Raw genomic sequence first — 53,571 nt, forward strand, 5'->3', positions numbered from 1 at the left:
TCCAGCACCTCGCCGGCATGAAGGACTCCAAGGTCATCGTCGCCATCAACAAGGACGAAGAAGCCCCGATCTTCCAGGTCGCAGACTTCGGCCTCGTCGCAGACCTCTTCCAGGCCGTCCCCGAACTCACCGATAAACTCGGCTAAGCCCGCCGGACGTCCACGGAAACCGCTGTCACGGAAAAGGCCCGCCAATCGGCGGGCCTTTTTCAATCGACCGTCGGGGTGCTGCCTGCCGCCGACCCACACCCCCGCCGCCCCGTGCGGCGGCAACGGCGATCACAGCAGCCGCTGCAACCGTTGCGCCACCTGCCCGGCGATCCGCTGGTGCATCTCCGGCCCCAGCATCTTCTCCGCCGTGGGGGCCTGCAACGGGCCGAAGACCATCCGCCCCATCTCTCCCGCGCGCAGACTGGCTGGCGCCACCGGCACCTCCAGAACGCCGAGGCTCTGGCGCGCGGCCCGGTCGATCATGCTGCGGCTCACCAGCAGCGGATCGGCGCCCAGCGGGTCGCCCCGCCGCGACCCGGCATCGGGGTATTGCAGCCAGAGCAGCAGCACCTGCCCCTCCAGCACCGCCAGCAGACGCGACATCCGCTTCATCCACAGGTGCCGCAACTCCTCCCGGATCGCGGCGAAGCGGTCCGGACCCAGCCCCAGCAGCGTCGTCAGCAGATGCTTGGTGAAATGAAACTCGGTGAAATCGACCTCCGGATAGAGCGCGGCCAGCTTCGGCGTCGGCGCCAGGAACCGGTCGTTGCGGCGCGGATGCACCCGGTAGTAGCGATTGGACAGATTCTGTGCCCCGGAGAGCTGCAGCACCACCAGATCCGCCGCCGCCGCGATGCGCATCAGCCCGGGATCCTTCAGCAACGTGTCGAGCCCGGCATTGGCGCAGCCGAGGTTGAGACAGGGCCGGCCCAGCCGGCGGTCGACCAGATCGGGAAAGGGATCGGGGACAAAGCGGCCAAAGGTCTCGCTGCCGCCGAGAAAGGCGATATAGGGCTCATCCAGCGGGGCGCAGGGCGCACGGAACCAGAGGTTCGAGCCGGGATAGCGGCAGACCTCTTCCTCACGCGCACCGGCCCCTGAGGTGATGAAACTCATGATAGCCCCCATATGCTACAGACCTGCATAGCTTTTCCGGAACAGGGTTGCGATTCGGCTAATGCGCGGATTTGTTGCAAATTGAGACGTTCGCGAACCCTTGTCCGCCGGTGGGACAGACCGGTAAGCTCTGCGCGACAACGCGATGAAAGGCGGAAGCATGAACATTCAGACTATCGGTGTGATCGGCGCGGGCCAGATGGGCAACGGCATCGCCCATGTGATGTCCCTGGCCGGTTACGATGTGGTGATGTCCGACATCAGCCAGGACGCGCTGAACAAGGCGATGGACACCATCCGCAAGAACATGAGCCGCCAGGTCTCGCGCGGGAAGCTTCCCGAGGAAGAGATGAACGGCGCGCTGTCGCGGATCCGCACCACGCTGGAGATGGCCGATATCGGCGCCTCGGATCTGGTGATCGAGGCCGCGACCGAGCGAGAGACGGTGAAACAGGCGATCTTCGAGGATCTGCAGCCGCATCTGAAGCCCGACACCATCCTGACCTCGAACACCTCGTCGATCTCGATCACCCGGCTGGCCAGCCGCACCGACCGGCCCGAGAAGTTCATGGGCTTCCACTTCATGAACCCGGTGCCGGTGATGAAGCTGGTCGAGCTGATCCGCGGCATCGCCACTGACGAGCCGACCTACAAGGCCTGTCTGGAAGTGGTGGAGCGGATCGGCAAGACCGCCTCCTCGGCCGAGGATTTCCCCGCCTTCATCGTCAACCGCGTCCTGGTGCCGATGATCAACGAGGCGGTCTATGTGCTCTATGAAGGGGTCGGCAACGTGCGGTCGATCGACGAGGCGATGAAGCTGGGCGCGAATCATCCGATGGGCCCGCTGGAGCTGGCCGATTTCATCGGCCTGGACACCTGCCTGGCGATCATGAACGTGCTGCACGACGGCCTGGCCGACACCAAGTACCGCCCCTGCCCGCTGCTGACGAAATATGTCGAGGCCGGCTGGCTGGGCCGCAAGACCAAGCGCGGCTTCTACGATTATCGCGGCGAGGAGCCGGTGCCGACGCGCTGAGGCGCCAGCGCGACACCCGGGCCGGCAGAGAGGTCGGAGACGGAGAGAAGGGCCCGGCGGGGCCCTTTTTCATGCGCCGGCGCCAAGACCCCGAACAGGTCTGACAGGAGCGGGGCGCTGCCCCGCACCCCGGGGTATTTCAGGCCAGAAAAAGACGGAAACGGTGGTCAGAGCCGGTCCGGGTGCTGATCGAGTTCCAGCACGTAATTGCGCAGCCAGGCCATGAATCCGCGCGGATCGCGCTGCAGCGGCGCCATCTGCTCATCGCTCAGTACCTTGCCGATCACCGGCGCCTGCGGCTTGTGGCAGGAACGGACGATTTCATGCAGCAGGAGCCCCTGACGCAGGATCGGCGAGACCTGACAGGCGATCTGATAGGCGCGGGAATTGCGGCCGGGGAAGTAGATCGGCACCACCCGGGCGCCGGATTTGCGGATCATCTTGGCGGTGAAGGCATGCCATTCGCGTTCGACCGGCGCGCCCCACCAGCTGTCCGACGACATCACCACCCCCGAGGGGAACAGCGCGACCACGCCGCCCTCGGCCAGGACGTTCATCGCATTGGCGCGCATCTCGACCATCTTGCGCTGCGCGTCGGGATCGTGCGGGAAGGGCACCGGGATCATGAAGGAGGTCGCCGCCTCGTCGAGGCCGGTCAGCACCGAGCGGGTCAGGATGCGGTAATCGAGCCGCACCCGGCCGATCAGCTCAGCCAGAATCATGCCGTCGACCATGCCATGCGGGTGGTTCGCCACCACCACCACGGGGCCTTCCTTGGGGATATTGGCGATCTGCGCGTCCGGCGTCTGCAGGTCGATGCCCATCACGTTCAGCGCGCCGCGCCAGAATTTCTGACCGCGGAATTCGGCGTTCTGGCGTTCGAACTTGCTCACCATCCTGAGGATACTGGGCTTGCCGGTGACCCATTCGATGGCCTTGATCGCGACCGAGGTCAGCCGATCGTCGAAGGAATTGGCATAGGTCAGAGAGCGGCGGTCGTAGACTTCGCCCGCGGGGTCGGCCCCGGCCGCGCCCGGCTGGGCGGACAACCCCGAGTTGCTGTTATGCGCGGTCTCGACCAATCTGATTAACCCCGTTTGGCGCGCCGGCGCTCAGTAGTCTTCGCCGAAGCGGTCGGCCACCAGAGCCTCGAGCGCATCGGCCAGCGCTTCGGCATCCGGTCCCGTCGTCTCGACGTCAATAGTCGTTCCCTTCGACGCTGCCAACATCAAAAGCCCCATAATACTGTCCCCCAGCGCGGTCATACCGTCGCGGGAGACCTCGGCCCGGGCATCGAAGCCTTCGACCACCTCGACCAGCTTGGCGGAGGCACGGGCGTGCAGCCCCTTTTCGTTAACGATTTTCAATCTGCGGTGAATCATGGGGTCTGTCAGGCTTCGTTCAGGCTGATGTTGCGGCTGTTGATATACTTGCGCCCGGCCTCCATGGCACCGCGAACTGCATCGCTGATCGGCATGTGGCGGCTTTTCGCCAGTTTCAGCAACAACGGCAGGTTCGCCCCATAGAGAATACGGCGGTCGGAAGGGGCGCAGGCCCGCAGGCTGAGGTTGGAGGGGGAGCCGCCGAACAGATCGGTCACCACCACGACACCATCGCCGGTATCGACGGTATCGGCCGCGGCACAGATCTCGCCCTGCTTGGCATCCCGGTCGTGTTCCGCGTCGATCGAAATCGCGATCATGCCCGGCTGCTTGCCGATGACATGCTCGATGGCGGCCAGATATTCCCTGGCCAGACCTCCGTGCGCGACAATGACAATCCCGATCATCCGGTTCCTATCCGTTCCGCTGGCTGTCCAGCTCGCGGTGCCTAATTGACACCTGCCGGCCGTCCTCCGCAAGGGCCTTGGCCAGCGATTCCGCCAGGGTTACCGACCGATGCTGGCCGCCGGTACAGCCAAAGGCAATCGAAAGATGCGACTTTCCCTCTTCGGTATAGGCGGGCAGCAACAGCCGGGTCAGGTCCAGCACCCGTTCGAAAAAGGGGGTGAAGCGGGGATCGCCGGCGACATGGGCGGCGACGCGGGGATCGCGGCCATCGAGCCCGCGCAGCGCCGGCACCCAATAGGGGTTGGAGAGGAACCGGCAGTCGAACACCATGTCGATGCCGCGCGGCAGCCCGCGCTTGTAGGAGAAGCTGTGGACGCTCAGCGCCAGCGGCCGGCCGGTCTTCGGCGCGAACCAGTCCTCGATCTCCTCGCGCAGCTGGTGCACGTTCATGTCCGAGGTGTCGATCAGCATGTCGGCGCGCTCGCGCAGCGGGGCGAGCAGGTCGAGCTCGCGCCGGATGCCGGTCTCCGGGCTTTCGGCCGGGGCCAGCGGGTGCCGCCGGCGGGTTTCGGAGAACCGGCGCAGCAGCACGTCGTCACGACAATCGAGATAGAGCGTCGTCAGCTCGGTATCGGCGCGGGTGGAGAGCCGGTCGATCAGCTCCAGCAACGCCGCCGCAGAGAATTCGCGGTTGCGCGGATCCATCCCCAACGCCATCGGACGCGCCGGCGCCTCGCCGTCCAGAAGCAACGGCACCAGCCTGAGCGGCAGGTTGTCGATCGCCTCGAACCCCAGATCCTCCAGCGCGTTGATCGCCGTGGAACGGCCGGCCCCGGACGGGCCGGTGACCAGCACCAGGCGAAAAGAGCCACTCGAGGTCTGTTCAGTCATAGGGTTCGGCGTCCGGACGCGAGAAATTGTATCAATCCTGCTGCAAGATGTGGGGTATCGGGCCGAAGAAGCAAGGTCACGGGCACACCCAGCAGGACAGTGTGGCGCAGCTGCGGCAGCCGCTCAGGTTCCTGCCGGTCGAGATCGAGACAGGCGAAAACCGGAGTCGGCCCGGCCGGGTCCGCATGCAGCAGGCCGAGGCCCCGCGCCTCGATCATGCCGGCGATCGCGGCCGGAACGCTGGCGATCACTGCCGCGCCGTCGCGGCGCAGCTGCACCCGGTCGTCGGCCACCAGCCGGGCGCCGCGCGCCATCAACTCCAGCGACAGGCCCGATTTACCGCTGCCGGACCGGCCGGTGATCAGCAACGCGCGCCCGGCCAGCGCCACACAGCTTGCGTGCAGCACCTCGGCGGCGGCGGCGTCCTGTGGCATGGATCAGACCGGCAGGCCCACGACAAAGCGGGCGCCGAGCGGGTCAGAGGTGGCATCGGCTTCGGTCGGGCGGATGTTCTCGGCCCAGATCACCCCGTCATGCGCCTCGACGATCTGTTTCGAGATCGCCAGGCCAAGGCCGGAGTTGTTGCCGAAATGCTCTTCCGGGCGTTCCGAATAGAACCGCTTGAAGATCTTGCCCAATGCCTCTTCGGGGATGCCGGGGCCGGTGTCCTCGACCACCACCAGCACACGGTTCTTGCGCTTGCGCACCCAGACCCGAATGGCATCGCCTTCCTCGCAGAAGGAGATCGCATTGGTGATCAGGTTGACGAAGACCTGCGCCAGCCGCGCCTCAAGCCCGTGAATGGTGATCGGCCCTTCCGGCAGATCGGTGATATAGTCGATCCCCCGGGCGCGGGCATCCTCGCCCAGATACTGGTTCAGGTTGCCCAGCATGATCAGCAGATCGAAGGTTTCCTGTTCTTCCTTGACCAGTTCGGCATCCAGCCGCGAGGCGTTGGAGATATCGCTGACCAGCCGGTCCAGCCGGCGCACGTCATGTTCGATCACGTCCAGCAGCTTGTCGCGCTGATCCTCGCGCTTGACCATGCGCAGGGTACCCACCGCCGATTGCAGGCTGGCGAGCGGGTTCTTGATCTCATGCGCCACGTCTGCGGCGAATTGTTCGTTGCCGTCGATCCGGTTGTAGAGCGCCGAGACCATGCCGCGCAGCGCCCGGCTGAGGCGCCCGATTTCATCCGGGCGCGCCGTCAGATCGGGGATGCGGACCCGACCGGGGTTCATCTTGCGGGCGTTGCGGTCGCGGCCCAGTTCGGCAGCCTCCGCCAGATCGCGCAGCGGGTTGGCGATGGTGGAGGCCAGCACCAGGCTCAGCCCGACCGAGACCAGCAGCGCCACCACGAACATCTGCAGCACCCGCTCACGGTCGCCGCGCACCAGCGCCTCGATCTCTCCGGCGGGGCTGAGCAGTGCCACCGCGCCCACCGCGTGGCCGCCCTGCAGGATCGGGGTCAGCGCCACCAGTTCGGCGCTGCGGCTACCAGGACTGAGGGTTTCGACACGGGTCGCCCGCCCCTCCAGCACATTCGGCAGCAGGGCCGCCAGCTGATCCTCGACCAACGGGCCGGCGCTGTCATGCGCGGGAGAGATCACCGCCGCGACAGCCTCCCAGACCGCGGACAGCCCGTCGCTGATCAGGGTGCGGCCGCCCTCCGGCTCCGCGACGCGGGGCAGGCCCGCGCCGGTGCCGATGGTTTCGCCCACCTGCTGGCCGGCGGGATCGTAGACGAAGACCTCCATCCCCTCGCGCAGGGTGAGCGCGGCAAGCGTGTCGGCGACATCGACGCCATCGCCGGCCACCAGATTGACCGGGCCGCCCTTGGGCAGCTGCGCCTCGAAGACATTGGCGATCAGCCGCGCCTCTCCGGCCAGCGTATTGGCGCGCTGCACCACCAGATCGTCGCGCGAGCCGTTCAGGTAGAGCAGACCGGCCGCCAGGATGATCAGGGCGATCAGGTTGAAGACGATGATCTTGCGGGTCAGCGGCGAGCCGCGCAGTGAAAAGAACCCACGCCGATCACGGCGGGCGCGCAGCTCGTCCGAGACGGTGCCCCTCGGCGCGACCCAATCGTCGCCCAGCACCACATCCCCGGTGTGCTGCAACTGAGTGGAGCCGGTGTCGCGCACGTCACCCCCTTCGCCAAAGCCGCCCGGACCCAGGTCCGGCGCGGTGTTACTCTTCGTTGTACCGGTAACCGATCCCATAGAGCGTCTCAATCGCCGAGAAGTCCGGATCGGCGCTGCGCATCTTCTTGCGCAGGCGTTTGATGTGGCTGTCGATGGTCCGGTCGTCGACATAGACCTGATCGTCGTAGGCGACATCCATCAGCTGGTCGCGGCTCTTGACGAAGCCGGGCCGCTGGGCCAGCGCCTGCAGCAACAGGAATTCGGTCACCGTCAGCGACACGTCCTTGCCCTTCCAGGTCACCGAATGGCGCAGCGGATCCATCCGCAGGTTGCCGCGTTCCATCACCTTGGCCTCGGGGCTGGTGCCGGCGGCATCGCCCGAGACCGCCTCCTGCCGGCGCAGCAGCGCCCGGATGCGTTCGACCAGAAGCCTTTGGGAAAATGGCTTTTTCACGTAATCGTCGGCGCCCATCCGCAGGCCCAGGACCTCGTCGATCTCATCGTCCTTGGAGGTCAGGAAAATCACCGGCATCTGGGTTTTCTGGCGCAGCCGCTGCAGCAGATCCATGCCGTCCATCCGCGGCATCTTGATGTCCAGAACGGCCATGTCGGGCAGCTTCTTGTTGAAAGCGTCGAGCGCCGCCTGGCCGTCGTTATAGGTCTCGACCTCGAACCCCTCGGCCTCGAGCGTCATCGAAACGGAGGTCAGAATGTTTCTGTCATCGTCAACCAGTGCGATCTTTGACATATGGAATTACCTATCTGCTCAGGACTGCCACGTTTTTTCCGCGATAGTGCCCTTTTTTCGCGTTGCGAATCAATCCTTAACTGCGAATCGCGACGTCTTTGCGTTTCCAGTGCAGCAGAATTTCCTTAAGCGCGGTTGAATTGTCGCATGTTGCCGGGGCACCCTGAGGGGTGGTTGCGCTAAACATCGCCATGGTGGCGCTAACTGTGCCAAAGCGTCCTGTTCAAGCCCGAAAACGTCATGCTAAGACCCGCCGCACCGGGAATTGCGCCCGGTCATCGCCCCGAACAGCGATAGAACGACACGCGACGCCTGGCGCCGCCACAGGAGAACGAACGCATGACATCTGGACGGGTCAATCCCAATTTCAGACTCGAAGACCAAGGCATCGAAGGCTTGGGCCAAGTCTATTACAACCTGATTGAACCCGCGCTGATCGAAGCCGCGATCAAGCGTGGCGAAGGCTCCCTGGGCAAAGGCGGCGCCTTCCTCGTGACCACCGGCAAATTCACCGGCCGGTCGCCCAAAGACAAACATGTCGTCAAGACCGACAGCGTGGTCGACACCATCTGGTGGGAAAACAACGCCGAAATGTCGCCGGAGGCCTTCGACGTTCTGCATGCCGACATGCTGGAGCACCTGAAGGGCCGCGAGGTCTTTGTCGAGGATCTGGTCGGCGGCGCCGACCCGGCCTATGCGATCAACGTCCGCATGGTGACCGAACTGGCCTGGCACGGCCTGTTCATCCGCCACCTGCTGCGCCGCCCCGAGCGCGAGGCGCTGGACAGCTTCATCGCCGATTTCACCATCATCAACGTCCCCAGCTTCAAGGCCGATCCCGAACGCCACGGCTGCCGCTCGGACACGGTGATCGCGCTGAACTTCGACAAGAAGGTGATCCTGATCGCCAACACCGAATACGCCGGTGAGAACAAGAAGTCGGTCTTCACCCTGCTGAACTACCTGCTGCCGGAAAAAGGCGTGATGCCGATGCACTGCTCGGCCAACCACGCGGTCGGCAACCCGGTCGACACCGCCATCTTCTTCGGCCTGTCCGGCACCGGCAAGACCACCCTTTCCGCCGACCCGGCCCGGGTGCTGATCGGCGACGACGAACACGGCTGGTCGGATCGCGGCACCTTCAACTTCGAAGGCGGCTGCTATGCCAAGACCATCAACCTCTCCCCCGAGGCCGAGCCGGAAATCTACGCCACCACCCATAAGTTCGGCACCGTGATCGAGAACATGATCTACGATCCGGAAACCTTCGAACTGGATTTCCAGGACAGCCAGCTGACCGAGAACATGCGCTGCGCCTACCCGCTGGAGTATATCTCCAACGCGTCGGACACGGCGCTCGGCGGTCACCCGAAGAACATCATCCTGCTGACCTGCGACGCCTATGGCGTGCTGCCGCCGATCTCGCGGCTGACCCCGGCCCAGGCGATGTACCACTTCCTGTCGGGCTTCACCTCGAAAACCCCGGGCACCGAACGCGGCGTTGTCGAACCCGAGCCCACCTTCTCCACCTGCTTCGGCGCCCCCTTCATGCCGCGCCGGCCGGAAGTCTACGGCAAGCTGCTGCAGGAGAAGATCGCCAAGCACGGTGCCACCTGCTGGCTGGTCAACACCGGCTGGACCGGCGGCGCCTTCGGCACCGGCTCGCGGATGCCGATCAAGGCGACCCGCGCGCTGCTGACCGCCGCGCTCGAGGGCACCCTGAACGAGGCCGAGTTCCGCAAGGACGAGAACTTCGGCTTCGAAGTGCCGGTCGCGGTTCCCGGTGTCGATACCCAGTTGCTGGACCCGCGTCAGACCTGGGCCGACAAGGCCGCCTATGACGCCCAGGCCGCCAAGCTGGTGTCGATGTTCGCCGAGAACTTCGAACAGTATATCCCGCATATCGACGACGACGTGAAAGCCGTCGCCATCGGCTGAGGCGCGCCTCAGCGTTGAAACGGAAACCCCGGCGTCACCGCCGGGGTTTTTCTTTACTCGCGCAGCGTGCCCCGCCACGCGCTCCGCGCCTGCGGCGCGGGCCTTCGGCGAGAGTATTTTTTGCAGAGAAGAACCAGGGGCCCCGCGATTTTCCCCCGCCGACCCCCAGGCGCTTCCCGCGCTTCTTCTCTGTCCAAATACTCTCGCCGAAGGCATCGCGCCCGAAGGGCGCGATTTTCCCCGGCCACGGCAACTCATCGCCTGGCCGTCGCCTGTGTGGTTCAGCCGACGCGGCCGGCGATCATGTCGCGGGTGCGCACCGCGTAGCGGTCCGTCATGCCGGAGACGAAGTCGGCCAGCGCGTGCAGCGCGGTGTAGTCGTCGACGACGCCGCGCAGGTCGATATCGGTGGCGCGGATCAGCTTTTCCCAGTAACCGCCCTTCAGCGCCTCTGGTTCCCAGCCCTGCTCTTCCAGCGCCGCGAAGAGCCCGTGGAAATGATCCAGCAGATCGCGCAGCACCTGCCGCCCGGCGATCTCCAGCTCGGTCTTGCGCCGCGCGGTGAAGATGCGCGCGTTGGAAATGTCTTTCAGCTCGGCAAAGGCCCGCGCCTTCGTCGACACTTCCATCAGCCCGTCGCTGAAGGTCCCTGCCATGATCTCCTCATAATGCGCCACAAAGGCATCCACCGCCGCGCCGATCGCTGCGCCGATCGCCATCGCCCGGCGCAGCGCCACGCCCTCATGGTCGGTCATGCCCGGCTCCATCGCCCGTTTGGGCTGGGCGATCTGATCCAGAATGTCGATCGCCTGCGCCGGGGTGAGATCGCCGATGGTGGCGGCATCTTCCAGATCGAGGATGCGATAGCAGATGTCATCCGCCGCCTCGACCAGAAAGGCCAGCGGATGGCGCGCCCACCAGGGGCCCGGCCCGGCTCCCCGCTGCGGCAGGCCGAGCGCTGCGGCGGTTTCGGCGAACAACGCCGCCTCGGTTTCGAAGACGCCGAATTTCTTCAGCCCGACATAGGGGGTGGCTCCGCTGACTGCGGCCGTGCAGGGGTATTTCATGAAGGCGCCCAGCGTCGCATAGGACAGCTGCATGCCGCCGGGTTGGCGGCCCATCTCCAGCGCGGTGGCGATGCGGAAGCCCTGGGCATTGCCCTCTAGCGGGCTGAATTCCGCCCGCCGCGCGCCGATGGCTGCAGCCCGCCCTTCATCCCGCTCGAAGAGCTCCTCGAACCATTCGCCGATGGCATCCTCGCCGGCATGGCCGAAGGGCGGGTTGCCGATGTCATGCATCAGGCAGGCGGCCTGCACCACGCCGGCGATCACATGCTGCTGGCCGTCGGGCAACTTGCCATCGTCCACCAGCCGCTGGCCCACGGCGATCCCCAGCGAACGGCCGACGCTGGAGGTTTCCATCGAATGGATCATCCGGTGGTGCAGGTGGTCATGATGCACCAGCGGGTGCACCTGGGTCTTCTGCGCCAAACGCCGAAACGGCTGCGAGAACAGGATGCGGTCGTAATCCTGCAGATAGGCCGGGCGACCCGGCTTTTCCGCATAGTCGGGCCGGCACAGCCGCCCCGGGTTCAGCAATTGCTCCCACTCCATCCGATCGCTCCGCTCTGCCGTTGTCAGGCCGGCAAAAGGCCACAGATCGACGGCAGGGGCAACCTGCGCCAGGGGGCGCCGCCGTCAGCCCTTCAGATCAGCCCATCAGGGCGCGGCGGATCAGGTTCAACCCGGCCAGCAGCAGGATCGCCAGGGTCAGCTTGCGAAAGGTTTCCTGCTCGATGCGGTCATGCACCCGCCCGCCCAGCCACATGCCCAGCAGCACCGGCACCAGCAGCGCCACCGAGAACGGCAGGGTCGCGCGGTTCAGCACGCCCGAGCCCAGATGCGCCGCCAGCAGCGCCACCGCCCCGAGCCCGTAGATCACCCCCTGCACCCGCACCTGTTCCAGCTTCGGGGTGCCGATGGCGGTGAGATAGGCCACCGTCGGCGGCCCCCAGACGCCAGAGACACCGCCAACCGCGCCTGCGAGCGCCGCCACCAGCGCCTCGACCCGGGTGGAGGGCTCCGACATGTGGAATTTCACCCCGACCAGCTGCATCAGGCAAAAGACCGTAATCAACGCCCCCAGCACCAGCAGCATCACCTGCACCGGGATGATCGAGACCATCTGCGCGCTGGCCATCAGGAACAGGCCGCCGACGATCAGGAACACCCGGAATCGCCGGATCGACCCCAGCGCCGCCGCCGGTCCCTGGCGCAGCGCCTGGATCACATTGGTGGCGACCGTGGGCAGGATCAGCCCGGCCAGCGCCACTTCCGGCGGCAGAAAGGTGCTGATACCGGAAATCAGGATCAGCGGCAGGGCGAAGCCCACCATGCCCTTGATCAACCCGGCCACCAGCGCGATGGCGAAGGCGATGATCATCTGGCTCGGGCTCATCAGAGAAAAGATCATGTCCATGCCCCCTCTTATCACTGCCCGGCCGCGCTGCACCGCAAAATTTTCCGCGCAACTATTGAACATGCACAATGTCTTGCGCGCATTTTTGTTGCGCTGCGACTGCAAAATGATTAGGAGCAAGCGACCTCTGACGAGGAGATGATTCATGCCTTTGCAGGACAGGAGCCCAAGCCGATGACCCAGACCGCAATTCTGCCCGACCTTCTGACGCTGACCGGCGCGGTGATCGCCCCGGCGGAGGCGGTGCTGGCCAGCGCCAAGGCGAAGCTGCGCGACCTGGTGAGCGAGGGCGAGCGCGTCTCGGCCGCGCTGCTGGAGCAGAACCAGGCCGCCGCCCACGGGCTGTCCTGGCTGGCCACCTATGTCGAGGCTCTGCGGCAGATGCAGGCCTGGGCCGGCCGCCTGAGCGACGCCGGCCGGTTCGGCGAGGTCGAGCAGCTGATTCACCAGATCGCCTTCGGCGAATATCTGGCACAGATTCAGGGCGGCATCCCGATGAGCCAGGGTGAAATCGTGCGGCTGAGCGATCTGGGGCTGAGCCCGGTCGACATCGCGCCGCTGGCCAATGACGCGGCGGCGACGCTGGTGGCCGCCGGCAATACCCCGGCCGCCCGCCGCCGACTGGTCGATCTGATGCTGGAACGCGCCGCGGAAATCACCGTCGGCGCCACCGGGTTGGAAGACGAGCTGGAGATGATCCGCGAGCAGTTCCGCCGCTTCGCGCTGGATAAGGTCGAACCCTTCGCCCACGAATGGCACCTGAAGGACGAGCTGATCCCGATGGAGATCATCGAGGAACTGGCGGAGATGGGCGTCTTCGGCCTGACCATCCCGGAAAACCTCGGCGGTCTGGGCCTGTCGAAAGCCTCGATGGTGGTGGTCTCGGAAGAGCTGTCGCGCGGCTATATTGGCGTCGGCAGCCTTGGCACCCGGTCGGAGATCGCCGCCGAGCTGATCCTGGCCGGCGGCACCGATGCGCAGAAGGACCACTGGCTGCCGAAGATCGCCAGCGGGGAAATCCTGCCCACCGCCGTCTTCACCGAACCGAACACCGGCTCCGACCTCGGCTCGCTGCGCACCCGGGCGGTGAAAAACGCCGATGGCGATTACGAGGTGACCGGCAACAAGACCTGGATCACCCATGCCGCGCGCACCCATGTGATGACGCTGCTGGCGCGGACCGATCCCGCCACCGACAATTACAAGGGGCTGTCGATGTTCCTGGCGGAGAAGATCCCCGGCACCGACGAGACCCCCTTCCCCACCCCGGGCATGACCGGCGGCGAGATCGAAGTGCTCGGCTATCGCGGCATGAAGGAATACGAGCTCGGCTTCGACGGCTTCAAGGTGAAGGGCGAGAACCTGCTGGGCGGCGAAGAGGGCAATGGCTTCAAGCAGCTGATGCAGACCTTCGAAAGCGCCCGCATCCAGACCGCGGCGCGGGCCATCGGCGTGGCACAGTCGGCGCTGGATATCGCCATGCAATATGCCCAGGACCGTAAGCAGTTCGGCAAGTCGCTGATCGCCTTTCCGCGGGTGGCCGACAAGCTGGCGATGATGGCGGTCGAGATCATGATCGCGCGGCAGCTGACCTATTATTCGGCCTGGCAAAAGGACCACGACAAGCGCTGCGACTTGGAAGCCGGCATGGCCAAGCTGCTAGGCGCCCGCGTCGCCTGGGCCGCCGCCGACAACGGACTGCAGATCCACGGCGGCAACGGCTTCGCGCTGGAATACAAGATTTCCCGCGTGCTCTGCGATGCGCGGATCCTGAACATCTTCGAAGGCGCCGCCGAGATTCAAGCCCAGGTCATCGCCCGCCGCCTGCTGGGGTGAGGCAGGCCCGGCAAACCGTCAGGTGGGCTGTTTGCCGTGTCGAACCGGCGGAGCCCGGAGAATGGAAACTCTGCCAACAGATCCCGAAACCAAAAGACAGGCGCCGCAGGGCGCCTTTCTCCTGCCCGGGTCCGGCCGGAACAGCTCCGGGGGCGCGTCTCCCCCGGGATATTTTCAGCCAGAAAAAGAAACCCGTTGCCGCCCTCAGGGCGCGGGAGCGGCCCCTGGCGGGATATCGATCCCGTCGAGCCAGGGCTTGATATCGATCACCGGGGTGCCGTCGAAGGCGTCGATGGCATCGATGCCGATCACCCCGGCCTCCGGATCGAGATCGGTGATCCGTACCGCCGCCATCGCCACCGGGTTGGGCCGCGCTGGCGATCGCAGGGCAAATGTGCCGCGCGGGCCAGAGCCATGGCGCGGCGCCTGCACGATCAGGTCGCGCCGGCTCTGGTCCATCCAGTAGAGCACCCAGATGCACTGCCCGGGTTCGAGCCCGGCAAGGCCCCGGCGATAGGGCGCCGCAAGCTCGATCCGCGCCGCGCCCTCGCCGCTGGCGCGGGCCTGGGTCAGGTTACGCGGTGCCGTCCCCCGGGCCCAACCCGACCGCAGCCGGCCGATAAAGGTCACGCCGGCATCGACCTGCGCCGCCGGATCATGGCCCAGCCGCTCTTCGCCCGGGCGCGGGGGATCGTTCCTGTCTGCCATCGTCTTCACCTCCTTGTCCGGCCATCAGAGCCCGGCGGCGGGGCTGGCGCAAGGGGGCCGGGCGTGGCAGGGTGTCGCCCATGCACCCCCTTGTCCTGAGCCTCGCCCTTCTGGGTCTGTCCATGTGCGCCGCAGAGCCCGACGGCTTCGGCCCTGCCGATCGTGTCTGGCAGCTTACCAGCCTGGACGGGACCGCCTTCACCGCCCGGGCCACGCTGAGCTTTCCCGAGGATGGCCAGATCGCCGGTGAAGCGCCCTGCAACCGCTATTCCGGGGTGATGACGACGCCCTATCCCTGGTTCGACGCCGGCCAGGTCGTCTCGACCCGCCGTGCCTGCCCGGAACTCGCCGCCGAACAGCAATTCCTGAGCGCGCTCAGTACGATGCACTCCGCCGAGCGCGACGGCGATGTGCTGATCCTGCGTGCCCCGGCGGGGCGCGAAATGCGGTTCACAGCCGGCGACTGAAGAGATCGACAAACCGCGCCCGCGCCTCTGGCAGCGGCCGGTGCGCCAGCGCCGGAGCCACTTTCTCGGCCAGGAAATAGCCCGTCGTGCGCAGCCCCTCGGCGATCTCGCGATCCGGGGCCGGCCCCTCGCCGCGCAGGCAGGGCGGCAGCGGCAACAGCCGGTCGGCCCAGACCCCCGCCGCCGGACCCGAGACCGCGCGGCCGGATTTGGGCGAGACATAGGCCAGATCCTCCCGCGTGCCGGTCACCGCGCAGCGGGAGAGGTCGAGGCCGAAGCCCAGCACCTCCAGCAGTGCCAGTTCCCAGTTCAGATAGGCCAGCGGCCAGATCTCGTCCTGCCCCAGCAGGTCCATCAGCTGTTCGCTGCGCCGGTAGAAGACGGGATGCGGCTCGCGCTCCGGCAGGCAGAAGGACAACAGCGCGGTGACCGCGTTCAGCCCGGCCAGCGCCAGCCGGCCGGACAGCGCGGCGGCCGCGCGGCTGCGCAGCGGCTCGACCCGGTAGCTGCCCAGATGCTCCTCCAGCCGGGCCTGCCATTGCAGGTCCAGCTGGGCGCCCGGCTGCAGCACCGGCGCCACCTTGCGACTGGCGCCGCCGCGCACAACCCCGGCATGGCGGCCGTGCGCTTCGGTGAAGACATCGATGATGGCGGCGCTTTCGCCATGGCGCCGCATGCTCAGCAAGATGCCGTGATCGCGCCAGTCCATCCGAAACCGCCTCCCGCCGCGGGCCCCTTCTTCTCTGTCAAAATACTCCCGGGGGAGGCGCCCGCAAGGGCGGCGGGGGCAGGCCGCCCCCGACCCGGCCCGATCCGGGCGCTCAGCTCAGCCCGTCTTCGTCCAGCAGATGGCGGCCCTGCCGGTCCTCCACCTCGATCACCCAGAGATCGGGATCGAAACCGCGCTGCCGGGCGATCGCCTCGTCGACGTCGCGCTCCTCGCCCACGGCCAGCTGCACCCATTGCCGGGCGCCGGAGGCCAAATCCCAGCCGCGCTGGAACGCCTCCGCACGACCATCGAGCGTGTTCAGCTTGACCAGCACCGCGCCGGCATCGTCGTCACCATGAGCGGTGACGAAGGCGGGGATGTCGCGCAGTCTGAGCCGTGTGAGATAGGCCTGCACCCAAAAGCCGGCCTTCAGCCCGCCGCTCATGCGTTGCCGTCTTTGAACTCGAGCCCCATCTCGGAATAGCGTTCGGCCTCTTCCAGCCAGTTCGGCCGCACCTTCACCTGTACGAAAAGATGCACCCGGCGGCCCAGGAACTCTTCCAGCTCCTCGCGGGCGGCCTTGGAGATCGCCTTGATCGTCTCGCCCTTATGGCCCAGCACGATGCCCTTGTGGCCGTCGCGCATCACATAGACGACCTGATCGATCCGGGCGGAGCCGTCCTTGCGCTCTTCCCAAGCCTCGGTCTCCACCGTCAGCTGATAGGGCAGCTCCTGATGCAGACGCAGCGTCAGCTTCTCGCGGGTCATCTCGGCGGCGATCATCCGCATCGGCAGGTCGGCGATCTGATCCTCGGGGTACAGCCAGGGGTGCTCGGGCAGCTCCCCGGCCAGCCAGCGGCGCAGATCGGCGACACCATAGCCCTTCTCGGCCGAGATCATGAAGGTCTCGGCAAAGGCATAGCGTTCGTTCAGCTCTTTCGACAGGCCCAGCAGCACCTCGGATTTCACCCGGTCGATCTTGTTGATCGCCAGCGCCACCTTGCGGCCCTGGCCGATATCGGCGAGCCCTTCGAGGATCCGCTCCACCCCATCGGTGATACCGCGATGCGCCTCGACCAGCAGGACGATGATATCGGCATCGGCGGCGCCGCCCCAGGCGGCAGCGACCATGGCGCGGTCCAGTCGGCGGCGCGGCTGGAACAGGCCCGGCGTGTCGACGAAGACGATCTGCGCCTCGCCCTCCATCGCCACGCCGCGGATACGGGCGCGAGTGGTCTGCACCTTGTGGGTCACGATCGACACCTTGGCGCCGACCATGGCGTTGGTCAGCGTGGATTTGCCCGCGTTGGGCTCTCCGATCAGGGCGACGAAGCCGGCGCGTTGGGTCATGGGCGTCCTCTGGTTGAGCGTGCCTTCGGATAGAGGATCATAGGATCAATGACCAGAGCGGAACAAGGGCAGAGCGGCCCGGGACCCACGCCCGGCGACGACAATGGCCTTTGTGCCCCCCCCGCCCCGCGATCCCCGCTGGCCGGCGGGCCGGGCGGGCGCTAAGACTGGGGCACATCCATTCAGGCAGGACCGACATGTTCAACCATATCACCATCGGATCGAACGACATCGACGCGGCAGAGCAGTTCTATAACGCTGTCTTGCCGGTGCTCGGCGTCGGCGCAGGCAGGCGCAACCAGAACGCCCAGGGCCATATGCGGCTGTTCTACAGCGGCAACGACGGGCTGCTGCTGATCACCCAGCCGATCAACGACGAACCAGCCACGGTGGCCAACGGCGGCACCATCGCCTTCAAATGCGCCTCGCCGGAGCAGGTGCAGGAGTTCCACGACACCGCGGTCCGCCACGGGGCCACCTCGATCGAGGATGCCCCGGGCTGGCGCGGGCCGGAGGGCACCGGCATCTACCTGGCCTATGTGCGCGATCCGGACGGGCACAAGCTCTGCGCGGTCTACCGACCGCAATAAGCCCGACAGGGTATGGAGAGGGAGACGCGCGGCGGGATCACCGCCGTGCGGGCGCGGCCTAATCGGCGCCGCCGACCTTTTCCAGCAGCGCCTTGGCGGCGGATTGCTCCGCCTGGCGCTTCGATCCGGCGGTGGCCCGGGCGGCCTCCCCGGTCGACAGCTGCGCCTCGATGGTGAATTCCGGCGCGTGATCGGGGCCGGAGCGTCTGACCTGGCTGTATTTCGGCGGCTGCAGCCCCCGCGCCTGGGCCCATTCCTGCAGCACCGTCTTGGCGTCGCGGGCGTCGGCCTCCACCGTAGTGATCCGCCGGCCCCAGAGCCGCAGCACCATGTCGCGCGCCACATCGAAACCCGCGTCGCGGTAGACGGCGGCGATCACCGCCTCCATCGCATCGCCCAGCAACGCCTGCTTGCGCCGCCCGCCCGAAAGCATCTCGGACCGGCCGAGCTTCAGCACCGCGCCCAGGTCGATCTCCCGGGCAACCTCGGCACAGGCCTCCTTGCGCACCAGCGCGTTGAACCGCGGCGCCAGCTGCCCCTCGGAGGCGGAGGTATCGTGCTTCAGCAGCGCCTCGGCCATCACCAGCCCCAGCACCCGGTCGCCCAGAAACTCAAGCCGCTGGTTGTCCGCCCGCGTCGGCGAGGAGACCGAGCCATGGGTCAGCGCGCGCACCAGAAGCTCCGGCCGGGCGAAGTGATACCCGATCCGGTCTTCGAAGGCTTTCAGGTCGGCCGAGAGTTTCACTCGATCGCCTTGAAGAAACGGTCTCCGCGCCAGGTCCAGAAGAACAGCATGGAACGACCGGCGGAGGAGAACATGATCCGGTCGGCCCGGCCGACGAGATTCTCATAGGGCACGAAGCCGACGCCCCCCGCGGCCTGCGGCAGGCGGCTGTCGGCAGAGTTGTCGCGGTTGTCGCCCATGAAGAAGTAATAGCCCTCCGGCACCGTATAGATACCGGTGTGGTCGGAGGCCTGGTTGCCGATGTTCAGGATCTTGTGGCTGACCCCACCCGGCAGGGTTTCGATCTGGCGCGACTTGATGCAGACGCCGCCCTCGCCCACCGGTCCGTTTTCACAGCGCGGCCGGTAGCCCTGCGGCCCCTGCGGCACCGAAAGCTCCTCGAACACGCCATCATCGGCCAGCGCCACCGGTTCACCGTTGATGTTCAGCACGCCGTCGATCACCTGGACCCGGTCGCCCGGCAGGCCGATCAGACGCTTGATGAAATCGGCCCCGGTGACCGGGTGACGGAACACCACCACATCGCCGCGTTCGGGCTCGGAGCCCAGGATGCGGGTGTTGTCGCCCTTGATGAAGCCGCAGAGGTCCTCGGCATCGATATCCAGCCCCACCGCCGGGATGCGGATCGACGGGCAGGAGGCGTAGGAGTAGCCATAGGCCATCTTGTTGACGAAGAGGAAATCACCGATCAACAGCGTTTCCTTCATCGAACCGGAGGGGATCCAGAAGGGCTGAAAGAACAGGGTGCGAAAGACCCCCGCGATCAGCAGCGCATAGACGATGGTCTTGATGGTCTCGACGATGGCGCTTCCCTGTTTGGTCTTGCTGGCCATGCGGCCCTCCGGATCTGGAAAGAATACCGGCGTTTCATGGGGTGCGGGCCGGCTGGTGTCAAGGCGCGCCCGCCCGGAGCGAGGGCGCGCGCGCCCGGCACAGGGCCAGCCCGGGCAAAGCCCGAGCACCCTGTCCGGCCCCTGCCACCAAGGGCTTGCCCGACCGCGGACCCAGGACCCCGGGCAGAGCGGTGCCGGTTCAGCTTGGCGGCATCAACCCTTCGTGACAGGCCCCCCCCGCCGCGGTGGCCGCCAGGATCATCGGGCGATCAGGCCTTCGGCCGCGCCTCGATCACCACGAAGGCCTGCGCCCAGGGGTGATCGTCGGTCAGGGTGACATGGATGATCGCCTCATGCCCCGGCGGTGTCATCTCGGCCAGACGCTCCGCCGCCCAGCCGGTGACCTGCATCACCGGCTGCCCGGTGCGCAGATTGCTGACAGCCATGTCGCGCCAGGAAATTCCCATCCGCAGCCCGGTGCCCAGGGCCTTGGAGCAGGCCTCCTTGGCGGCCCAGCGTTTGGCATAGGTGCCCGCGACATCGCGCCGCCGCTCGGCCTTGCGCTGCTCCACCTCGGTGAACACCCGATTGCGAAACCGGTCGCCGAACCGCTCCAGCGTGCCGGCGATGCGGTCTATATTGGCCAGATCGGTGCCGATGCCCAGGATCATGCGCGCCCCGGAATTTTGCAGAATTCCGGCCAAATTTCTTGCAAGAAATTTGCCCTCGGCGTCATCCGCGCGCCTCGTCCATCAGCCGGCGCATTTCGCGGATCGCCGGATCCAGCCCGAGGAAGATCGCCTCGCCGATCAGGAAATGGCCGATGTTCAGCTCACGCACCTCCGCCATGGCGGCGATCGGGGCAACGGTGTCATAGGTCAGCCCGTGGCCGGCGTGCACCTCCAGCCCCAGGTCATGACCCAGCGCCGCCATCCGCCGCAGCCGCTCCAGTTCCGCGTCGCGCTCGTCGAACCGGCCCTCGGCGTGGAAATCGCAATAGGCACCGGTGTGCAGCTCGATCACCTCGGCACCGATGCGCGCGGCGGCCTCGACCTGAGGCTGATCGGCACCGATGAACAGCGACACCCGGCAGCCGACATCGCGCAGCGGCGCGATGAAATCGGCCAGCCTATTCTGATCGCCAGCCACTTCCAGCCCACCTTCGGTGGTGCGCTCTTCCCGCTTCTCGGGCACGATGCAGACCGCATGCGGCTTGTGCCGCAACGCGATGGCCTGCATCTCTTCGGTCGCGGCCATCTCGAAGTTCAGCGGCACGCTCAGCCCCGCCGCCAGCGACTCGATATCGGCATCCGAGATATGGCGACGGTCTTCGCGCAGATGCGCGGTGATGCCGTCAGCGCCGGCAATCTCGGCCAGTTTGGCGGCGCGCAGCGGATCGGGATAGGCCCCGCCGCGGGCATTCCGCACGGTGGCCACATGGTCGATGTTGACGCCCAGACGCAGGGGAGGAACGGTCATGACGGGGGGTCCTTGTCAGATGTTTCGCGGCGACACTAGTCCGCCTTCGGGCCAAGGTCAGCCTCTGCCTGCGCCTTTTTCTTGATGGCGCTGAACTTGGCCTTGATCTTGGCGCGGCGGCGATACTGATAGGCGCGGATCAGCGGCACGCTGAGGTAATAGGCCACCACCCCGGCGATGATCCCCGGCACCAGCCCGCCAATCATGTAGGGAAAGAAAATCTCGTGATAAAAGACCCTTAGCCCTTCCCAATTGGGATGGGCATCAGTGAACAACGCGATGATGTTGTCCTTCAGGTCGCGGCTGGCATCGGCGAACTTGCCGAAAAAGCTGCGGTGCCGGCCCTCGTCGAACCGGGTGCCCAGCAGGAAGTACCCGGTCTTCAGCGAAATGATCCCGATCGGCACATAGGTCAGCGGGTTGCCGAAGAAGGTGCCCGAGAGCGCCGCCAGAATATTGCCCCGAATCAACCGCGCCACCAGGAAGGCGATCACGAAATGCAGCCCGTAGAACGGGGTGAAGGTGGTGAACACCCCGGCCCCGACGCCGCGGGCAATGCGTTCGGGGCTGTCGGGCAGCCGCCGCACCCGGTGCTGGACATAGAGAAACGCCCGCCCCCAGCCACCGCGCGGATAGACCAGTTCCGTCAGGATCTGCAGGGGCGAGCGGCGGTCCCGGCGTTTGAAAACCAACGGCTGCGTCCCCTTCGTTCCGGCCCTCTGGCGTCAGCTTGCGGCGGTGCGGATCGGCGGTTTTTCCCGATACCGTTCGACAGAGGCAACATCGCTTTCGGCCTCGAGCATCAGCATCAGGGAATGCAGCTGCTCGACATCCCGCAAATCGACGTCGACCAGCAGACGAAAGAAATCGGGTTTGCGGTCCACGAATACAAGGTTGCTGATATTGGCCTTCTTCTCGCCGATCAACGTACAAATGCGCCCCAGTACCCCGGCGTCGTTGCCGATGGTCATATCCAGGGTCACCCCGTAGACCGCCGGATGGGTGCCGGTGTGCCAGTGCAGATCGACCCAGCGCTGCGGCTGATCCTCGAATTCGCTGAGCCGGTTGCAGTCGATCGTATGCACCACCACGCCCTTGCCGCGATAGGTGATGCCGACGATCCGCTCCCCCGGCAGCGGCTGGCAGCAGGGCGCGCGTTCGAAGCTCTGCCCCGGTTCCAGCCCGACCACCGCGCGGCGCGGCGAGACCTGATCGCCCTCGTCGCGGATCAGTTCGGGATAGACCGCCTGCACCACGTCGCGCGCGGTCAGTTCAGCACTGCCGAGCCGGGCCAGCAATTCGTCGCGGTCCTTCAGGCGCAGATGCCGCGCAGCGGTCTCCAGCGCCTTGTCGGTGGCCTTGCGGCCGACGTGATCGAAGGCCGAGCGCGCCAGTTCCTGCCCCAGCTTGATGAACCGTCCCCGGTCCAGTTCCCGCAGCGCCCGGCGGATGGCGGTGCGCGCCTTGCCGGTGGTGGCGATCTCCAGCCAGCTCACCTGCGGCATCTGGCCCTCGGCGGTGATGATCTCCACCGACTGGCCGTTCTTCAGCCGGGTCCAGAGCGGCACCCGGATACCGTCGACCTTGGCACCGACGCAGGCATGGCCGATCCGCGTGTGGATGGCATAGGCATAGTCGATCGGCGTGGCGCCGCGCGGCAACTTGACCACATCGCCCTTCGGCGTGAAGCAGAAGACCTGGTCGGAATACATCTCCAGCTTGACCGCTTCGAGAAAATCCTCGTGATCGTCCTCGGCGGTCAGCTGTTCGGTCAGCGAGGCGATCCACTTCGCCGGATCGACGGCAAAGGGGTTCTCGGTCCGCACGCCATCGCGATAGGACCAATGCGCCGCCACCCCGGTTTCGGCCACATCGTGCATCTGGCGGGTGCGGATCTGCACCTCCACCCGCTTGCCGTCGCGACCCGACACTGTGGTGTGGATCGACCGGTAACCGTTCGATTTCGGCTGGCTGATGTAATCCTTGAACCGGCCAGGCACCGCCCGCCAGCGCTGGTGGATGATGCCGAGCGCGCGATAGCAGTCCTCTTCCGTCCGGGTGATGATGCGGAAACCATAGATATCCGACAGCCGCGAGAAGCCCTGATTCTTCTCCTGCATCTTGCGCCAGATAGAATAGGGTTTCTTGGCGCGGCCGAAGACCTCGGCCTCGATATCGGCCTTCTCCAGCTCGAACCGCATGTCGCCGGTGATCCGGTGGATCACGTCGCCGGTCTCGCGCTGCAGCATGATGAAACGGCGGATGATCGATTGCCGGCCTTCCGGATTAAGCACGCGAAAGGCCAGATCCTCCAGCTCCTCGCGCATCCACTGCATGCCCATGCGGCCGGCCAGCGGCGCGAAGATGTCCATCGTCTCGCGCGCCTTCTGGACCTGCTTCTCCGGCTTCATCGCCTTGATGGTGCGCATGTTGTGCAGCCGGTCGGCCAGCTTGACCAGGATCACCCGCAGGTCCTTGGACATCGCCATGAACAGCTTGCGGAAGTTCTCCGCCTGCTTGGTCTCGCGGCTGGAGAGCTGCAGGTTGGTCAGCTTGGTGACGCCATCGACCAGCATCGCCACCTCGTCGCCGAAGCGGTTGGCGACCTCATCATAGCTCGCCTTGGTGTCTTCGATGGTGTCGTGCAGCAGCGCGGTGATGATCGTCGCGTCATCCAGCCGCTGCTCGGTCAGGATCGCGGCCACCGCGACCGGATGGGTGAAATAGGGCTCCCCCGACCGGCGCATCTGACCCTCGTGCATCTGCCGCCCATAGTCATAGGCGGCAGCGATCCGGTCAGCATTGGTTTTCGGATTGTAGTTGCGGACGAGCGCAATCAGATCTTCAGCCGATATCATATCGTCCGCATCCTCATCCGAGGTCAGCCCTGCCCCTGGGCCTCCATCAGCTTGCGCAGCAGCATTTCCTCGGTCAGGTCGTCCTCGGCGGGCTTGTCCTGCTCAGCGCCCATCAGCAGCGCCATGCTGTCTTCTTCGGGTTCGTCGACCTCAATCTGCGACTGGTTCGACTCGATCAGCCGTTCGCGCAGCTCATCGGCGCTCTGGGTCTCTTCGGCGATCTCACGCAGGGCGACAACGGGGTTCTTGTCGTTGTCGCGGTCCACGGTGATCGACGCACCGGAGGAGATTTCGCGCGCCCGGTGGGCGGCGAGCATCACCAGCTCGAAGCGGTTGGGAACCTTGTCGACGCAATCTTCAACCGTCACGCGGGCCATTGAGAGATCTCCAATATCATTCTGGGTCCGGAACGGCGCTTTGTAAGACCGAATCTATCTCTTGACAAGGCGAAACTCCGGCAGGGCCGGGAAATCAAGACATCAGATCGGCTCGATCTCGGCCCGCTCCGCCTCCGGCAGCGCCGCCAGAAGCTCGCTCACGCTGCGCTCCAGCACCGGGTGGCGCCAGTCCGGGGCGATATCCGCCAGCGGCACCAGCACGAATCCCCTGTCCTGCAGGCGGGGATGCGGCAGAATCAGCTCATCCGGCGCCAGACGGCGCTGCTCCTCCGGGGAAAGCCCGCGCCAGCGCGACTGAATGTCGCGGTTCGGCAACACCTGATTTTCCACCGCCAACAAATCCAGATCGAGCGTCCGCATCCCCCAGCGCTGTACCCGTTCGCGGCCGAAACCAGCCTCGATCCCATGCAACGCCGCCAGAATCGCCGCCGGCGGCAGGGTGCTGCGCACCCGCACCACCGCATTTATGTAATCGGGCCCGGCGCCTGCAGGAAAGCATGGGGTTCTGAAGAACCGGCTGACCGCGCGCAGCGTCAGCCCGGCGGCGGGCATGGCACAGATCGCTGCGACCAGCGTTTCCGTTGGGTCACCTGCCTGAGAGGGCAGGTTTGCCCCCAGCGCGATCAGCGCGTCTGACCGGATTTCGGTCACGTTTGAAGGTCTTTCATGTTGCTACGGGCCTTGCGGAGTATTCGAATTATCTTATTTTAGGGTCACCATTTCGCCATATTTTATCACTCACTCGCGGAACACCCCGGCGAAATGGCACACCGGAAGGACATTTTGATGTTTTACAAAGACGAACGGCTCGCGCTGTTCATCGATGGATCGAATCTTTATGCCGCCGCGAAGGCGCTGGGATTCGACATCGACTATAAGCTGCTGCGCCAGGAATTCATGCGGCGCGGCAAGCTTCTGCGCGCGTTTTACTATACAGCCCTGCTCGAGAATGACGAGTACTCCCCGATCCGCCCGCTGGTGGATTGGTTGCACTACAACGGGTTCACCATGGTCACCAAGCCGGCCAAGGAATACACCGACAGCATGGGACGCCGCAAGGTCAAGGGGAACATGGATATCGAACTGACCGTCGATGCCATGGAGCTTGCGCCGCGTGTCGATCATATCGTTCTGTTTTCCGGCGACGGCGATTTCCGCCCGCTGGTGGCCAGCCTGCAGCGCCAGGGTGTCCGCGTGTCGGTCGTCTCGACGATCCGCAGCCAGCCGCCGATGATCTCGGACGAATTGCGCCGTCAGGCCGACAATTTCATCGAGCTCGAAGAGCTGAAAGACGTGATCGGGCGTCCGCCGCGCGAAGCGCATGGCGAAAGCCGCAATGTTGCCTACGCCGGCAACCACTGACTGACCGCCGCCGCGCGCCTGTGGGGGGTGCGCGATAGCCATTCGCCAAGGCGGTCCGTCCATTCAGACGATCGAATTGAAAGCGCGCGCCGTTCCGTTTTGATCGGGGCCGGAACTTCCAGACCATCGCCAGCAGCGCAGGACCGGTTCAGGCCGGGTAAAGGTGCTGTCGGAACGGCAGAGCTGAGCGCGGCGCCGGACATCGCCTGTCCGGCGCCCGATCGGCCCTTGCCGGCACCGGGGCGCCCCGTCGCTCTGGACCATCGGGACGCAAAGCTCTACCTCTCGGCAGGCAAGGAGACCGCGTCATGACAAAATCGCCTCTGACCCTCTATCTCGCCGCGCCGCGCGGGTTCTGCGCCGGTGTCGACCGCGCCATCAAGATCGTCGAGATGGCGCTGGAGAAATGGGGCGCCCCCGTCTACGTCCGGCACGAGATCGTGCACAACAAATTCGTCGTCGACGGGCTGCGCGACAAGGGCGCGGTGTTCGTCGAGGAACTGGCCGATTGCCCCGAAGACCGTCCGGTGATCTTCTCGGCCCATGGGGTGCCGAAGTCGGTCCCGGCCGAGGCCTCGCAACGGCAGATGGTCTATGTCGATGCCACCTGCCCGCTGGTGTCCAAGGTGCATATCGAGGCGCAGCGCCATTCCGACAACGGGCTGCAGATGATCATGATCGGCCACGCCGGCCACCCCGAGACCATCGGCACCATGGGACAGTTGCCCGAGGGCGAGGTGCTGCTGGTCGAGACCCCGGCTGATGTCGCCCATGTCGATGTGCGCGATCCCGAAAAGCTGGCCTATGTCACCCAGACCACGCTGAGCATCGACGACACCGCCGAGATCGTCGCCGCCCTGCGGGCGCGGTTCCCGGCCATCGTCGGGCCGCATAAGGAAGACATCTGCTATGCCACCACCAACCGTCAGGAGGCGGTGAAGGCGATGGCGCAGAAATGCGACGCGCTGCTGGTGGTAGGCGCCCCGAATTCGTCGAACTCCCGCCGGCTGGTCGAGGTCGGCGCCAAGAACGGCTGCCGTTATTCACAGCTGGTGCAGCGGGCCGAGAACATCGACTGGCGCGCGCTGGAGGGGATCGAAAGCGTCGGCATCACCGCCGGCGCCTCTGCTCCCGAAGTGCTGGTGACCGAGGTGATCGATGCCTTCCGCGCCCGCTATGACGTGACCATCGAAACCGTCGAAACCGCCGTGGAGAACGTGGAATTCAAGGTTCCGCGCGTATTGAGGGAGCCCGCCTGATGTCACTGCACTTTCTGCTGACCGCCTTCGTGGTGGTGATCGCGCCGGGGACCGGGGTGCTCTACACTCTGGCGCTGGGTCTGGGACAGGGGCGGCGCGCCGCGCTCTGGGCGGCGCTTGGCTGCACCTTCGGGATCGTGCCGCACCTGCTGGCGGCGACGCTGGGGCTGGCGGCGATCCTGCATGCCTCTGCCCTGCTGTTCAACGCGGTGAAATGGGCCGGCGTCTGCTATCTGCTCTATCTCGCCTGGCTGTCGCTGAGATCCGGCGGCGCGCTCAGCGTCGCGGCGCAATCCAGCGGCGACCCCGGCTGGCGCATCGCCCGGCGGGGCGCGCTGATCAATATCCTGAACCCGAAGCTCTCGGTCTTCTTCCTGGCGCTGCTGCCGCCCTTCCTGTCCGGCGATCCATCCACCGCCACGGCCGAGATGGCCGGTCTCGGCGGCGTGTTCATGGCGATGACGCTGGCGGTCTTCGCGCTCTATGGCCTCTGCGCGGCGCAGGCACGCCAGTTCGTGCTGGGATCCGAACGGGTGATGCGCTGGCTCAACCGTTCCTTCGCGGCGCTCTTCGCCGCCCTCGCCGGCCGGCTGGCGCTGGAACGGATCTGACCGGATGTTCGCAGGCGTTCCCAGATTTGCCCGGCTGATCGGGTTGGCCGCGCTGATCCCCTTCGCCTGGGGTGTGGCAACACAGTTCAGTGCCGATCTCTCCGCCTGGGGCAGCGCCCGGCTGGGGCCGCGGTTCGTCGCCCCCTATGTCCAGCTGTTTTTTGGCTCGGTCATGCTGTGTTTCCTGTCCGGCGCGCTCTGGGGCTTTGCCACCCGCGCCAGCGGCGCGCTGGCCGCGGCGGCCTATGTGCTGGCGGCGGTGCCGCCGATCTGGGCCTATGTGGTCACCGGCGGCGGCCCGACCTCCGCCGCGATGAACCTGATCTTCGGCTTCGCCGGTCTGGCGCTGCTGGATCTCGCCTTTGCCTACTGGCGGCTGGCCCCCGGCTGGTGGCCGCGGCTGCGGCTGCCGATGGCCACCGTCATCATCGCCTGTCTTGCTGTGGGAGTGTACCTGTGAGCGATCCCGAAACCATCGCCATCTATGACGCCCGCGCCACCGATTACGCGGCGCAGAACGAAGACTATGTCCGCCGCGACCCGCAGCTTGCCACCTTTATCGCCGCCTGCCCCGCCGGTGGCCATGTGCTGGATCTGGGCTGCGGCCCCGGCACCTCCTCGGCGCTGCTGGCCGAGGCCGGCCTGAAGGTCCTGGCCACAGATGCCTCCGCCGGCATGGTGGAGCTGGCCGGGCAACATCCCGGGGTCACCGCCCGGCAAGCCACCTTCGACGAGATCGAGGGCGAGGATCTCTATGACGGGATCTGGGCCAGCTTCTGCCTGCTGCATGCGCCGCGCGCAGACTTTCCACGCCATCTGGCGGCGCTGCGCCGCGCGCTGAAGCCCGGCGGCAGCTTCGCCATCGGCATGAAGCTGGGCGAGGGCGAGGCGCGGGACAAGATTGGCCGGCTCTACACCTACTACACACGCGAGGCGTTGATGACGCATCTGAAAGACGCCGGTTTCACCCCGGTCAGCGAGACATCCGTAAAGGGCGAAGGGCTGGACGGCAGCATGGCGCAGCTGATCACGGTGATCTGCGATGGCTGAGCTCTTCGCCTATACCGACGGCGCCTGCTCCGGCAATCCCGGCCCGGGCGGCTGGGGCGTCCTGCTGCGCGCGATGGAGGGCGACAAGATCGCCAAACAGCGCGAGCTGAACGGCGGCGAGGCCCAGACCACCAACAACCGGATGGAGCTTCTGGCCGCGATCAACGCGCTGGAGAGCCTGACCCGGCCCAGCGAGATCACCATCGTCACCGACAGCAACTATGTGAAGAACGGCATCACCGGCTGGATCTTCGGCTGGAAGAAGAACGGCTGGAAGAACGCCGCCAAGAAGCCGGTGAAGAACGCCGAGCTGTGGCAGCGGCTGGACGCAGCGCAGGCCCGCCACAAGGTGACCTGGAAATGGGTCAAGGGCCATGCCGGCCATCCGGAGAACGAACGCGCCGACGAACTGGCGCGAGAAGGGATGAAACCCTTCAAGAAGACCGCCAAGGCGGGCTGACACCGCGCGGATGCGGCCCGGCCCGAAGGCGGCCGGGCACAAGAACCGGGGCGAATGCCCCGGGGCGCCCTCACTTCCGCCGAAAATAGGTCTGCCAGACCCAGATCACCACCAGCGCGCCCAGCACCGCGCCGACGAAGCCCGCCATTGCCCCCATCACCGTCAGCAGCAGGCGGATCACCAGCCCGCCCAGCAGCGCCCCGACGATGCCAATCAGCATGGTGGTGGGAATATCCGCCTCGATCCGCATGATGCGGGTGGCCAGAAACCCGGCTGCGGCACCGATGATCGCCAGTCCGATTACCCCCGCCAGCATCGTCTATCTCCTCCAGTGAAACGGTACGATGATCAGCGCCCCGATGGAGGAGACGATGGCGTTCATCCCGGCAGAGTGAAAGCCGATCCCGAACATGACGCGGATGAAATAGAACAGAAAGGCGCCGCCGATGCAGATGATGATCGACGGCAGGATACCGTTCTGGGTGAAACCGGATTTCTCCGAGGCATAGCCGATGATCCCCGCGATCACCACCGTACCCATCAGCGTCATATACATCGCGCGCACCCTTCCCGGTTACAGACGGCTTCCCGCCGGCACCGGCCGGCCACGCAGGAACACATCGGCATCCTGCGCCCCCTTGCCCGCCCTTTGCAAGCGGGTCAGCCGCACCGCCCCCTCGCCGCAGGCGACGGTCAGCGCATCGTCCAGCACCTCGCCCGGCGCGCCGGAGCCGGAGGCCAGGCGCGAGGCCAGAAGCTTCAGCCGCTCGCCCTCAACGTCACACCAGGCACCGGGGAAAGGGGAAAGCCCGCGGATCTTGCGGTCGACCTCAACCGCCTGCCGGGTCCAGTCGATCTTCGCCTCGGCCTTGTCGATCTTGGCGGCATAGGTGACACCCTCTTCCGGCTGCGGCTCCGACACCAGATCATCGAGCCCCGCCAGCGCGGTGACGATCAGCGCCGCCCCCATGGCGGAGAGCCGGTCGTGCAGCTGATCGGTGGTCTCCTCCGCGCCGATCGGGGTGGCCTGGCGCAGCAGCACCGGTCCGGTATCGAGCCCCGCCTCCATCTGCATGATGCAGACGCCGGTTTCCGCATCGCCGGCCATGATGGCGCGATGGATCGGCGCCGCCCCGCGCCAGCGCGGCAACAGGCTCGCGTGGATGTTCAGACATCCTTTGGCCGGCGCATCCAGCACCGCCTGCGGCAGGATCAGCCCATAGGCGACCACCACGGCGATATCGGCGTTCAGCGCGGCGAACTCCGCCTGCGCCTCCGATGTCTTCAGGCTGACGGGATGGCGCACCTCAAGGCCCAACGCCTCGGCCCGGGCCTGCACCGGGCTCGGGCGGTCCTTCTTGCCGCGCCCCGCCGGGCGCGGTGGCTGGCAATAGACGGCGGCGATCTCATGCCCGGCCTCGACCAGCGCGTCGAGCACCGGGACCGAGAAATCGGGGGTTCCCATGAAGATGATGCGCATTGTCGGAGCTCCGTCGTGCCGGGATCGTTGTCGCCGCGCACCTTAGCCATGCGCGGGCGGGTGTCCAGCACCGGCGGTTGCGGGTGCCCGGCAACGGCGGGTCCCCTCGCTGAGATCGGGCAATCAGAGCAAGCCACGCAGCAGCCAAGCGCTGGGGAGCGCCGGCCGCTGTCTCATGGGATCAGGACGCCGCTCCCTCCCCACGCGGGAAAATCCCGTTGCTGATGAATTCCATCACCGGCACGCCGTCCTGATTGCTGACTGTCACCTTGCTTTTGACAAAGCCGATGGGCCGGCTTTTCGAGGCGGTCAGATCGATCACCTCCATCCGCACCGACAGCACCTCGCCCGGGTAGACCGGTTTCAGCCAGCGCAGCGAGTCGATCCCGGGCGAGCCCAGCGACCGGCCGGTCCTGTCGAGGTTTTCCACCATCATCGCCATGGTCATGGCACAGGTGTGCCAGCCGCTGGCGCAAAGCCCGCCGAACAGCGACTGCTTCGCCGCCTCCTCGTCAAGGTGAAAGAACTGCGCGTCGTATTTGCTGGCGAAGTCGATGACCTCTTCCTTGGTCACCTCATAGGCACCGAATTCCTGCACCTGCCCGATTTCGAAACGTTCGAAGGGAATGAATTCCATCGTCTTCTCGGCCATCCCGGCCCTCCCTGAGTGGTTCTCCTGCCCCGAAGGAGGGGCGAGGGGCGGCAGGGATGCAATGGGCAAAGCGCAGGCCATGGCACGAACGCCGCGTCACATGGCCGCGGACAGGACCCGGGACGACAGCGGGGATGGACGCCGTCAGCCGGCCAGCTTGCGGGCCTTGCGCAGCAGCATGTCGCGTTTGACCTTGCTGAGATTGTCGAAATACATCCGCCCGTTCAGATGGTCGATCTGATGCTGGACGCTGGTCGCCCAGAGCCCGACGAAATCGCGTTCCTCGGTCTCTCCGGCCTCATTGAGAAACCGCACCGTCACCGCCCGCGGCCGTTCGATCCTGGCGGAGACTCCGGGCAGGTTGGGCGAGGCTTCCTCATGCACCCGCGGCTGGACCGAGGCGTGCAGGATCTCGGGATTGGCCATGCGCACCGCCTGACCCCGGCTGTCCGAGGCATCGACCACCGCGAGGCGCAGCAGCACGCCGATCTGCGGCGCCGCCAGGCCGACGCCGGGCATCGCCTCCATGGTGTCGATCATATCGGTCCAGATCGCCCGGATCTCGTCGGTAATCTCTTCCACCGGCCGGGCTGGGGTGCGCAGCCGCTTGTCGGGCCAGGGCAGGCAGGGGCGAGCGGTCATGACGCGGGTCCTTGCTGATAGCGGGTCTCGGCCAGGGCGCGCGCCGTCGGCGTCAGCCGGTCGAAGGTCACCCGCCCGTCGAGATGATCGAGCTCGTGCTGGGCGCAGCGGGCGGCAAATCCGTCCAGCCGCTCCTGCCGGCGCGCGCCGGTCGCATCGGTCCAGGCCATCACCACCCAGTCGGGCCGCGCCACATCCGCCGTGATCCCGGGAATCGACAGGCAGCCTTCCTCCCCTGTCACCAGCTCGGGGGAGCGGTCGAGGATCTCCGGATCGATCATCACGACCGGGCTGCGCGCGCCCTCTTTCCAGGTCACATCCATGACGAAGAGCCGCTGCATCGCACCAACCTGCGGGCCGGCCAGGCCACGCCCGGGCGCCGCATACATGGTGTCGAACATATCCGCGATCAGCTCCTGCAGCGGCGCCACCGCCGCGCCCACCGGGCTGCAGACCGTGGAGAGCCGCGGGTCGGGCCATTTCAGGATCGGCAGAACCGCCATCTCAGCCCCGGGCCCGGTCGCGCTTCAGTTTCTGCATCTTGCGGGTGATCATCTGCCGCTTCATCGGCCCCAGATAATCGATGAAGAGCTTGCCGTTCAGGTGGTCGATCTCATGCTGAACACAGGTCGCCCAGAGCCCGTCGAAGGTTTCCCGATGCAGCTTGCCGTCACGGTCGATCCAGGTGACATCCACCACCTTGGGGCGGGTCACCTCGGCATATTGATCGGGGATCGACAGGCAGCCCTCGTCATAGGTGTTCATCTCGTCCGAGGAAGCGATGACCTCGGGGTTGAACATCACCAGCGGCCGCGGCGGCTCCCCCTCCTCGCGCACGCAGTCGAGCACGATCAGCCGATCCAGCACGCCGACCTGCGGCGCCGCAAGGCCGATGCCCGGCGCGTCATACATCGTTTCCAGCATGTCATCGGCAAGCTGGCGCAGGTCATCAGAGATATCCGCGACCGGCGCGCAGACTTTCTTCAGGCGCGGATCGGGGTGAATAAGGATCGGACGTTTCATGAGCCTGATGTAGGGGATGACGGTCGCCGCCGCAACGCCCCCCCTTGCACCCGGCGCCATTCCCGTTAGCTTCCGCCTCAGACAGACGGAGTTCCCCATGAATTTTGACGAGATTATCGACCGCCGCGGTACCGACTGTGCCAAATGGGACCGGATGGAAGCGATCTATGGCGTATCCCCCGACGAGGGCATTCCCATGTGGGTCGCCGATACCGACTTCAAGGCGCCCGAGGTCGTGCTGCAGAAGGTCGCGGACATGGTCGCCCACGGTGTCTTCGGCTATGTCGACTACAGCAAGGCCTATACCGACGCGATCCGCTGGTGGATGCAGACCCGGCATGACTGGGCGGTCGAGGCCGACTGGATCTTCACCACCACCGGTCTGGTCAATGCGGTGGGCATGTGCCTCGATGCCTATACCCAGCCGGACGACGAAATCCTGCTGTTCACCCCGGTCTATCACGCCTTTGCCAAGGTGATCCGTGCCGGTCACCGCAAGGTGGTCGAATGCCCGATGGTGAATGCCGAGGGACAGTACGAGCTGGACTTCGCCGCCTGGGATGCGCTGGTCACCGACAAGGCCCGGATGGTGGTCTTCTGCTCGCCGCACAATCCCGGCGGCCGGGTCTGGACCCGGGCAGAGCTGCAGGGGGTGATCGACTTCTGCAAGCGCCACGACCTGCTGCTGGTCTCCGATGAAATCCACCACGATCTGATCTATCCCGGGCAGAAGCATATCCCGATGGCAATGGTCGACCCCGACGCCAATGACCGGGTGATCATGCTGACGGCGCCGTCGAAGACCTTCAACGTCGCCGGCCTGCACACCGGCAATGTGATCATTCCCGATGCCGGCCTGCGCTCCCGCTTCGCCGACCGGATGAGCGCGCTGCACCTGTCGCCCAACTCGGTCGGGCAGGCGGTGGCAACGGCGGCCTATTCCCCCGAGGGGGCGGCCTGGGTCGATGCGCTGATGGAGTACCTCGACGGCAACCGGAAGATCTTCGACGCCGCGATCGCGGAGATTCCGGGGCTGAAATCCATGCCGCTGCAGGCGACGTTCCTCGCCTGGGTGGATTTCTCCGGCACCGGGATGAGCCGGGAGGAATTCACCGCCCGGGTGGAGAAAGACGCCAAGATCGCCGCCAACCACGGGCCGACCTTCGGCATCGGCGGTGAAAGCTTCCTGCGCTTCAACCTCGGCACCCAGCGCGCCCGGATCGAAGACGCCTGCGCCCGGCTGAAGGCCGCCTTCGCGGATCTGCAGTAAAGCAATATCAGCGCTCCGGGGCGATCAGTACCCGCCCCGGAGCGCCTGTGGCGTCCGATGTCAGGCTTATTCCGGCCGGGCCAGCAGCCCCACCGGGGCCTCCGGATCACGGCTGTAATCGGCCAGCGGCGCGGTCTCGCTCGCGGCGGTGCTGCGCTTGAACTCGAACCGCATCTCGCCCCCCTCTTCCTCCGCAGCCACGATCAGGCACTGATAGAGATGGCGGCTGCCCTCGTAGAGATCGACCAGCCCGCGCAGATGCGCCGCTTCCGCCGCATCGACGGAGAAACCGGTCTTCCACATCCGCAGCACCGGATAGAAACTGTCATCGGCCAGCACCCGCAAGCGGCTGGATTTCTTCAGCCCGGCCAGGCGAGCGGCGGCCAGCCCCTCGCGCAGTTCTTTCGACAGATAGGTGGTCATGCGGCGTCCCTCCCAAGGACAGATTTGCACCAACCCTGCGCCATCACAGAAAAAAATCAAGGCTTGCCCCGAAAAGCGGCAGATTTCCCCCGCCGCTGTGACCCGCCGGGCGCGCCCCTGCCTGTGCAGGGATGCAGGCGTGTTGCGCGCCTGTCGCCCTGTGAGACCCGGGGCAGAGCGTCTAGATCTCGGCAAACAGCCAAGGGAGACAGCTATGGGTATGCTGGTCGACGGCATCTGGCAGGATGTCTGGTACGATACGAAGTCCACCGGCGGGCGGTTCGAACGCTCGAACGCGGCCTTCCGCAACTGGATCACCCCCGACGGCCGCGCCGGCCTGACCGGACGCGACGGCTTTGCCGCCGAATCGGGGCGCTATCACCTCTACGTCAGCCTCGCCTGCCCCTGGGCGCACCGAACGCTGATCTTTCGCAAGCTGAAGGGGCTGGAAGATCACATCTCCATCTCGGTGGTGCATCCCGAGATGCTGGATCAGGGCTGGAGCTTTCTGACCGACGATCACGGTGCCACCGGCGACGGGCTTTACGGGCTCGACTATGCGCATCAGATCTATACCCGCGCCAAGTCCGACTACAGCGGCCGGGTGACGGTGCCGATTCTCTGGGACAAGCAGCGGCAGACCATCGTCTCCAACGAAAGCTCCGAGATCATCCGGATGTTCAATTCCGCCTTCGACGGGGTCACCGGCAACACCGCCGATTTCTGGCCCGAAGCGCTGCGCGACCGGATCGAGGCGGTCAACGCCCGCATCTACGACACCGTCAACAACGGCGTCTACAAATGCGGCTTCGCCACCTCGCAGGCCGCCTATGACGCCGCCGAGGCACCGCTGTTCGACACTCTCGACTGGCTGGAGGGGCATCTGGCGCAGAACCGTTACCTGCTGGGCGACAGCCTGACCGAGGCCGACTGGCGGCTGTTCACCACGCTGGTGCGCTTCGATCTGGTCTACAACCACCACTTCAAATGCAGCCGGGCGCGGATCGCCGATTACCCCAATCTCTGGGCCTATACCCGCGCGCTCTATCAGGTGCCCGGCGTGGCCGAGACCGTGGGGGTGGAGCATATCGTGCGCCACTATTACTACAGCCATCCGACGATCAATCCGAACCGGATCGTGCCGATGCTGACGACGCCGGATTTCGCCGCCCCGCACGGGCGGGGCTGAACCGGCGCGGCGCAGGTGGCGGGCCGGTCGCGGTCAGCGCACCCCGCCGTAATGCGCCACCATGGCGGCCAGATCCTCGGGTGCGGTGCTGCTTTGCACATAAGCGCAGGCATTGGCGCTGTGGTTGAAGATCGAGCCGTCGGAAAACACCGAGGTATCGGTGACGAAGATCACCCGCGCCTGCGGCCGGCGGAAACTGGCGAAATCGGCCACCGCCAGCGCGCTGCCGTCCCCCAGCATCAGATCCAGCACGATGATATCGAAGGCGATGCTTTGCAGTTCGAGGATCGCGGCCTCCTGCGTCCGGGCCAGCCGCACCTCTCCACCCTGCTGTCGCAGGTGATCGGCCCAAAGCGCCCCGAGTTGGGGATTTTCCTCGACGATCAGTGTCTTCATCACCTCACTCGCCCCGAAGACCCCTAAAAAGATAACAAAATTTAACTCACTCTCCAAGCAAGCGTTCCCCCGCCCAGGGCCGCCGGCTTGTGTCCGGGCGGCAAATCCGCTTCAAGCGGGCCGACCCCGACCGCGACGACAGGAACCCCGATGTCCCCTTGCGCCGATACGCCCGCCGACCTCGGCAAGACCCGCGACCACGGCGGCGGGATCGACGCCGCGATCGCCCGCTGGGGCGGCACCCGGGCCGACTGGCTCGATCTCTCCACCGGGATCAACCCGCAACCTTATCCGCTGCCCGATCTTGTGCCGGAGGACTGGACCGCCCTGCCCGACCGCGCCGCCTTCGCCGCGCTGGACCAGGCGGCACGGCGGCTCTGGCAGGTGCCGGCTGCGGCGGGGATCCTCGCCGCGCCCGGCGCCTCCGCCCTGATCGCGCGGATCCCGGCGCTGGCCCCGCCCGGGCGGGTGCGGATCGACGCGCCCACCTATAACGAACATGCCGCCGCCTTTGCCGCGCAGGGCTGGCAGGTGACCGATCGCGCCCCGGCAGAGGCGCGGGTGCTGGTCCATCCCAACAACCCCGACGGGCGGCTGTGGCAAGCCGCGGACGCCGATGCACCGCTGAGCGTGATCGATGAGAGCTTCTGTGACGTCTGCCCGCAGCAGAGCCTGATCCAGCTTGCCGCCCAGCCGGGGCGGGTGGTGCTGAAGAGCTTCGGCAAATTCTGGGGGCTGGCGGGCCTCAGGCTGGGCTTTGCCATCGGCCGGCCCGAAACCCTCGCGCCGCTGCGCGACCTGATCGGCCCCTGGGCGGTCTCTGGCCCGGCGCTGCGGATCGGCGCCCGGGCGCTGGCCGATACTGCCTGGGCCGGAACCACCCGAACGCGGCTGGCACAGGACGCCAGACGTCTGGATGCGCTGATGACCGCGCGCGGCGCGGAGATCGCCGGCGGCACCGATCTCTTCCGGCTCTATACCGTGGATGCGGCGAGGCGCTGGCAGGCGTGGCTGGCCGAGGCGCATATCTGGAGCCGGATTTTCCCCTATTCCGACCACTATCTGCGACTGGGCCTGCCCCCCGCCGCAGGCTGGGCGCGGCTGGAGGCGGCGCTGTGAGCACGGCGGCGATCCTGGCGGCGGCGATGCTTCTGGATGCGGTGTTCGGCGAACCGCAATGGCTTTGGGCACGGCTGCCGCACCCGGCGGTGCTGATGGGCCGGGCGGTCTCCCTGCTCGACCAGCTGCTGAACCGCGGCGGCGCCCGGATGATCAAGGGGGCGCTCGGCGCCGCGATTCTCGCATTGGCTGCCCTGTCGCTGGGCGAGGCGCTCAGCCGGCTGGGCTGGATCGTCGAGCTGCTCTGCGCCGCGGTGCTGCTGGCGCAGCGTTCGCTCGCCGATCATGTCCGCGCGGTGGCACAGGGGCTGCGTCAGGGCCTCCCGGAGGGCCGCAGCATGGTCGCCCGCATCGTCAGCCGCGACACCCGGCAGATGAGCGAGGCAGAGGTCGCCCGCGCCGCCATCGAGAGCGCCGCCGAAAACCTCTCCGACGGGGTGATCGCGCCGGCCTTCTGGTTCCTGATCCTCGGGCTGCCGGGGCTGATGCTCTATAAGGCGATCAACACCGCCGACAGCATGATCGGCTATCGCACCCCGCGTTACGAGCAATTCGGCAAGGCCGCCGCCCGCGCCGACGATCTGCTGAACCTGATCCCCGCCCGGCTGACCGGGCTGATCATCGCCGCGCTGACCGGATTGCTGCCCCGCTGGGGCGAGATCGTCACGGACGCCCGCCGCCACAAATCCCCCAACGCCGGCTGGCCCGAGGCCGCCACCGCCCGCGCCCTGGACGTGGCCCTGGCCGGTCCGCGCAGCTATGACGGAGAACTGCGCGATCTGCCCTGGGTCAATGGCACCGGGCGCCGGCTGATCGGCCCGGCACAGATCGACATGGTGGTGCGGCTGCTGTGGCGGGTCTGGCTGGTGGCGCTGGGGCTGATCCTGGCCTGGGCGCTGGTGTTACCGCTATTTTGAATTATATTCGCTCATGTGTACCCGAGGATATTGATTTCATGCGTCTTTTTGCCGGGCTCCTGACCCTTTGCCTCAGCTCCTCCGCCGCGATGGCCGACTGCGGCGGCTCTTTTTCCAGCTTTGTCGACGGCCTGAAGGCCGAGGCCCGGTCGCAGGGCCATGACCGCGCCACCGTCGATACGTTTTTCCGCGGCGTCCGCCAGGACCCGGCGGTGCTGAAGGCGGATCGCGCCCAGGGGGTGTTCCAGAAACCCTTCATCGAGTTCTCCCGCCGGCTGATCTCCAAGAACCGGCTGGACAAGGGCCGGGCGATGGCGCGCCAGTACGATGCCACCTTCAGGCGGATCGAGCGCGACTATGGCGTGTCGCGCGGGGTATTGCTGGCCTTCTGGGCCTTCGAAACCGATTACGGCGGCTTCCAGGGCGATTTCAACACGCTGAACGCGCTGACCACGCTGGCGCATGACTGCCGCCGGCCCGAGCTGTTCCGGCCGCAGATCTTCGCCGCGCTGACCCTGTATGAGCATGGCGATTTCGACCCTCAGCGCACCACCGGCGCCTGGGCCGGGGAAATCGGCATGGTGCAGATGCTGCCGCGCGATATCCTGATCAACGGGGTCGATGGCGATGGCGACGGCCATGTGCGGCTGAAGAGCTCCGCCCCCGATGCGCTGATGTCGGGCGCCAAGATGCTGTCGCATCTGGGCTGGCGCGCCGGGGACCCCTGGCTGCAGGAGGTGACGGTGCCCGCCGATCTGGACTGGTCGCTGACCGGCCCGGGCCAGAGCCTGAGCGTGTCCGACTGGGCCCGGCGTGGCGTGCGCGCGCGGGAGGACAAGCTGGCCGCAGGCAGCCTGCCCGCCTCTATCATCCTGCCACAGGGGCGCAAGGGGCCGGCCTTCATCGCCTATCCCAACTTCAACGTCTATTTCGAGTGGAACCAGAGCTTTACCTATGTGCTGACGGCAGCCTATTTCGCCAACCGGCTGGAGGGCGCGGCGATCTACGACGCCGGCAGCCCGGAACCGGGGCTGAACGGGCCGCAGATGAAGGAGCTGCAGCGCAAACTGGCCGCCCACGGCCATGATGTCGGCAAGATCGATGGCATCCTCGGGGCCGGCACCCGCGCCGCCGTGCAGAGCGAACAGAAGCGGCTGGGCTTGCCGGCCGATGCATGGCCCACGGTGGCGCTGCTGAACCGGCTGTAACCTCCGCCTTTCGGGCCGGGGTGGCGCGTCCCGGCGGATTGCGCCCGAAACCGGTGAGGGCTCCTCAAGCCCTGGGCCGGCAGGTCATTTTCCCAGGCCCAATTCGAACCGGAACGGCAGCCGCCCCTCGCTGTCGCGCACCAACATGCGCATCTGCCCGTCTTTCAGGTAGACGGCACAATCCCTGTAGCCCTCGCCCAGGTCGACACAAATCTTGCCGCCGGGCTGGACACTGAAGCGGCCGAAATCGCGCCATCCGCCGGCATCGATGACGTCGGCCTCAAAGCCGCGGCGCACCGACCCGTCCGGCGCCAGGAACGGCTGACTGGGATCGTAGAACCGCATCGGCGCGTCCTGATGCAATGTGCCCGGCCAGTCGCCCTGCCCGAAAACGCCCCACTCCTGCGCGGCAAGCACCGCAGGTAACAGACAGAGACTCAGCGCAAGCAGAGGGGTGTTCATAATGTCCCAGTTTGCCACAGAGACCGCGCCCCATGCAAATCCAGACGCGAAAAAACCCCATCAGGCAACGAGTTGTTCGGCCTTTTTCAGATCGACGGAGACCAGCTGGCTGACCCCCTGTTCCTGCATGGTCACGCCGAACAGCCGGTCCATCCGGCTCATCGTCACGGCGTGGTGGGTGATGATCAGGAACCGGGTTTCGGTGCGGCGGCACATCTCGTCCAGCAGGTCGCAAAAACGGGTGACATTGGCATCGTCGAGCGGGGCGTCGACCTCGTCCAGCACACAGATCGGCGCCGGGTTGGCCAGGAACACCGCGAAGATCAGCGCCAGCGCCGTCAGCGTCTGTTCGCCGCCCGACAGCAGCGACAGCGTCGACAGCTTCTTGCCCGGCGGCTGGCACATGATCTCCAGCCCGGCTTCAAGCGGGTCTTCGCTCTCGACCATGACCAGATTGGCCTCGCCACCGCCAAAGAGATGGGTGAAGAGCAGCGCGAAGTTGCTGTTGACCTGCTCGAACGCCGTCAGCAGCCGTTCCCGGCCCTCGCGGTTCAGCCCGGCGATACCGCCGCGCAGCGCCTTGATCGCCTCTTCCAGATCGGTCTTTTCACTGCTCAGCGTATCGAATTCTTCCTGCACCTCCCGGGCGTCTTCCTCGGCCCGCAGGTTGACCGCGCCGAGCGCCTCGCGCTGGCGCTTGAAGCGGTTCACATCCGCCTCCAATACGTCGGAGCCCGGCATCTCCTCCGGCACGACATCGAGACTGCTCAACAGCTGGTCCGGCGTCTGTTCCAGATCCTCGCTGATCCGCTCGACGGCGGCGTGAACGGTCTCGCGGGCGGCCTCGGTGCGGGCCTCGGCGGCGGCGCGGGCCTCCCGCGCGTCAGAGGCATGGCGTTCGGCGTCGCGTTCGGTCTGGATGGCCGCGCGCTGGCGGGCCTCGCCGGCGGCGAGCAGATCGGAGGCCTGCTGGCGCCGGTCCTCGGCCTTCTCGGTCTGCTCCGCCAGCTCCTCGCGGCGGTCGGCGATCTGTTCGGGCACGGCCCGCGCCTCGAACAGCTCCTCTTCCGAGCCTTCCTTGCGCTCGACCAGCTCCGCAATCCGCCGTTCCGCGGTTTCCAGGCGGTGGCGCCAGCCGCTCAGTTCCTTGGTCACTTCCTGCGACCGGCGGGTGCGGGCTTCGCCCTCACGACGCAATTCGTCATGCGCGGAGCGTCGGGTCAGCATGGTGATCCGCGCTGCCTCCACCGTCTGGCGGATTGCCTCCACCTGTGCCCGGGCGGTGTCCAGATCGCCCAGATCGGCCAGCCCGGCCTCGGCCTCGCGCAGACGGCTGCGGGCGGCCATCGCCTCTTCCTTATGGCGGGTCACCGCCAGCCCGAGGTTTTCCAGCTTGCCGCGCGACAGGTTGCGGTCGGCCTCTGCCCGGCTCAGCGCCCGGGCAGCGTCGGCGACGCGCTGATCGGCGGTGCGGCGGGCGGCGCGGGCGGCCTTGTCGGCTTCGGTCACCTCGGCCAGCTTGCGGCTCAGCGCCTCATGCGCGGCGCGGGCGCCATCGGCCCGGGCGGTGACCTGTTCCAGCTCCTGTTTCAGCGCTTCCAGCCGGTTCAGCTGTTCCAGCCGCAGCGCCGCGGCGGAAGGCGCATCTTCGGCCCAGGCGCGGAACCCGTCCCAGCGCCAGAGATCGCCTTCGAGAGTCACCAGCCGTTGCCCCGGTTTCAGCAGCGGCTGCAGCCGGCCGGCCTCATCCGCCTCGATCACGCCGATCTGGCCGATCCGGCGCGCCAGAACCTCCGGCACGGTGACATAATTCGACAGGGCGACCACACCTTCGGGCAGCGGCTGCGGCGCCGGATAACCCGGCAGCGGGCTCCAGCCCGAAGGGCCGTCGGCCTCCACCACGGGCGCGCGCAGATCGTCGGCCAGCGCCGCCCCCAGCGCCTTTTCATAGCCCGGCTGCACCCGCAGCAGATCGAGCAGCTGACCGCCCTCGGCGGTGTCGCGGGCGACCAGCTTGGCCAGCGCTGCGGTCTCGGCGCGTAGCGCGCCGGCCTCGCCCTCCGCCTCGGAGCGCTGCGCCCGCGCCTCGGCCTCGCGGGCCTGGGTCTCGCCACGCAGTTCCTCGGCGGCGGTCAGCGCCTCTTCGGCGGCCTCGGCGGCCTCGCGCGCCTCTTCCTCGGCCTCGCGGGCGGCTTCAAACGCCTCTTCGGCCTGGTCCACTGCCGCCTCGGCTGCTTCGACCGCCTCGGTCGCGCGGGCCTCTTCGGCCTCCGACCGGGCGAGGGTCTTGCGGTTGTCCTCCAACAGGCGCTGCGCCGACTGGTGGCGCGCCGCCAGCCGGGCGACATCCTCGGTCTCCTGCGACAGATGCTCTTCGCGCTCTTGCAGGACCGAGGCCGCCTCATGCGCCAGCTCGGCAGCTTCCGCCAGCTTGTCGGCCTGCCCTTCGCTGGCCTTGGCCAGTTCGCGGGCTTCCCATTCCAGCCGTTCGATGGTCTCGCCGGCATCGCGGTTCAGACCGCTTTCCCGGTCGATATCGCGGGCCAGCTGTTCGATCCGCGCACTCAGCGTCTCGATGGTCTTGCGGGCGCGGGCCTCCTCGTCGGCGAGGGTTTCGCGCTCCACCTGCAACCGCTGCAGCACGGCGCTGGCGATCGCCTCCTCCTCGCGCAGGGGGGGCATCGCCTCATCCGCCTCGGCCCGGGCGCGGGTGGCCTGGGTGGCGGCGGCCTCGGCACGGGCGGCCTCGGTCACCCTCTCGCGCAGCACAGCCTCGGCCGCCAGCCGGGCCTCATCCGCCTCGCGCCAGCGCCGATAGAGCAGCATCCCCTCCGCCAGCCGGAGCTGGGTGCCGATCTCGCGATAGCGTGCCGCCTGCCGGGCCTGGCGCGCCAGTTGCCCCAGCTGGCCGCCCAGCTGCTCCAGAACGTCGTCGACCCGGGTCAGGTTGGTCTCGGTGCCGCGCAGCTTCAGCTCGGCCTCATGCCGGCGCTGATAAAGCCCGGAAATCCCCGCCGCCTCTTCCAGGATCCGCCGCCGCGCGGTGGGCTTGGCGTTGATCAGCTCGGAAATCTGCCCCTGCCGCACCAGCGAGGGCGAGTGCGCCCCCGTAGAAGCATCGGCGAACAGCATCTGCACATCGCGGGCGCGCACGTCCTTGCTGTTGGCCTTATAGGCAGAACCGACATCGCGGGTGATCCGCCGCACGATCTCAAGCGAATCGGCGTCGTTGAATCCCGCCGGCGCCAGCCGGTCGGCGTTGTCGATGATCAGCGCCACTTCGGCGAAGTTGCGCGCGGGGCGCGAAGAGGCCCCGGCGAAGATCACGTCCTCCATGCCGGAGCCGCGCATCGCCTTGGCCCGGGTCTCCCCCATCACCCAGCGCAGCGCCTCCAGCAGATTCGACTTGCCGCAGCCGTTCGGCCCCACCACCCCGGTCAGCCCTTCGGCGATGATCAGGTCGGTCGGATCGACAAAGCTTTTGAAGCCGGTCAGTTTGAGGCGGGTAAAGCGCAAGGGGCGACCATCGTGATTCCTGTTGAACCTGAAATTTGCGCTCTCTGGCCGATCAGAGTCAACCGCCCGCCCCCTGCATCTGGCAGAGAGACGCCGGTTATCCCCAATATATTGGGGCGTCTACGCGGACTTCCCGACACGAGCCATCCAGCTAGACCGGCCCCTTCGGATCGCAGCGATAGGCCGGGGGCGCCGCGGCCGTCGCCACCGTCGCTGCCGCCAGCCGGTGGCAGGACATCACCACGCCGGGCGGCTTGCCGGCGCAGGACAGTTTGGCCACGACCACCGCCTGATCGCCCCGCACCTTGGTCACCTTGCAGCCGCTGACCAGCATCATCGCCAGTGCCGCGCGGGTACGCACCGGCTCAAACCGCGGCGCGAATTCACGGTTGATACGGATCGCCTCTGCGGTCTTTTCGCCGAGTCGGACATCGAAGACGCTGCCATTCACCGCGATCCGCGTCGCCGGTTTCCCCCGATAGGGGAGCGAGGGCGTGTTGCACGCCGCCAGCATCGCCAGACCGAGGATCGCCATCAGATATCGCATGGTGAAAAGGCTGCCAGAGCAAGGTTAACAGATGGCTAAGCCCGGCCCGCCGCCATCCGCCGCCGGTCAAGGTCGCCGGTCAAGGTGGCTTGAGCCGTGGCGGGCGCCCCCCTATAACCGCAGGACCCCAGGTCCGGAGCCCACATGCCGTTCCACAAAGTCCAGCCCGAAAAGCTGTCCGCTGCCGTTGTCCGCCAGATCGAGGAACTGATCCTGCGCGGCGTTCTCCGCCCGGGCGAGCGGCTGCCCTCGGAACGCGATCTGGCCATCCGGCTCGGTGTCTCGCGCCCGTCGTTGCGCGACGCCATTGCCGAGCTGCAGCAGGACGGGTTGCTGACCACCCGCGCCGGCGCCGGCATCTTCGTCGCAGAAGTGCTGAATTCCGCCTTTTCCCCGGCGCTGATCCGGCTTTTCGCCCGGCACGACGAAGCGGTCTTCGACTACCTCTCCTTTCGCCGTGACATGGAGGGGCTCGCTGCCGAACGGGCCGCCCGGCTCGGCTCGGACAGTGATCTGAAGGTGATCCAGACCCTGTTCGACCGGATGGAAGCCGCACCGCCCGGCGGCGACAGCGCCGCCGAGCTCGACAGCCAATTCCATTCCGCCATCATCGATGCCAGCCACAATGTGGTGATGCTGCACATGATGCGGGCGATGTACGATCTGCTGCGGCAAGGGGTCTTCTACAACCGCAAGGTGATGTTTCAGCAGCGCACCTCCCGCGCGGCGCTGCTGGACCAGCACCGGGCGATCAACGCGGCGCTGCAGGCCCGTGACCCTGCCGCCGCCCGCGCTGCGGTGGAGGCGCATCTGGACTATGTCCGCGCCGCGCTGGAAGATCAGCGCCGGGCGGAGCGGAACGAGACCGTCGCGCGTCAGCGGCTCGAACACGAGAACAGCAAGGGCTGACACGCCTCGCTGCGTCGCGCTCCGACTGACGCTATCCGGCGGCAAGACCGCCCGGACGCCCCTGCCGCCCGACACCAGCCGCAAAAAGAAAAACCCGGCACGATGGCCGGGTTTTCTGATGATCTGTCGCGGAGCGCCGGGCTCAGTGCAGCTTGGCGTCCACCTCGGCGATGGCCTCGTCGATCAGCTTGTTCGCCTCAGCGGCGGACATCTGCTTGGCGATCACCTCATTGGCGGCCGACACGGCGATGACCACGGCCTGATCGCGCACCTCTTTGACGGCGGCGGCTTCGGCAGAGGCGATCTGCTCCTGCGCGGCGGTCAGACGGCGGGCGATGGATTTCTCCAGATCGAGCTTCGCCTGCTCGGCCGCTGCGGTGGCATCGGTACGGGCGTTGGCGACGATGCGCTCGGCCTGTTCCTGCACTTCCTTCTGCTTGCGCTCGTAAGAGGCCAGCAGGGTCTGGGCTTCTTCCCGCAGAGCGCGGGCTTCGTCCAGCTCGGACTTGATCCCTTCGGCCCGCTTGTCCAGCAGGCCGCCGATCATGCCGGGCACCTTGAAGTAGGCCAGAATCGCCAGGAAGACGATGAAGGCCAGCAGCACCACGAAGTTGGTGTTGTGCAGCGAGAAGAACGGGCCGCTGGCGGCCAGCGCCGGGCTGGTGCCTGCCAGCATCAGGATCAGAGCGGAAAGACTGCGCATTCCCTTATCCTTTCATCCGGTCTGCGATTGCACCGGCAACCGCGGCGTCGTCGGCCTGGAAACCCAGGGCGCCGACGATCTCGGCTGTGGTGTCCTTGGCGACGGTCTGGATGCTTTCCAGCGCGCCGGCGCGAATTTCTGCGATGGCCTTTTCCGATTCCGCGGTCTTGGCGGCGATCTCGGCGTCGGCCTTGGCGATGGCGTCATCCAGGTCGGCCTGGATTTCCGCACGGGCCTCGGCGGCGATCCGCTGCGCTTCGCTGCGGGCGTCGGCCAGGGCCTGGTTATACGCTTCCTCGGCCTCGACGGCCTTGGCTTTCAGGTCTTCGGCCGCAGCCAGGTCGTTGGTGATCGTCCCGGTCCGTTCGGCCAGAATGCCGCCGATCCGCGGCAGTGCAACCCGCGACAGGACAAGGTAGATCACGACAAGCGTGACCGCCAGCCAGAACACCTGGTTCGGAAAGGTCGAGAAATCCAGCTGCGGCATGCCGACACCGCCTTGGGCGGCACCATGGGCCATGTCAGCAGCGGCCTGACCTGCGTCGTGTGTCTCAGTTGCCATGTCGTCCTCCTTGGGAACTTAACCTACATCGGGCAGCGCAGCGCCGGTTGCGCGCGCCGCCCGACCGTAAGGATCGTATGTTCCGAAGTCGGTTTAGACGGCGAACATCAGCAGCAGGGCAACCAGGAACGAGAAGATGCCCAGAGCTTCTGCAAATGCGATACCGATGAACAGGGTCGCGGTCTGCGAGGCAGCCGCCGAGGGGTTGCGCAGAGCGCCGGCCAGGAAGTTGGCAGCCACGTTGCCAACACCCAGAGCTGCGATGCCAGTGCCCATGCCAGCCAGGCCAGCGCCGATGTGTGCGAGTTCGCCTTCCATTTGATATCTCCTTACGATGGAAAGTGGATAAGTCTGTTGAGATGCGGGTCTGAGTTGCGGGTCAGCCGTCAGTGCGAGGGATGCAGCGCATCCTTGAGGTACACGCAGGTCAGAATTGTGAACACATAGGCCTGAACGAAGGCCACCAGCAGTTCCAGCCCGTACATGGCCGTGATCGCCAGGATCGACACCGGGCTGACGATGGTCAGGGCGGCGAAGCCGGCGAAGACCTTCATCACCGCGTGACCGGCCATCAGGTTGCCGGCAAGACGAATGGAGTGGCTGACGGGACGGACGAAGTAGGAAATCAGCTCGATCACGGCGAGGATGGGGCGCAGGGCCAGCGGCGCGCTCGACACCCAGAAGAGACCGAGGAAGGAGGCGCCGTTCTTGACGAAGCCCACGATGGTCACGGTGAGGAAGACCAGCAGCGCCAGCACCACGGTGACGGCAAAATGCGAGGTCAGGGTGAAGGACATCGGCACCAGGCCCAGGAAGTTGGCGGTCACGATGAACATGAACAGCGTCATCACGTAGGGGAAGAACTTCAGCCCTTCCTTGCCGCAGATGTCTTCCAGCATCTTGTGGATGAAGCCGTAGGTCATCTCGGCCATCGACTGCATCCGGGTCGGCACGATGGCACGGCGCGAGGAGCCCATGACCAGCAGACCGACGATCACCAGGATCGAAATCGCCATCCACAGAGTCACGTTGGTGGGGGTGTACCAGGAAATCGTGTCGCCCCCGAACAGCGGCTTCACGATGAACTGATCCATCGGGTGGAATACCAGACCGCCCGTTTCGGCGGCGTGCTCTGCACCATGCGCTTCGGTTGCCACGTTCAGTCCCTCTCGTCCTCTCGCGCGGGCTCGTCAACCCGGGTCTCTTGTGCGGCCTGATCGGCCTCAATCTGTGCCTGGATCTCCTTGGCGCTGCGCAGCATCGTCTTCACGCCCGCAACGAGACCCAGCAATGTGAACAGCACCAGCAGGATCGGGATGGTCCCGAACAGGCTATCCAGCCCGTAGCCGATGCTGAAGCCGATCCCGAGACCGGCAACAAGTTCGATCACCATCCGCCAGGCAAGGTTCGCCTGGGAATAATGCTCGTCAACGCGGGGTTTCGGCTCCTGTGCCTTTCTGGCCTCTGCGAGCCGGGCCTCAAGCCGCGCCAGGCGCTGCTTTTGGTCGTCTTCGGTCACCGATGGTCCCCACGCTGTCGTCGGGGATGGTGCTAAGGGCTGGGGGGCATAGAGTCAATCACCAGATTGCAATCGCCGAGAAAGGCGTAACCAATTGTTATATTGTGTATTTTTTTCACATAAGAAGACCGGGACGCGGCGCGGCAGCACGGCCTCTGGCGCGAAACCGGGGGAAAGGGCATATTCAACCGAAAGGTTGACGATTGCCGGCAGCCGCAGCTAGGGGGCCCCATGGCCGATCCGCTCGATACCGTCTTTGCCGCCCTGGCCGACCCGACCCGTCGGGCGATCCTGGCCATGTTGCTGGAGGACGACATGGCGGTGACCGATGTGGCGGAGCCCTTCGAGATGTCGCTGGCGGCGATTTCCAAGCATCTGACCATCCTCAGCCGCGCCGGGCTGATCAGCCAGGAACGGCGCGGCCGGGTCAAATGGTGCAAGCTGGAACCCGACGCGCTGCGCGCCGCCAGCGTCTGGATGCAGGGCTTCGGCCAGTTCGAACCGGTGAACCTGGACGCCTTCGAGCGGTTCCTGGAGGTCGAGTTGAAGGAAGACGCGGAAAGCGGCGCCTAGCCGTCCTGCTCCAGCAGCAGGACCAACGCCACCACCGTCAACACGATGCCCACCAGCACCAACCCGGAGGGGGCGCCGTGGCCCAGAGCGATCTCCCACAGGATCACCCAGCTGGGGGTAAGATAGGTATAGGCCATCACCTTGGCCGCCGGCAGCCTGAGAGTTGCGAACTGCAGCAGAACGAAGGTGGCCGCGCTGGCGAAGATCGCCAGATAGAACAGCCCGATCCAGACGATCGGCGGCAGCGCCGCCCAGTCGGTGGCACGGATATCGGACCACCCGTAAAGCGTCAGCAGCAGAAAGCCCGCCAGCAGCATGCCGAAGGTGAAAATCACCGCCGGCTCGCCCCGGTTCAGCCGGCGCACCATCGGCGTATAGGCGGCATGGGCGATACAGCCGAGAAAATAGACCGCCTCGCCCTTGCCGATGTGAAAGGCCCGGGCGGTTTGCCAGTCGCCGTCGAAGATGACCCAGAGCGCACCGGCCGCGCCGATCGCCAGCGCCAGCGCCATCCGCGGGCTGGTCACCTGCCGCAGCAGCCACCAGCCGAACAGGCCAGTCAGGATCGGGGTCAGGGTGAAGACGGCGGCGGCGCTGACCGGAGCCGCGGTTTTCAGCCCCTCGAACATCAGCACGAAATAGGCGGCGAAGAGACCGCCCAGCACCAGATAGCGCCAAGGCGCGACAAAGGCCTGGCGCCGCATCTTGCCGGTGGCGGTGGCCAGCAAGCCGATCACCACCGCGGCGATGGCAAAGCGGGCCGCGTTGATCGCCGCCGGGGCAATCTGGTTGGCCACCTGCGCGCCGAGCGAGAAGGACCCCGCCACCAGCGCCGAAAAGCTCAGCATCGCCAGATGTCCCTGTACCCGCGGGCTCAGCCGCGGCGCCGGGCGTTCGGCCGCGCCGTTCATGCGCCGGCAGACCAGCTCTGGGCGCGGTCCTTGAGAAAGCGCAGGAAGCTCTGCACCTTGTTGGTGCGATGCAGGTCGACATGGGTCACCAGCCAGAGCGCGCCGGACCAGTCCGGCTGCGGCGGCATCAGCTGCACCAGCTCCGGGTGACGCTCGGCCTCCCAGACCGCCATGAAGCCGATGCCGGCGCCGGCCAGGATGGCCTGTTCCATCGCCTCGCCGCCATTGCAGCGGAAGGTCACCTGTTCCTGCGGGATATGGGCCTGCAGCCATTTGCTGAAAGGTGCGCGGGTGTCGGGATCGTCGTCGCCGACGAAGCGGTGCCGGGCGAAATCCTCCTCCCGCTCCGGCCGGCCATGCGCCGCGACATAGCTCTGCGCCGCATAGAGCGCGACCGGCATGTCCGAGAACCGCTGCACCACATTGTCGGGCTGATCGGGGGCGGAACCGGCGCGCACCGCCACATGCGCCTCACCGTATTCCAGGCGGAACAACCGCTCCCCGGTCAGGAAACGCACGATCAGCCCGGGGTGCAGGGCCTGGAACTCTGCCAGCACCGGCACCAGCATCGGCGACAGCGACGCCAGCGAGGTGACCACCAGCTCTCCGGTCACCTCGTCGCCCTGGCCTTTCAGCCGGCCGACCAGCTGGCTGAACTGATCGTCGGTGGCCTGCGCCACCCGCAGCAGATCCTGCCCCGCCTCGGTCGCGGTGTAACCGCGGGCATGGCGCTGGAAAAGCTTGACGCCCAGCCGGGTTTCCAGCGCGTCTATATGGCGGATCACGGTGGCATGATGCACGCCCAGCACCTCGGCGGCGCCGCTGACGGTGCCCATGCGCGCCACCTGATAGGCGGTGCGGATCTCATCCCAATTGTCGAGCTTCATATGTGCACCACATCACACTTCATGTGTAATCTCTTCAATTGTGTTCATTGGCGCAAGGCCTAATTCTGGTGGCAGAGGTAACACACTTTCCAGACCGGAGTCACATCCATGACCAAGATCCTTCGCATCGACAGCTCTATCAAGGGCGACGCATCCGTCTCGCACAAGCTGCTGGACCGCACCCTGGCCCGCCTGACCGCCGCCCATCCGGGCGCCGAGGTGGCCTCCCGCGATCTCTCCGCCGGCATCCCCGCTATCGACGGTGCCTGGATCGGCGCCATCTTCACCCCGGCCGCCGACCGCGACGCCGGTCAGGCCGAAATCGCCGCCTTCTCGGATACGCTGCTGGCCGAGGTCCGCGCCGCCGACACCCTGCTGATCGCGCTGCCCGTCTATAACTTCGGCGTCCCGGCGCAACTGAAGGCCTGGTTCGATCACCTCGGCCGCAACGGCGAAACCTTCCGCTATACCGAAGCCGGCCCCGAAGGCCTGCTGAAAGGCAAGCGCGCCTTCGTGGTCTTCACCTCAGACGGCACCCAGTTCGGCTCCGAGATCGACTTCGCCTCGGGCTGGGTCAAACAGATGCTGGGCTTCTTCGGCATCACCGACGTGCAGTTCGTCCATGCCGACCAGCTGGTGTTCGACGCCGAGGCGACGCTGAAAGCCGCCGAAGCCCAGATCGACGCCCTGGCCGTCTGAACATCGCCATCCGAACATGGCCCCTAACCGGGGCCAAAGGGCGGTTCTCACGCCACCACTCGACCGCCCGTCGCGGCGCGCCTCCTCACCGGGCGCGCCGCATCTGTTTCCAGCCCATGGCCGGCGCCCCCCCTGCGCTGCGGGCCACGGGGCGCCTTCCGCGGGCCTGCCAGCTTGACTCAGCGGCGCAAACCGCGTAACCGCTGCCCAAATCCGGAAGCCGACAGCCTTCCGGTCCCGGCGCCCGTGTCGGGATCGCCCCCCACCAGCGAGTTTCGCCCGTGGGGGCAAAAGCGTTTGCAAATCTCTCTGACGCGGCCCGGAGCGTTTGAGAATTGAACCGTCTCTTCCTACCTTGGGGGCGACACATGGAAACCGGCGAAGGAGGCCGAAGGCATGTTTGAAAATCTATCCGAACGCCTCTCCGGCGTCTTCGACCGGCTGACCAAGCAGGGCGCGCTGTCCGAAGAGGATGTGAAAACCGCCCTGCGCGAAGTCCGTGTCGCCCTGCTGGAAGCCGACGTATCGCTGCCGGTGGCGCGCGATTTCGTCAAGACGGTGCAGGATCAGGCCACCGGCCAGGCGGTGACCAAATCGGTCACCCCGGGCCAGCAGGTGGTCAAGATCGTCCATGACGCGCTCGTCGACGTGCTGCGCGGCGAGGGTGAAGCCGGCGCGCTGAAGATCGACACGCCGCCGGCGCCGATCCTGATGGTGGGCCTGCAGGGTTCGGGCAAGACCACCACCACCGCCAAGCTGGCCAAGCGCCTGAAGGAGCGGGATGGCAAGCGGGTGCTGATGGCCTCGCTCGACACCAACCGCCCGGCGGCCATGGAGCAGCTGCAGATCCTCGGCGCCCAGATCGGCGTCGACACCCTGCCGATCGTCAAGGGCGAGGATCCGGTCGCCATCGCCAAACGCGCCAAGACCCAGGCGAGCCTTGGCGGCTATGACGTCTATATGCTCGACACCGCCGGTCGGCTGCATATCGATCAGGAGCTGATCCAGCAGGCCGCCGATGTGCGCGACGTCGTCAACCCGCGTGAGACCCTGCTGGTGGTCGACGGCCTGACCGGTCAGGACGCGGTGAACGTCGCCACCGAATTCGACGACAAGATCGGCGTCACCGGCGTGGTGCTGACCCGGATGGACGGCGACGGTCGCGGCGGTGCTGCCCTGTCGATGCGCGCGGTCACCGGCAAGCCGATCCGCTTCGTCGGCCTGGGCGAGAAGATGGACGCGCTGGAGACCTTCGAGCCTGATCGCATCGCCGGCCGTATCCTCGGCATGGGCGACATCGTGGCGCTGGTCGAGAAGGCGCAGGAAACCATCGAGGCCGAGCAGGCCGAGAAGATGATGCGCCGCATGGTCAAGGGTCAGTTCAACATGAACGACCTGAGGATGCAGCTTGAGCAGATGCTCAAGATGGGCGGCATGGAAGGCATGATGTCGATGATGCCCGGCATGGGCAAGATGGCCAAGCAGGTCGAGGAGGCCGGCTTCGACGACAAGGTGATCAAGCGGCAGATCGCGCTGATCCAGTCGATGACCAAGAAGGAACGTGCCAACCCGCAACTGCTGCAGGCCAGTCGCAAGAAACGCATTGCCGCCGGCGCCGGGATGGAGGTGGCCGACCTCAACAAGCTTCTGAAGATGCATCGCCAGATGAGCGACATGATGAAGAAGATCGGCAAGATGGGCAAAGGCAAGATGCTGAAACAGGCCATGAAGGGCATGTTCGGCAAGGGCGGCGGCCTGCCCGCCGGCATGGACCCGTCGCAGATGGACCCCAAGGCGCTGGAAGCGGCGGCCAAGCAGCTGGGCGGCAAGATGCCGGGCGGCATGCCCGGCGGCCTGCCGGGACTGGGCGGCGGCATGGGCCTGCCCCCGGGTCTGAGCGGATTCGGCAAGAAGAAGTAAGCGGCAATGGCAATGACGATCAACACCCAGGCTTTCGGCGCAATGGCGCCCGGCCCGCGCCGGACGGGGGGCACCGCGCCCGCCTCCGCCGGGACGGTTCCGGTGCGCCGTGGGCCGGGCTCTGATCGTCAGGCTTGGGCAAGCCTGCCCAAGTCCCCCGCCACCTCGGTCACGACCGGGGCGCGCCCGAGCCTTGGCAAGGAGAGTGGCGCATGACCTCTTTCCTCATCCCCACGCTGGAAACCGACCGGCTGACCCTGCGTGCGCCGAAGCTCTCCGACTTCGAACGCTGGGCCGAGTTCTTCGCGACCGAACGCGCCCGATATGAGCGCGGGATCCTGTCGCGCGATCAGGCCTGGCGGGTCTGGGCCTCGGACGTGGCGATCTGGACCCTGCGTGGCTACGGCCCCTTCGGCATCGACGACCGCACCACCGGCCAGTATCTGGGCGAGGTCGGCATTTACGAGCCCGACGGCTATCCCGGCCCGGAACTGGGGTGGTTCGTGGTGCCCGAAGCCGAGGGCAAGGGCATCGCGTCTGAGGCTGCCCGGGCGGTCATGCTCTGGGCCCGGCGTAATTTCGGCTGGGACGAGGTCACAAATATCATCGATCCCAACAACGACCGGTCCATCGCGCTCGGCCTGCGGCTTGGCGGGGTGATCGACCCCGACCGGGCGGGCGAAGATCCGGGCGATGTGGTGATCGTCCATGATCTCAGGGGGTTGGCATGAGCTATACGCTGACCATTCCGACGCTGGAGACCGACCGGCTGATCCTGCGCGCGCCCGGGCGTCAGGACTTCGGCCCCTTCGCCGAATTCTACGCCAGCCCGCGCGCCGATTTCGTCGGCGGCCCGCTGACGGCGGAAGGCGCCTGGCGCATGCTGGCGATGGAGATCGGCCACTGGACGCTGAAGGGCTTCGGCCGCTGGACCGTCACCGTCAAGGGCAGCGACAAGGCCGTCGGCATGGTCGGCCTGTTCGAGCCCGAAGGCTGGCCGGAGCCGGAGATCGGCTGGGATCTGTTCAACGGCCACGAGGGCAAGGGCTATGCCACCGAGGCCGGCGCCGCGGCGCGGACCTATGCCTATACCGTGCTGGGCCTGCACACGGTGATCAGCCTGGTGAAACCCGCCAATGTCGGCTCTGCCAGGGTCGCCCAGAGGCTCGGCGCCCGGCATGACGGCGACTTCGTGCAC

63 protein-coding genes and 1 pseudogene (1 of these 64 only partly in view) are annotated in these 53,571 nt (G+C 66.5%); 23 read left to right on the forward strand and 41 right to left on the reverse strand.

Translation table 11 applies throughout. The annotated features are described in order from the left end of the window. A pseudogene (locus QO033_RS21200) lies at positions 1-146 on the forward strand (electron transfer flavoprotein subunit alpha/FixB family protein); the annotation flags it as partial. A gap of 132 nt (positions 147-278) precedes the next feature. Here QO033_RS21200 and QO033_RS21205 read toward each other — a convergent pair. After that, positions 279-1,106, reverse strand: a complete 828-nt coding sequence (locus QO033_RS21205) for a DUF6473 family protein (protein WP_284482899.1) — start codon at positions 1,104-1,106, stop codon at positions 279-281. Between the two features lie 160 nt (positions 1,107-1,266). Between QO033_RS21205 and QO033_RS21210 the strand changes: the two genes are divergently transcribed. Continuing rightward, positions 1,267-2,142: a 3-hydroxybutyryl-CoA dehydrogenase gene (locus QO033_RS21210; RefSeq protein WP_284482900.1), complete on the forward strand. Its 876-nt coding sequence runs from the start codon at positions 1,267-1,269 to the stop codon at positions 2,140-2,142. Positions 2,143-2,309: 167 nt separating this feature from the next. On the opposite strand, the gene QO033_RS21215 is transcribed toward QO033_RS21210, so the two are convergent. The 7 genes from QO033_RS21215 to QO033_RS21245 are packed head-to-tail and all read right to left on the reverse strand — an operon-like array spanning position 2,310 to position 7,715. After that, positions 2,310-3,224, reverse strand: coding sequence for a lysophospholipid acyltransferase family protein (locus tag QO033_RS21215; RefSeq protein WP_284482901.1), 915 nt, complete (start codon positions 3,222-3,224; stop codon positions 2,310-2,312). A gap of 30 nt (positions 3,225-3,254) precedes the next feature. Further along, the gene (locus QO033_RS21220) at positions 3,255-3,524 is read right to left on the reverse strand and encodes an HPr family phosphocarrier protein (protein WP_284482902.1); all 270 of its coding nucleotides are present in this window, start codon (positions 3,522-3,524) and stop codon (positions 3,255-3,257) included. An 8-nt stretch (positions 3,525-3,532) separates the two neighbouring features. After that, positions 3,533-3,931, reverse strand: a complete 399-nt coding sequence (locus tag QO033_RS21225; protein ID WP_284482903.1) for a PTS sugar transporter subunit IIA — start codon at positions 3,929-3,931, stop codon at positions 3,533-3,535. A 7-nt stretch (positions 3,932-3,938) separates the two neighbouring features. Further along, on the reverse strand, positions 3,939-4,823 hold the full coding sequence (gene rapZ / locus QO033_RS21230) for an RNase adapter RapZ (protein WP_284482904.1): 885 nt from the start codon (positions 4,821-4,823) through the stop codon (positions 3,939-3,941). Further along, positions 4,820-5,257 (reverse strand): HPr kinase/phosphorylase, encoded by a 438-nt coding sequence (locus tag QO033_RS21235; protein ID WP_284482905.1) that lies wholly within the window; start codon positions 5,255-5,257, stop codon positions 4,820-4,822. The genes rapZ and QO033_RS21235 overlap by 4 nt, the downstream gene beginning before the upstream one ends. A gap of 3 nt (positions 5,258-5,260) precedes the next feature. Next, positions 5,261-6,967, reverse strand: coding sequence for a sensor histidine kinase (locus QO033_RS21240; protein ID WP_284482906.1), 1,707 nt, complete (start codon positions 6,965-6,967; stop codon positions 5,261-5,263). A gap of 46 nt (positions 6,968-7,013) precedes the next feature. Continuing rightward, a complete protein-coding gene (locus tag QO033_RS21245) occupies positions 7,014-7,715 on the reverse strand; it encodes a response regulator transcription factor (RefSeq protein WP_284482907.1) in 702 nt (233 codons plus the stop codon). A gap of 339 nt (positions 7,716-8,054) precedes the next feature. On the opposite strand from QO033_RS21245, the gene QO033_RS21250 reads away from it, so the two are divergent. Further along, positions 8,055-9,653 carry a phosphoenolpyruvate carboxykinase gene (locus tag QO033_RS21250; protein ID WP_284482908.1) on the forward strand — a complete coding sequence of 533 codons (1,599 nt, stop codon included), beginning with the start codon at positions 8,055-8,057 and terminating at the stop codon, positions 9,651-9,653. 281 nt (positions 9,654-9,934) lie between these two features. Here QO033_RS21250 and dgt read toward each other — a convergent pair whose 3' ends face one another. Both dgt and QO033_RS21260 read right to left on the reverse strand, forming a co-directional pair. Continuing rightward, complete coding sequence (dgt, locus tag QO033_RS21255; RefSeq protein ID WP_284482909.1) at positions 9,935-11,266, reverse strand: dGTP triphosphohydrolase; 1,332 nt, start codon at positions 11,264-11,266, stop codon at positions 9,935-9,937. 97 nt (positions 11,267-11,363) lie between these two features. After that, positions 11,364-12,131, reverse strand: coding sequence for a sulfite exporter TauE/SafE family protein (locus QO033_RS21260; RefSeq protein WP_284482910.1), 768 nt, complete (start codon positions 12,129-12,131; stop codon positions 11,364-11,366). A 174-nt stretch (positions 12,132-12,305) separates the two neighbouring features. On the opposite strand from QO033_RS21260, the gene QO033_RS21265 reads away from it, so the two are divergent. Further along, positions 12,306-13,967: an acyl-CoA dehydrogenase family protein gene (locus QO033_RS21265; RefSeq protein ID WP_284482911.1), complete on the forward strand. Its 1,662-nt coding sequence runs from the start codon at positions 12,306-12,308 to the stop codon at positions 13,965-13,967. Between the two features lie 204 nt (positions 13,968-14,171). Here QO033_RS21265 and tsaA read toward each other — a convergent pair whose 3' ends face one another. Beyond that, positions 14,172-14,675: a tRNA (N6-threonylcarbamoyladenosine(37)-N6)-methyltransferase TrmO gene (gene tsaA, locus QO033_RS21270; protein WP_284482912.1), complete on the reverse strand. Its 504-nt coding sequence runs from the start codon at positions 14,673-14,675 to the stop codon at positions 14,172-14,174. 80 nt (positions 14,676-14,755) lie between these two features. Here tsaA and QO033_RS21275 point away from each other — a divergent pair, with 80 nt between their 5' ends. After that, positions 14,756-15,142 carry an META domain-containing protein gene (locus QO033_RS21275; RefSeq protein ID WP_284482913.1) on the forward strand — a complete coding sequence of 129 codons (387 nt, stop codon included), beginning with the start codon at positions 14,756-14,758 and terminating at the stop codon, positions 15,140-15,142. On the opposite strand, the gene recO is transcribed toward QO033_RS21275, so the two are convergent. The 3 genes from recO to era form a co-directional block, all read right to left on the reverse strand. Then, complete coding sequence (gene recO / locus QO033_RS21280) at positions 15,126-15,851, reverse strand: DNA repair protein RecO (RefSeq protein WP_284482914.1); 726 nt, start codon at positions 15,849-15,851, stop codon at positions 15,126-15,128. The genes QO033_RS21275 and recO overlap by 17 nt on opposite strands. 112 nt (positions 15,852-15,963) lie before the next feature. Continuing rightward, the gene (locus QO033_RS21285) at positions 15,964-16,296 is read right to left on the reverse strand and encodes a DUF1491 family protein (RefSeq protein ID WP_284482915.1); all 333 of its coding nucleotides are present in this window, start codon (positions 16,294-16,296) and stop codon (positions 15,964-15,966) included. Then, positions 16,293-17,201 carry a GTPase Era gene (gene era / locus QO033_RS21290; protein WP_284482916.1) on the reverse strand — a complete coding sequence of 303 codons (909 nt, stop codon included), beginning with the start codon at positions 17,199-17,201 and terminating at the stop codon, positions 16,293-16,295. The genes QO033_RS21285 and era overlap by 4 nt, the downstream gene beginning before the upstream one ends. Before the next feature lie 197 nt (positions 17,202-17,398). On the opposite strand from era, the gene QO033_RS21295 reads away from it, so the two are divergent. Beyond that, positions 17,399-17,791 (forward strand): VOC family protein, encoded by a 393-nt coding sequence (locus tag QO033_RS21295; RefSeq protein WP_284482917.1) that lies wholly within the window; start codon positions 17,399-17,401, stop codon positions 17,789-17,791. Positions 17,792-17,849: 58 nt separating this feature from the next. Here the strand turns inward: QO033_RS21295 and rnc are convergent, their stop codons facing one another. The 8 genes from rnc to folK form a co-directional block, all read right to left on the reverse strand. Next, positions 17,850-18,536: a ribonuclease III gene (rnc, locus tag QO033_RS21300; protein WP_284482918.1), complete on the reverse strand. Its 687-nt coding sequence runs from the start codon at positions 18,534-18,536 to the stop codon at positions 17,850-17,852. After that, positions 18,533-19,369, reverse strand: coding sequence for a signal peptidase I (lepB, locus tag QO033_RS21305; RefSeq protein ID WP_284482919.1), 837 nt, complete (start codon positions 19,367-19,369; stop codon positions 18,533-18,535). The genes rnc and lepB overlap by 4 nt, the downstream gene beginning before the upstream one ends. A gap of 269 nt (positions 19,370-19,638) precedes the next feature. Next, entirely contained in the window at positions 19,639-20,040 is a 402-nt protein-coding gene (gene acpS / locus QO033_RS21310) for a holo-ACP synthase (protein ID WP_284482920.1), read from the reverse strand. A gap of 61 nt (positions 20,041-20,101) precedes the next feature. Beyond that, positions 20,102-20,848, reverse strand: a complete 747-nt coding sequence (locus tag QO033_RS21315) for a pyridoxine 5'-phosphate synthase (RefSeq protein WP_284482921.1) — start codon at positions 20,846-20,848, stop codon at positions 20,102-20,104. Positions 20,849-20,883: 35 nt separating this feature from the next. Next, positions 20,884-21,540, reverse strand: a complete 657-nt coding sequence (locus QO033_RS21320; protein WP_284482922.1) for a DUF2062 domain-containing protein — start codon at positions 21,538-21,540, stop codon at positions 20,884-20,886. Positions 21,541-21,573: 33 nt separating this feature from the next. Beyond that, the gene (locus QO033_RS21325) at positions 21,574-23,706 is read right to left on the reverse strand and encodes a RelA/SpoT family protein (RefSeq protein WP_284482923.1); all 2,133 of its coding nucleotides are present in this window, start codon (positions 23,704-23,706) and stop codon (positions 21,574-21,576) included. Between the two features lie 23 nt (positions 23,707-23,729). Beyond that, entirely contained in the window at positions 23,730-24,083 is a 354-nt protein-coding gene (gene rpoZ / locus QO033_RS21330) for a DNA-directed RNA polymerase subunit omega (RefSeq protein WP_284482924.1), read from the reverse strand. A 102-nt stretch (positions 24,084-24,185) separates the two neighbouring features. Further along, on the reverse strand, positions 24,186-24,755 hold the full coding sequence (folK, locus tag QO033_RS21335) for a 2-amino-4-hydroxy-6-hydroxymethyldihydropteridine diphosphokinase (RefSeq protein WP_284482925.1): 570 nt from the start codon (positions 24,753-24,755) through the stop codon (positions 24,186-24,188). A 135-nt stretch (positions 24,756-24,890) separates the two neighbouring features. On the opposite strand from folK, the gene QO033_RS21340 reads away from it, so the two are divergent. The 6 genes from QO033_RS21340 to rnhA all read left to right on the forward strand — a co-directional run bounded on the left by QO033_RS21340 (position 24,891) and on the right by rnhA (position 28,846). Continuing rightward, positions 24,891-25,466, forward strand: a complete 576-nt coding sequence (locus QO033_RS21340; RefSeq protein WP_284482926.1) for a LabA-like NYN domain-containing protein — start codon at positions 24,891-24,893, stop codon at positions 25,464-25,466. Between the two features lie 308 nt (positions 25,467-25,774). Continuing rightward, positions 25,775-26,725: a 4-hydroxy-3-methylbut-2-enyl diphosphate reductase gene (gene ispH, locus QO033_RS21345; RefSeq protein ID WP_284482927.1), complete on the forward strand. Its 951-nt coding sequence runs from the start codon at positions 25,775-25,777 to the stop codon at positions 26,723-26,725. Beyond that, positions 26,722-27,336: a LysE family translocator gene (locus QO033_RS21350; protein WP_284482999.1), complete on the forward strand. Its 615-nt coding sequence runs from the start codon at positions 26,722-26,724 to the stop codon at positions 27,334-27,336. The genes ispH and QO033_RS21350 overlap by 4 nt, the downstream gene beginning before the upstream one ends. A gap of 4 nt (positions 27,337-27,340) precedes the next feature. Then, positions 27,341-27,796 carry a DUF3429 domain-containing protein gene (locus QO033_RS21355; protein ID WP_284482928.1) on the forward strand — a complete coding sequence of 152 codons (456 nt, stop codon included), beginning with the start codon at positions 27,341-27,343 and terminating at the stop codon, positions 27,794-27,796. Further along, positions 27,793-28,386: a class I SAM-dependent methyltransferase gene (locus QO033_RS21360; RefSeq protein ID WP_284482929.1), complete on the forward strand. Its 594-nt coding sequence runs from the start codon at positions 27,793-27,795 to the stop codon at positions 28,384-28,386. Before QO033_RS21355 ends, QO033_RS21360 begins: the two co-directional genes overlap by 4 nt. Then, on the forward strand, positions 28,379-28,846 hold the full coding sequence (gene rnhA, locus QO033_RS21365) for a ribonuclease HI (protein ID WP_284482930.1): 468 nt from the start codon (positions 28,379-28,381) through the stop codon (positions 28,844-28,846). The genes QO033_RS21360 and rnhA overlap by 8 nt, the downstream gene beginning before the upstream one ends. A gap of 70 nt (positions 28,847-28,916) precedes the next feature. Here the strand turns inward: rnhA and QO033_RS21370 are convergent, their stop codons facing one another. The 7 genes from QO033_RS21370 to def (QO033_RS21400) all read right to left on the reverse strand — a co-directional run bounded on the left by QO033_RS21370 (position 28,917) and on the right by def (QO033_RS21400) (position 32,643). Then, positions 28,917-29,162: a GlsB/YeaQ/YmgE family stress response membrane protein gene (locus QO033_RS21370; RefSeq protein ID WP_284482931.1), complete on the reverse strand. Its 246-nt coding sequence runs from the start codon at positions 29,160-29,162 to the stop codon at positions 28,917-28,919. A 3-nt stretch (positions 29,163-29,165) separates the two neighbouring features. Beyond that, complete coding sequence (locus QO033_RS21375) at positions 29,166-29,402, reverse strand: hypothetical protein (RefSeq protein ID WP_284482932.1); 237 nt, start codon at positions 29,400-29,402, stop codon at positions 29,166-29,168. 18 nt (positions 29,403-29,420) lie between these two features. Then, complete coding sequence (fmt, locus tag QO033_RS21380; RefSeq protein WP_284482933.1) at positions 29,421-30,326, reverse strand: methionyl-tRNA formyltransferase; 906 nt, start codon at positions 30,324-30,326, stop codon at positions 29,421-29,423. 181 nt (positions 30,327-30,507) lie between these two features. Further along, complete coding sequence (locus QO033_RS21385; protein ID WP_284482934.1) at positions 30,508-30,978, reverse strand: MaoC family dehydratase; 471 nt, start codon at positions 30,976-30,978, stop codon at positions 30,508-30,510. Positions 30,979-31,122: 144 nt separating this feature from the next. After that, positions 31,123-31,620 carry a peptide deformylase gene (def, locus tag QO033_RS21390; RefSeq protein ID WP_284482935.1) on the reverse strand — a complete coding sequence of 166 codons (498 nt, stop codon included), beginning with the start codon at positions 31,618-31,620 and terminating at the stop codon, positions 31,123-31,125. Next, entirely contained in the window at positions 31,617-32,123 is a 507-nt protein-coding gene (gene def / locus QO033_RS21395; RefSeq protein ID WP_284482936.1) for a peptide deformylase, read from the reverse strand. The genes def (QO033_RS21390) and def (QO033_RS21395) overlap by 4 nt, the downstream gene beginning before the upstream one ends. Position 32,124: 1 nt before the next feature. Continuing rightward, entirely contained in the window at positions 32,125-32,643 is a 519-nt protein-coding gene (gene def / locus QO033_RS21400; RefSeq protein WP_284482937.1) for a peptide deformylase, read from the reverse strand. Between the two features lie 97 nt (positions 32,644-32,740). Between def (QO033_RS21400) and QO033_RS21405 the strand changes: the two genes are divergently transcribed. After that, complete coding sequence (locus tag QO033_RS21405; RefSeq protein WP_284482938.1) at positions 32,741-33,913, forward strand: MalY/PatB family protein; 1,173 nt, start codon at positions 32,741-32,743, stop codon at positions 33,911-33,913. Between the two features lie 66 nt (positions 33,914-33,979). On the opposite strand, the gene QO033_RS21410 is transcribed toward QO033_RS21405, so the two are convergent. Beyond that, the gene (locus QO033_RS21410) at positions 33,980-34,336 is read right to left on the reverse strand and encodes a hypothetical protein (RefSeq protein ID WP_284482939.1); all 357 of its coding nucleotides are present in this window, start codon (positions 34,334-34,336) and stop codon (positions 33,980-33,982) included. 214 nt (positions 34,337-34,550) lie between these two features. Here QO033_RS21410 and QO033_RS21415 point away from each other — a divergent pair, with 214 nt between their 5' ends. Then, positions 34,551-35,525, forward strand: a complete 975-nt coding sequence (locus tag QO033_RS21415) for a glutathione S-transferase family protein (RefSeq protein ID WP_284482940.1) — start codon at positions 34,551-34,553, stop codon at positions 35,523-35,525. 33 nt (positions 35,526-35,558) lie between these two features. On the opposite strand, the gene QO033_RS21420 is transcribed toward QO033_RS21415, so the two are convergent. Continuing rightward, complete coding sequence (locus tag QO033_RS21420; RefSeq protein WP_284482941.1) at positions 35,559-35,921, reverse strand: response regulator transcription factor; 363 nt, start codon at positions 35,919-35,921, stop codon at positions 35,559-35,561. A 150-nt stretch (positions 35,922-36,071) separates the two neighbouring features. Here QO033_RS21420 and QO033_RS21425 point away from each other — a divergent pair, with 150 nt between their 5' ends. Genes QO033_RS21425 through QO033_RS21435 form a run of 3 tightly spaced genes read left to right on the forward strand, consistent with a single transcriptional unit; the run spans position 36,072 to position 39,165 of the window. After that, positions 36,072-37,040 carry a threonine-phosphate decarboxylase gene (locus QO033_RS21425; RefSeq protein WP_284482942.1) on the forward strand — a complete coding sequence of 323 codons (969 nt, stop codon included), beginning with the start codon at positions 36,072-36,074 and terminating at the stop codon, positions 37,038-37,040. After that, a complete protein-coding gene (gene cbiB, locus QO033_RS21430) occupies positions 37,037-37,957 on the forward strand; it encodes an adenosylcobinamide-phosphate synthase CbiB (protein ID WP_284482943.1) in 921 nt (306 codons plus the stop codon). The genes QO033_RS21425 and cbiB overlap by 4 nt, the downstream gene beginning before the upstream one ends. A gap of 38 nt (positions 37,958-37,995) precedes the next feature. Then, positions 37,996-39,165, forward strand: a complete 1,170-nt coding sequence (locus QO033_RS21435; protein WP_284482944.1) for a lytic murein transglycosylase — start codon at positions 37,996-37,998, stop codon at positions 39,163-39,165. A gap of 84 nt (positions 39,166-39,249) precedes the next feature. On the opposite strand, the gene QO033_RS21440 is transcribed toward QO033_RS21435, so the two are convergent. From QO033_RS21440 to QO033_RS21450, 3 genes are all read right to left on the reverse strand, one after another. After that, complete coding sequence (locus QO033_RS21440) at positions 39,250-39,627, reverse strand: hypothetical protein (protein ID WP_284482945.1); 378 nt, start codon at positions 39,625-39,627, stop codon at positions 39,250-39,252. Between the two features lie 60 nt (positions 39,628-39,687). After that, complete coding sequence (locus QO033_RS21445) at positions 39,688-43,143, reverse strand: chromosome segregation SMC family protein (RefSeq protein WP_284482946.1); 3,456 nt, start codon at positions 43,141-43,143, stop codon at positions 39,688-39,690. 151 nt (positions 43,144-43,294) lie between these two features. Next, positions 43,295-43,690 (reverse strand): hypothetical protein, encoded by a 396-nt coding sequence (locus tag QO033_RS21450; protein ID WP_284482947.1) that lies wholly within the window; start codon positions 43,688-43,690, stop codon positions 43,295-43,297. A 144-nt stretch (positions 43,691-43,834) separates the two neighbouring features. On the opposite strand from QO033_RS21450, the gene QO033_RS21455 reads away from it, so the two are divergent. Continuing rightward, positions 43,835-44,599 (forward strand): FadR/GntR family transcriptional regulator, encoded by a 765-nt coding sequence (locus QO033_RS21455; RefSeq protein ID WP_284482948.1) that lies wholly within the window; start codon positions 43,835-43,837, stop codon positions 44,597-44,599. Between the two features lie 142 nt (positions 44,600-44,741). On the opposite strand, the gene QO033_RS21460 is transcribed toward QO033_RS21455, so the two are convergent. The 5 genes from QO033_RS21460 to QO033_RS21480 form a co-directional block, all read right to left on the reverse strand. Then, entirely contained in the window at positions 44,742-45,302 is a 561-nt protein-coding gene (locus tag QO033_RS21460; protein WP_284482949.1) for a F0F1 ATP synthase subunit B, read from the reverse strand. 4 nt (positions 45,303-45,306) lie between these two features. After that, positions 45,307-45,864, reverse strand: a complete 558-nt coding sequence (locus QO033_RS21465) for a F0F1 ATP synthase subunit B' (RefSeq protein ID WP_284482950.1) — start codon at positions 45,862-45,864, stop codon at positions 45,307-45,309. Between the two features lie 93 nt (positions 45,865-45,957). Continuing rightward, a complete protein-coding gene (locus QO033_RS21470; RefSeq protein ID WP_008562443.1) occupies positions 45,958-46,182 on the reverse strand; it encodes a F0F1 ATP synthase subunit C in 225 nt (74 codons plus the stop codon). A 68-nt stretch (positions 46,183-46,250) separates the two neighbouring features. Continuing rightward, positions 46,251-47,021 carry a F0F1 ATP synthase subunit A gene (locus QO033_RS21475; RefSeq protein ID WP_407682136.1) on the reverse strand — a complete coding sequence of 257 codons (771 nt, stop codon included), beginning with the start codon at positions 47,019-47,021 and terminating at the stop codon, positions 46,251-46,253. A 2-nt stretch (positions 47,022-47,023) separates the two neighbouring features. Beyond that, on the reverse strand, positions 47,024-47,383 hold the full coding sequence (locus QO033_RS21480; protein ID WP_284482951.1) for an AtpZ/AtpI family protein: 360 nt from the start codon (positions 47,381-47,383) through the stop codon (positions 47,024-47,026). Positions 47,384-47,614: 231 nt separating this feature from the next. Between QO033_RS21480 and QO033_RS21485 the strand changes: the two genes are divergently transcribed. Further along, on the forward strand, positions 47,615-47,956 hold the full coding sequence (locus QO033_RS21485; RefSeq protein WP_284482952.1) for an ArsR/SmtB family transcription factor: 342 nt from the start codon (positions 47,615-47,617) through the stop codon (positions 47,954-47,956). On the opposite strand, the gene QO033_RS21490 is transcribed toward QO033_RS21485, so the two are convergent. Further along, complete coding sequence (locus QO033_RS21490; protein ID WP_407682137.1) at positions 47,953-48,867, reverse strand: DMT family transporter; 915 nt, start codon at positions 48,865-48,867, stop codon at positions 47,953-47,955. The genes QO033_RS21485 and QO033_RS21490 overlap by 4 nt on opposite strands. Then, positions 48,864-49,754, reverse strand: coding sequence for a LysR family transcriptional regulator (locus QO033_RS21495; protein ID WP_284482953.1), 891 nt, complete (start codon positions 49,752-49,754; stop codon positions 48,864-48,866). The genes QO033_RS21490 and QO033_RS21495 overlap by 4 nt, the downstream gene beginning before the upstream one ends. Before the next feature lie 108 nt (positions 49,755-49,862). Here QO033_RS21495 and QO033_RS21500 point away from each other — a divergent pair, with 108 nt between their 5' ends. From QO033_RS21500 to QO033_RS21515, 4 genes are all read left to right on the forward strand, one after another. Then, a complete protein-coding gene (locus QO033_RS21500; protein WP_284482954.1) occupies positions 49,863-50,453 on the forward strand; it encodes an FMN-dependent NADH-azoreductase in 591 nt (196 codons plus the stop codon). A 396-nt stretch (positions 50,454-50,849) separates the two neighbouring features. Next, on the forward strand, positions 50,850-52,373 hold the full coding sequence (gene ffh, locus QO033_RS21505; protein ID WP_284482955.1) for a signal recognition particle protein: 1,524 nt from the start codon (positions 50,850-50,852) through the stop codon (positions 52,371-52,373). A gap of 212 nt (positions 52,374-52,585) precedes the next feature. Continuing rightward, entirely contained in the window at positions 52,586-53,104 is a 519-nt protein-coding gene (locus QO033_RS21510) for a GNAT family N-acetyltransferase (RefSeq protein ID WP_284482956.1), read from the forward strand. Beyond that, positions 53,101-53,571: the 5' portion of a GNAT family N-acetyltransferase gene (locus QO033_RS21515; RefSeq protein ID WP_284482957.1), read on the forward strand. Its footprint extends 81 nt past the window's final position; 471 of the gene's 552 nt are visible here — the first part of the coding sequence; it begins with the start codon at positions 53,101-53,103; the stop codon falls past the right edge of the window. The genes QO033_RS21510 and QO033_RS21515 overlap by 4 nt, the downstream gene beginning before the upstream one ends.

Source organism: Pseudodonghicola flavimaris (assembly GCF_030164425.1).
Lineage (GTDB): Bacteria > Pseudomonadota > Alphaproteobacteria > Rhodobacterales > Rhodobacteraceae > Pseudodonghicola > Pseudodonghicola flavimaris.

Bases quoted from the DNA above. Each gene is read 5' to 3' on its own strand.
- QO033_RS21205 (WP_284482899.1), bottom strand. From the start codon at position 1,106: ATGAGTTTCATCACCTCAGGGGCCGGTGCGCGTGAGGAAGAGGTCTGC.
- QO033_RS21210 (WP_284482900.1), top strand. From the start codon at position 1,267: ATGAACATTCAGACTATCGGTGTGATCGGCGCGGGCCAGATGGGCAAC.
- QO033_RS21220 (WP_284482902.1), bottom strand. From the start codon at position 3,524: ATGATTCACCGCAGATTGAAAATCGTTAACGAAAAGGGGCTGCACGCC.
- QO033_RS21225 (WP_284482903.1), bottom strand. From the start codon at position 3,931: ATGATCGGGATTGTCATTGTCGCGCACGGAGGTCTGGCCAGGGAATAT.
- rapZ (WP_284482904.1), bottom strand. From the start codon at position 4,823: ATGACTGAACAGACCTCGAGTGGCTCTTTTCGCCTGGTGCTGGTCACC.
- QO033_RS21235 (WP_284482905.1), bottom strand. From the start codon at position 5,257: ATGCCACAGGACGCCGCCGCCGCCGAGGTGCTGCACGCAAGCTGTGTG.
- QO033_RS21245 (WP_284482907.1), bottom strand. From the start codon at position 7,715: ATGTCAAAGATCGCACTGGTTGACGATGACAGAAACATTCTGACCTCC.
- QO033_RS21250 (WP_284482908.1), top strand. From the start codon at position 8,055: ATGACATCTGGACGGGTCAATCCCAATTTCAGACTCGAAGACCAAGGC.
- dgt (WP_284482909.1), bottom strand. From the start codon at position 11,266: ATGGAGTGGGAGCAATTGCTGAACCCGGGGCGGCTGTGCCGGCCCGAC.
- QO033_RS21260 (WP_284482910.1), bottom strand. From the start codon at position 12,131: ATGGACATGATCTTTTCTCTGATGAGCCCGAGCCAGATGATCATCGCC.
- QO033_RS21265 (WP_284482911.1), top strand. From the start codon at position 12,306: ATGACCCAGACCGCAATTCTGCCCGACCTTCTGACGCTGACCGGCGCG.
- tsaA (WP_284482912.1), bottom strand. From the start codon at position 14,675: ATGGCAGACAGGAACGATCCCCCGCGCCCGGGCGAAGAGCGGCTGGGC.
- QO033_RS21275 (WP_284482913.1), top strand. From the start codon at position 14,756: ATGCACCCCCTTGTCCTGAGCCTCGCCCTTCTGGGTCTGTCCATGTGC.
- recO (WP_284482914.1), bottom strand. From the start codon at position 15,851: ATGGACTGGCGCGATCACGGCATCTTGCTGAGCATGCGGCGCCATGGC.
- QO033_RS21285 (WP_284482915.1), bottom strand. From the start codon at position 16,296: ATGAGCGGCGGGCTGAAGGCCGGCTTTTGGGTGCAGGCCTATCTCACA.
- era (WP_284482916.1), bottom strand. From the start codon at position 17,201: ATGACCCAACGCGCCGGCTTCGTCGCCCTGATCGGAGAGCCCAACGCG.
- QO033_RS21295 (WP_284482917.1), top strand. From the start codon at position 17,399: ATGTTCAACCATATCACCATCGGATCGAACGACATCGACGCGGCAGAG.
- lepB (WP_284482919.1), bottom strand. From the start codon at position 19,369: ATGGCCAGCAAGACCAAACAGGGAAGCGCCATCGTCGAGACCATCAAG.
- acpS (WP_284482920.1), bottom strand. From the start codon at position 20,040: ATGATCCTGGGCATCGGCACCGATCTGGCCAATATAGACCGCATCGCC.
- QO033_RS21315 (WP_284482921.1), bottom strand. From the start codon at position 20,848: ATGACCGTTCCTCCCCTGCGTCTGGGCGTCAACATCGACCATGTGGCC.
- QO033_RS21325 (WP_284482923.1), bottom strand. From the start codon at position 23,706: ATGATATCGGCTGAAGATCTGATTGCGCTCGTCCGCAACTACAATCCG.
- rpoZ (WP_284482924.1), bottom strand. From the start codon at position 24,083: ATGGCCCGCGTGACGGTTGAAGATTGCGTCGACAAGGTTCCCAACCGC.
- QO033_RS21340 (WP_284482926.1), top strand. From the start codon at position 24,891: ATGTTTTACAAAGACGAACGGCTCGCGCTGTTCATCGATGGATCGAAT.
- ispH (WP_284482927.1), top strand. From the start codon at position 25,775: ATGACAAAATCGCCTCTGACCCTCTATCTCGCCGCGCCGCGCGGGTTC.
- QO033_RS21355 (WP_284482928.1), top strand. From the start codon at position 27,341: ATGTTCGCAGGCGTTCCCAGATTTGCCCGGCTGATCGGGTTGGCCGCG.
- rnhA (WP_284482930.1), top strand. From the start codon at position 28,379: ATGGCTGAGCTCTTCGCCTATACCGACGGCGCCTGCTCCGGCAATCCC.
- QO033_RS21370 (WP_284482931.1), bottom strand. From the start codon at position 29,162: ATGCTGGCGGGGGTAATCGGACTGGCGATCATCGGTGCCGCAGCCGGG.
- QO033_RS21375 (WP_284482932.1), bottom strand. From the start codon at position 29,402: ATGTATATGACGCTGATGGGTACGGTGGTGATCGCGGGGATCATCGGC.
- fmt (WP_284482933.1), bottom strand. From the start codon at position 30,326: ATGCGCATCATCTTCATGGGAACCCCCGATTTCTCGGTCCCGGTGCTC.
- QO033_RS21385 (WP_284482934.1), bottom strand. From the start codon at position 30,978: ATGGCCGAGAAGACGATGGAATTCATTCCCTTCGAACGTTTCGAAATC.
- def (WP_284482935.1), bottom strand. From the start codon at position 31,620: ATGACCGCTCGCCCCTGCCTGCCCTGGCCCGACAAGCGGCTGCGCACC.
- def (WP_284482936.1), bottom strand. From the start codon at position 32,123: ATGGCGGTTCTGCCGATCCTGAAATGGCCCGACCCGCGGCTCTCCACG.
- def (WP_284482937.1), bottom strand. From the start codon at position 32,643: ATGAAACGTCCGATCCTTATTCACCCCGATCCGCGCCTGAAGAAAGTC.
- QO033_RS21405 (WP_284482938.1), top strand. From the start codon at position 32,741: ATGAATTTTGACGAGATTATCGACCGCCGCGGTACCGACTGTGCCAAA.
- QO033_RS21410 (WP_284482939.1), bottom strand. From the start codon at position 34,336: ATGACCACCTATCTGTCGAAAGAACTGCGCGAGGGGCTGGCCGCCGCT.
- QO033_RS21415 (WP_284482940.1), top strand. From the start codon at position 34,551: ATGGGTATGCTGGTCGACGGCATCTGGCAGGATGTCTGGTACGATACG.
- QO033_RS21420 (WP_284482941.1), bottom strand. From the start codon at position 35,921: ATGAAGACACTGATCGTCGAGGAAAATCCCCAACTCGGGGCGCTTTGG.
- QO033_RS21425 (WP_284482942.1), top strand. From the start codon at position 36,072: ATGTCCCCTTGCGCCGATACGCCCGCCGACCTCGGCAAGACCCGCGAC.
- QO033_RS21435 (WP_284482944.1), top strand. From the start codon at position 37,996: ATGCGTCTTTTTGCCGGGCTCCTGACCCTTTGCCTCAGCTCCTCCGCC.
- QO033_RS21440 (WP_284482945.1), bottom strand. From the start codon at position 39,627: ATGAACACCCCTCTGCTTGCGCTGAGTCTCTGTCTGTTACCTGCGGTG.
- QO033_RS21450 (WP_284482947.1), bottom strand. From the start codon at position 43,690: ATGCGATATCTGATGGCGATCCTCGGTCTGGCGATGCTGGCGGCGTGC.
- QO033_RS21455 (WP_284482948.1), top strand. From the start codon at position 43,835: ATGCCGTTCCACAAAGTCCAGCCCGAAAAGCTGTCCGCTGCCGTTGTC.
- QO033_RS21460 (WP_284482949.1), bottom strand. From the start codon at position 45,302: ATGCGCAGTCTTTCCGCTCTGATCCTGATGCTGGCAGGCACCAGCCCG.
- QO033_RS21465 (WP_284482950.1), bottom strand. From the start codon at position 45,864: ATGGCAACTGAGACACACGACGCAGGTCAGGCCGCTGCTGACATGGCC.
- QO033_RS21470 (WP_008562443.1), bottom strand. From the start codon at position 46,182: ATGGAAGGCGAACTCGCACACATCGGCGCTGGCCTGGCTGGCATGGGC.
- QO033_RS21485 (WP_284482952.1), top strand. From the start codon at position 47,615: ATGGCCGATCCGCTCGATACCGTCTTTGCCGCCCTGGCCGACCCGACC.
- QO033_RS21490 (WP_407682137.1), bottom strand. From the start codon at position 48,867: ATGAACGGCGCGGCCGAACGCCCGGCGCCGCGGCTGAGCCCGCGGGTA.
- QO033_RS21495 (WP_284482953.1), bottom strand. From the start codon at position 49,754: ATGAAGCTCGACAATTGGGATGAGATCCGCACCGCCTATCAGGTGGCG.
- QO033_RS21500 (WP_284482954.1), top strand. From the start codon at position 49,863: ATGACCAAGATCCTTCGCATCGACAGCTCTATCAAGGGCGACGCATCC.
- ffh (WP_284482955.1), top strand. From the start codon at position 50,850: ATGTTTGAAAATCTATCCGAACGCCTCTCCGGCGTCTTCGACCGGCTG.
- QO033_RS21510 (WP_284482956.1), top strand. From the start codon at position 52,586: ATGACCTCTTTCCTCATCCCCACGCTGGAAACCGACCGGCTGACCCTG.